This window comes from Bacteroides sp. NSJ-48 (assembly GCF_014287405.1).
GTDB classification, from domain to species: domain Bacteria; phylum Bacteroidota; class Bacteroidia; order Bacteroidales; family Bacteroidaceae; genus Bacteroides; species Bacteroides stercoris.
The window spans coordinates 1-48928 of sequence record NZ_JACOOD010000030.1; the positions used below are offsets into that span (position 1 = coordinate 1).

At 45.6% G+C, this 48928-nt stretch carries 45 protein-coding genes, 1 tRNA gene, 2 pseudogenes and 1 riboswitch; of the genes and pseudogenes, 20 read left to right on the plus strand and 28 right to left on the minus strand.

The window, feature by feature from the left end:
- The 4 genes from H8S52_RS13515 to H8S52_RS13530 form a co-directional block, all read left to right on the plus strand.
- On the plus strand, window positions 1-695 hold a 695-nt coding region (locus tag H8S52_RS13515; RefSeq protein ID WP_255470068.1), incomplete at its 5' end, for a toprim domain-containing protein.
- Window positions 696-841: 146 nt separating this feature from the next.
- Window positions 842-1225, plus strand: a complete 384-nt coding sequence (locus H8S52_RS13520; RefSeq protein ID WP_004315361.1) for a MobC family plasmid mobilization relaxosome protein — start codon at window positions 842-844, stop codon at window positions 1223-1225.
- Window positions 1191-2111 (plus strand): relaxase/mobilization nuclease domain-containing protein, encoded by a 921-nt coding sequence (locus H8S52_RS13525; protein WP_186910003.1) that lies wholly within the window; start codon window positions 1191-1193, stop codon window positions 2109-2111. Before H8S52_RS13520 ends, H8S52_RS13525 begins: the two co-directional genes overlap by 35 nt.
- A gap of 4 nt (window positions 2112-2115) precedes the next feature.
- Window positions 2116-2835, plus strand: a complete 720-nt coding sequence (locus H8S52_RS13530; RefSeq protein ID WP_186910004.1) for a hypothetical protein — start codon at window positions 2116-2118, stop codon at window positions 2833-2835.
- A gap of 793 nt (window positions 2836-3628) precedes the next feature.
- On the opposite strand, the gene H8S52_RS13535 is transcribed toward H8S52_RS13530, so the two are convergent.
- Window positions 3629-4039, minus strand: a complete 411-nt coding sequence (locus tag H8S52_RS13535) for a hypothetical protein (RefSeq protein WP_007656455.1) — start codon at window positions 4037-4039, stop codon at window positions 3629-3631.
- Between the two features lie 154 nt (window positions 4040-4193).
- On the minus strand, window positions 4194-4775 hold the full coding sequence (locus tag H8S52_RS13540) for a Crp/Fnr family transcriptional regulator (RefSeq protein ID WP_008645841.1): 582 nt from the start codon (window positions 4773-4775) through the stop codon (window positions 4194-4196).
- A 447-nt stretch (window positions 4776-5222) separates the two neighbouring features.
- Here H8S52_RS13540 and H8S52_RS13545 point away from each other — a divergent pair.
- The 10 genes and pseudogenes from H8S52_RS13545 to H8S52_RS13590 all read left to right on the plus strand — a co-directional run.
- Window positions 5223-6440: pseudogene (locus H8S52_RS13545) on the plus strand (TraG family conjugative transposon ATPase); the annotation flags it as partial.
- Between the two features lie 11 nt (window positions 6441-6451).
- Window positions 6452-7078, plus strand: coding sequence for a DUF4141 domain-containing protein (locus tag H8S52_RS13550; RefSeq protein ID WP_007566703.1), 627 nt, complete (start codon window positions 6452-6454; stop codon window positions 7076-7078).
- Window positions 7079-7097: 19 nt separating this feature from the next.
- Window positions 7098-8093, plus strand: coding sequence for a conjugative transposon protein TraJ (gene traJ / locus H8S52_RS13555; RefSeq protein WP_007845741.1), 996 nt, complete (start codon window positions 7098-7100; stop codon window positions 8091-8093).
- Between the two features lie 20 nt (window positions 8094-8113).
- Window positions 8114-8737, plus strand: a complete 624-nt coding sequence (traK, locus tag H8S52_RS13560) for a conjugative transposon protein TraK (protein ID WP_004308760.1) — start codon at window positions 8114-8116, stop codon at window positions 8735-8737.
- A gap of 4 nt (window positions 8738-8741) precedes the next feature.
- On the plus strand, window positions 8742-9038 hold the full coding sequence (locus tag H8S52_RS13565) for a TraL conjugative transposon family protein (RefSeq protein ID WP_007845742.1): 297 nt from the start codon (window positions 8742-8744) through the stop codon (window positions 9036-9038).
- A complete protein-coding gene (traM, locus tag H8S52_RS13570) occupies window positions 9016-10347 on the plus strand; it encodes a conjugative transposon protein TraM (RefSeq protein ID WP_117887853.1) in 1332 nt (443 codons plus the stop codon). The genes H8S52_RS13565 and traM overlap by 23 nt, the downstream gene beginning before the upstream one ends.
- 33 nt (window positions 10348-10380) lie before the next feature.
- Complete coding sequence (traN, locus tag H8S52_RS13575) at window positions 10381-11316, plus strand: conjugative transposon protein TraN (protein ID WP_053398660.1); 936 nt, start codon at window positions 10381-10383, stop codon at window positions 11314-11316.
- 3 nt (window positions 11317-11319) lie between these two features.
- On the plus strand, window positions 11320-11901 hold the full coding sequence (locus tag H8S52_RS13580) for a conjugal transfer protein TraO (RefSeq protein ID WP_007845747.1): 582 nt from the start codon (window positions 11320-11322) through the stop codon (window positions 11899-11901).
- A 13-nt stretch (window positions 11902-11914) separates the two neighbouring features.
- Complete coding sequence (locus H8S52_RS13585; protein ID WP_004329653.1) at window positions 11915-12373, plus strand: DUF3872 domain-containing protein; 459 nt, start codon at window positions 11915-11917, stop codon at window positions 12371-12373.
- 12 nt (window positions 12374-12385) lie between these two features.
- On the plus strand, window positions 12386-12706 hold the full coding sequence (locus H8S52_RS13590; protein WP_004308767.1) for a hypothetical protein: 321 nt from the start codon (window positions 12386-12388) through the stop codon (window positions 12704-12706).
- Window positions 12707-12909: 203 nt separating this feature from the next.
- Here the strand turns inward: H8S52_RS13590 and H8S52_RS13595 are convergent, their stop codons facing one another.
- From H8S52_RS13595 to H8S52_RS13620, 6 genes are all read right to left on the minus strand, one after another.
- On the minus strand, window positions 12910-13392 hold the full coding sequence (locus H8S52_RS13595; RefSeq protein WP_070782463.1) for a hypothetical protein: 483 nt from the start codon (window positions 13390-13392) through the stop codon (window positions 12910-12912).
- A gap of 11 nt (window positions 13393-13403) precedes the next feature.
- Window positions 13404-13625: a DUF3873 domain-containing protein gene (locus tag H8S52_RS13600; RefSeq protein ID WP_005924228.1), complete on the minus strand. Its 222-nt coding sequence runs from the start codon at window positions 13623-13625 to the stop codon at window positions 13404-13406.
- Between the two features lie 76 nt (window positions 13626-13701).
- A complete protein-coding gene (locus tag H8S52_RS13605) occupies window positions 13702-14235 on the minus strand; it encodes an antirestriction protein ArdA (protein WP_004329650.1) in 534 nt (177 codons plus the stop codon).
- A 634-nt stretch (window positions 14236-14869) separates the two neighbouring features.
- Window positions 14870-15400, minus strand: a complete 531-nt coding sequence (locus tag H8S52_RS13610; protein ID WP_005924231.1) for an ORF6N domain-containing protein — start codon at window positions 15398-15400, stop codon at window positions 14870-14872.
- A gap of 84 nt (window positions 15401-15484) precedes the next feature.
- Window positions 15485-16714: a site-specific integrase gene (locus H8S52_RS13615; RefSeq protein WP_186910005.1), complete on the minus strand. Its 1230-nt coding sequence runs from the start codon at window positions 16712-16714 to the stop codon at window positions 15485-15487.
- A gap of 273 nt (window positions 16715-16987) precedes the next feature.
- Window positions 16988-17072 (minus strand) — tRNA-Ser (locus tag H8S52_RS13620).
- 115 nt (window positions 17073-17187) lie between these two features.
- On the opposite strand from H8S52_RS13620, the gene H8S52_RS13625 reads away from it, so the two are divergent.
- Both H8S52_RS13625 and H8S52_RS13630 read left to right on the plus strand, forming a co-directional pair.
- The gene (locus H8S52_RS13625; protein ID WP_186910014.1) at window positions 17188-19728 is read left to right on the plus strand and encodes an endonuclease MutS2; all 2541 of its coding nucleotides are present in this window, start codon (window positions 17188-17190) and stop codon (window positions 19726-19728) included.
- Between the two features lie 82 nt (window positions 19729-19810).
- Window positions 19811-21022 carry an L-serine ammonia-lyase gene (locus H8S52_RS13630; protein WP_117985995.1) on the plus strand — a complete coding sequence of 404 codons (1212 nt, stop codon included), beginning with the start codon at window positions 19811-19813 and terminating at the stop codon, window positions 21020-21022.
- Between the two features lie 117 nt (window positions 21023-21139).
- Here the strand turns inward: H8S52_RS13630 and H8S52_RS13635 are convergent, their stop codons facing one another.
- From H8S52_RS13635 to H8S52_RS13680, 10 genes are all read right to left on the minus strand, one after another.
- Complete coding sequence (locus H8S52_RS13635; protein ID WP_186910006.1) at window positions 21140-21652, minus strand: PepSY-like domain-containing protein; 513 nt, start codon at window positions 21650-21652, stop codon at window positions 21140-21142.
- Window positions 21653-21697: 45 nt separating this feature from the next.
- Window positions 21698-22138, minus strand: coding sequence for a PepSY-like domain-containing protein (locus H8S52_RS13640; protein WP_005651944.1), 441 nt, complete (start codon window positions 22136-22138; stop codon window positions 21698-21700).
- A 92-nt stretch (window positions 22139-22230) separates the two neighbouring features.
- Window positions 22231-23520, minus strand: coding sequence for a HAMP domain-containing sensor histidine kinase (locus H8S52_RS13645; protein WP_186910007.1), 1290 nt, complete (start codon window positions 23518-23520; stop codon window positions 22231-22233).
- Entirely contained in the window at window positions 23517-24194 is a 678-nt protein-coding gene (locus H8S52_RS13650; RefSeq protein WP_005651948.1) for a response regulator transcription factor, read from the minus strand. The genes H8S52_RS13645 and H8S52_RS13650 overlap by 4 nt, the downstream gene beginning before the upstream one ends.
- 51 nt (window positions 24195-24245) lie before the next feature.
- Entirely contained in the window at window positions 24246-24797 is a 552-nt protein-coding gene (locus H8S52_RS13655; RefSeq protein ID WP_117907488.1) for a DUF4738 domain-containing protein, read from the minus strand.
- Window positions 24798-24958: 161 nt separating this feature from the next.
- Entirely contained in the window at window positions 24959-25186 is a 228-nt protein-coding gene (locus H8S52_RS13660; RefSeq protein WP_005651951.1) for a DUF4248 domain-containing protein, read from the minus strand.
- A gap of 167 nt (window positions 25187-25353) precedes the next feature.
- Complete coding sequence (locus H8S52_RS13665; protein WP_117907489.1) at window positions 25354-25818, minus strand: DsbA family protein; 465 nt, start codon at window positions 25816-25818, stop codon at window positions 25354-25356.
- A gap of 223 nt (window positions 25819-26041) precedes the next feature.
- On the minus strand, window positions 26042-26656 hold the full coding sequence (locus H8S52_RS13670; protein WP_186910008.1) for an HU family DNA-binding protein: 615 nt from the start codon (window positions 26654-26656) through the stop codon (window positions 26042-26044).
- A gap of 262 nt (window positions 26657-26918) precedes the next feature.
- A complete protein-coding gene (locus H8S52_RS13675; RefSeq protein WP_005651961.1) occupies window positions 26919-27605 on the minus strand; it encodes a TrkA family potassium uptake protein in 687 nt (228 codons plus the stop codon).
- Between the two features lie 45 nt (window positions 27606-27650).
- The gene (locus H8S52_RS13680; RefSeq protein ID WP_117985999.1) at window positions 27651-29480 is read right to left on the minus strand and encodes a TrkH family potassium uptake protein; all 1830 of its coding nucleotides are present in this window, start codon (window positions 29478-29480) and stop codon (window positions 27651-27653) included.
- A gap of 137 nt (window positions 29481-29617) precedes the next feature.
- On the opposite strand from H8S52_RS13680, the gene H8S52_RS13685 reads away from it, so the two are divergent.
- Window positions 29618-30985 carry a TrpB-like pyridoxal phosphate-dependent enzyme gene (locus H8S52_RS13685; protein ID WP_005651964.1) on the plus strand — a complete coding sequence of 456 codons (1368 nt, stop codon included), beginning with the start codon at window positions 29618-29620 and terminating at the stop codon, window positions 30983-30985.
- On the opposite strand, the gene H8S52_RS13690 is transcribed toward H8S52_RS13685, so the two are convergent.
- From H8S52_RS13690 to H8S52_RS13735, 10 genes and pseudogenes are all read right to left on the minus strand, one after another.
- Complete coding sequence (locus tag H8S52_RS13690) at window positions 30982-32559, minus strand: chloride channel protein (RefSeq protein WP_186910009.1); 1578 nt, start codon at window positions 32557-32559, stop codon at window positions 30982-30984. The two genes, H8S52_RS13685 and H8S52_RS13690, sit on opposite strands and share 4 nt — an antisense overlap.
- Before the next feature lie 231 nt (window positions 32560-32790).
- Entirely contained in the window at window positions 32791-33342 is a 552-nt protein-coding gene (locus tag H8S52_RS13695; protein ID WP_117955953.1) for a hypothetical protein, read from the minus strand.
- A 27-nt stretch (window positions 33343-33369) separates the two neighbouring features.
- Window positions 33370-33717, minus strand: a complete 348-nt coding sequence (locus tag H8S52_RS13700) for a hypothetical protein (RefSeq protein ID WP_117907494.1) — start codon at window positions 33715-33717, stop codon at window positions 33370-33372.
- Between the two features lie 4 nt (window positions 33718-33721).
- Window positions 33722-34261, minus strand: a complete 540-nt coding sequence (locus tag H8S52_RS13705) for an RNA polymerase sigma factor (protein ID WP_186910010.1) — start codon at window positions 34259-34261, stop codon at window positions 33722-33724.
- A 148-nt stretch (window positions 34262-34409) separates the two neighbouring features.
- Complete coding sequence (locus tag H8S52_RS13710; RefSeq protein WP_005651977.1) at window positions 34410-34586, minus strand: DUF4250 domain-containing protein; 177 nt, start codon at window positions 34584-34586, stop codon at window positions 34410-34412.
- Between the two features lie 123 nt (window positions 34587-34709).
- On the minus strand, window positions 34710-35738 hold the full coding sequence (locus H8S52_RS13715) for an iron ABC transporter permease (protein WP_016662259.1): 1029 nt from the start codon (window positions 35736-35738) through the stop codon (window positions 34710-34712).
- Window positions 35731-36867 carry an ABC transporter substrate-binding protein gene (locus tag H8S52_RS13720; RefSeq protein ID WP_117986002.1) on the minus strand — a complete coding sequence of 379 codons (1137 nt, stop codon included), beginning with the start codon at window positions 36865-36867 and terminating at the stop codon, window positions 35731-35733. Before H8S52_RS13720 ends, H8S52_RS13715 begins: the two co-directional genes overlap by 8 nt.
- A gap of 2 nt (window positions 36868-36869) precedes the next feature.
- A pseudogene (locus H8S52_RS13725) lies at window positions 36870-37999 on the minus strand (YncE family protein).
- 21 nt (window positions 38000-38020) lie between these two features.
- Window positions 38021-40033: a TonB-dependent siderophore receptor gene (locus tag H8S52_RS13730; protein ID WP_186910011.1), complete on the minus strand. Its 2013-nt coding sequence runs from the start codon at window positions 40031-40033 to the stop codon at window positions 38021-38023.
- A gap of 61 nt (window positions 40034-40094) precedes the next feature.
- Window positions 40095-40292, minus strand: a riboswitch (cobalamin riboswitch).
- Between the two features lie 26 nt (window positions 40293-40318).
- Entirely contained in the window at window positions 40319-41554 is a 1236-nt protein-coding gene (locus H8S52_RS13735; protein ID WP_118154682.1) for a multidrug effflux MFS transporter, read from the minus strand.
- Between the two features lie 155 nt (window positions 41555-41709).
- On the opposite strand from H8S52_RS13735, the gene H8S52_RS13740 reads away from it, so the two are divergent.
- From H8S52_RS13740 to H8S52_RS13750, 3 genes are all read left to right on the plus strand, one after another.
- The gene (locus tag H8S52_RS13740) at window positions 41710-42561 is read left to right on the plus strand and encodes a helix-turn-helix transcriptional regulator (RefSeq protein WP_005651989.1); all 852 of its coding nucleotides are present in this window, start codon (window positions 41710-41712) and stop codon (window positions 42559-42561) included.
- An 83-nt stretch (window positions 42562-42644) separates the two neighbouring features.
- Window positions 42645-43877, plus strand: a complete 1233-nt coding sequence (locus H8S52_RS13745) for a Cof-type HAD-IIB family hydrolase (protein WP_118154688.1) — start codon at window positions 42645-42647, stop codon at window positions 43875-43877.
- 8 nt (window positions 43878-43885) lie between these two features.
- The gene (locus tag H8S52_RS13750) at window positions 43886-48694 is read left to right on the plus strand and encodes a RecQ family ATP-dependent DNA helicase (RefSeq protein ID WP_186910012.1); all 4809 of its coding nucleotides are present in this window, start codon (window positions 43886-43888) and stop codon (window positions 48692-48694) included.
- Window positions 48695-48928: the final 234 nt, after the last annotated feature.

A 48928-nucleotide genomic window follows, 5' to 3' on the forward strand; every position in this document is an offset into this window, starting at 1 on the left:
TCCGTCCGGTCAGTTTTTCTTTTCCCCAGCGTAGGACAGAACCGAGCTTCCAGCATTTGGAAGTCCGTGACCTTACCCATCCGGCATTGCTCCGTTACTTGCAGGGACGGGGTATCAATATCGAACTGGCAAAAAGAGAATGTAAGGAACTCCATTTTACCAATAACGGCAGACCGTTCTTTGCTATCGGTTTCCCGAACATGGCAGGAGGTTACGAGGTTCGCAACTCTTTTTTCAAAGGCTGCATCGCCCCGAAAGACATCACCCATATACGGCAGCAGGGAGAGCCGAGAGAGAAATGTTTGGTATTCGAGGGTTTCATGGACTACCTCTCTTTCCTCACGCTCCGGATGAAGAACTGTCCGACCATGCCCGACCTTGACAGACAGGACTATGTCATTCTTAATTCGACTGTCAACGTGCCGAAAGCCATTGACGTGCTGTACCCGTATGAACGCATCCACTGTATGCTTGACAATGACAAGGCTGGATATGAAGCGACACGGGCTATCGAATTGGAATACTCCTACCGTGTGCGTGACTTCTCGCACAATTACAGGGGATATTCGGACTTGAACGATTATCTGTGCGGCAGGAAGCAGGAACAGAAAAACGAAGCCAGCCAAGTGCAGGAAACGAAGCAGGAAACCGGACAACGTGCCGCCCCAAGACAAAAGAGAGGCAGGGGCATTTAATCCGGCAGGACTATCAACGGCTGGCGGTTTATTTGGAGAGCAAGGTTATGTTTCGGTAAACCGAAACTACCTTGCTTTGCTCACCGCAAAGAAAAATTTCTCCCGTTGGTCGCAATTTTTAAGACACCATTCAAACGTAAAAAACCATGACGAGTATAAAGGACAAGCCGGGGGGACGTCCGGCAAAGAAACGGATAGAGAAGCAGCAACGGGTTGTCAGTACGAAACTGACCGAGTTGCAGTATTACGCCATCAGGAAGCGAGCCGGGGAAGCCGGGTTGCGTGTCAGTGAGTATGTAAGGCAGGCGGTTGTTTCGGCAGAGGTCATACCCCGGTTGAACAGGCAGGACGCGGACACCATCCGCAAACTGGCAGGGGAAGCCAACAACATCAACCAGTTGGCGCACCGGGCGAATGCCGGAGGTTTCGCACTGGTGGCGGTGGAACTGGTGAAGCTCAAAAACCGGATTATTGGAATCATAAACCATTTGTCGGATGATTGGAAAAATAAAAAAGGGAAGCGGTTTTAAGGGCTGTGTGAACTATGTGCTTGGTAAGGAGCAGGCGGTTTTGCTTCATGCGGACGGGGTTCTGACTGAAAGCCGGGGCGATATAATCCGCAGCTTCTGTATGCAGACCGAGATGAATCCCGATTTGAAGAAGCCTGTCGGACATATTGCGTTAAGTTATTCGACAGTGGATGCGCCCAAATTGACAGACGGGAAGATGGTACAACTTGCGCAGGAGTATATGCGTGAAATGAAAATCACCGATACGCAGTATATCATCGTGCGTCATCAAGACCGGGAACATCCGCACGTGCATATCGTGTTCAACCGCATAGACAATAACGGCAAGACCATTTCGGACAGGAACGATATGTACCGTAACGAACAGGTATGCAAGAAGCTGAAAGCCAAACACGGGCTTTATTTCGCTGGTGGAAAAGAACAGGTAAAGCAGCACCGACTGAAAGAGCCGGACAAGTCGAAATACGAGATTTACACGGCTGTGAAGAACGAAATCGGCAAATCCCGTAACTGGCAGCAGTTACAGGAGCGGTTAGCAGAAAAGGGTATTACCGTCCGGTTCAAACGAAAGGGACAGACCGACGAGATACAGGGCATATCCTTTTCCAAAGGTGAATACACGTTCAAGGGTTCGGAGATAGACCGGAGTTTCAGTTTTTCCAAACTGGACAAATGTTTCGGGTATGCAGGAATGAATGTTGCCGGAAGCCAACGGCAAACAACTTTCGCGCCCGTTCGGGAGCAAGCACTTGCACCGGGCAAGGCTGACAGTCCGTTGATAACTGGTTCGCTCGGTCTGTTTTCCGCTTCTTCTCCCCCAGTGGATGAAGAACCTAATTTTAATTTGAGAAAGAAGAAGAAAAAGAAAAAACGACTTAAACTGTAAAGACATGGAAGACAATTTGATTTTAGAGGGGCTTCTCTCTATGGTTACGGAACTGAAAGGGAAGCAGGAAGCACAGGTAACGCCAGCCAGCCGGGAGGAAACTCTCGAACGGTTGGGAGCAATCGAGCAGGCATTATCGGAACTCCACAGTAGCCCGGCTGTTCCCGAAAAGGAATTGCAGGCTATCCAAAGCCAACTTGCCGACATAAGGAATGCGGAACAGGAGCAGCAGCAATCCATAGGAGAAGTGAGAAAATTTGTAACGGCTACCTACCGTTGTCTGAAAGAAATGCTGGATGCGTTGGATTCTTACCGTAAGGAGCGCACAACTGAAAAAGCGGAAACCGAACCTGCATCGTTGTCCCGGAGGATAAGCGGTTTGTTACACCCGAAACTTTTTGTTTTTTTGGCAGGGCTGGTTGTCTGTTTCGTTTCTTTGTTCCTGAATGTCCGTTTGGCTGGACGAATGCAGCAGTTGCAGGACAACGATATGAAATACCGCTACATTCTGATGAAAGGGGAAGCGGACGGGGGCTGCCTTGATTTGCTGGAAACGAATTTTAGTAGGGAACGGGATAACGCTTTCATCCAAAACCTGACTGATTCGGTGACGGATTTTGAATTCCGCAGCAGGAAGCAGGCGGAAGCGTTGGAGCGTGCAAGGCTGCTCAATGAACAAGCCGAGCGGTTGAAAAAGGAAGCCAACCGACTGGGCAAGCCATAAACCGGGAAAACAAGGGATACAAACTGTAAATGTTAAAGCCCACCCAATATATGGAGAAAAGTGCAGTGCATCTTCGTGGTGTATTGCACTTTTTCTATATTTGCGGATAGTCTAATTTGAAAAGCCCAAAATCCCCAATCCGCTGAATTGTTTGGATGATGATTAGGCAATGATTTAATTGTGAATAGGAACTGCACCTACGGGGGCGTTTGCTGAAGTAAATATACTTGACAGATGCTATTATGAAGACATTAGCAACAATCAAATCATTATCGTTATTATGGACATTTAAAGTAAAAAAGATATTCCTATAATGATTAAAGCAATAGATGCAAATATGTATCTATATCTTTTTGTAGAAAACATTGCTCCTATACAGGAGATAGATACAGCAAATTGCATACATTTCAAACTTAACTCTGTAGTCTTAAATATACACATAGACAAAAAAGATAATGCCAAAACAAATATTATAGCATTCAATATATATTTCAGTTTCATATTACTTTGATTTACATTGACCTTATTATCAGTAGCATATAAATTGCTCATCCTATCCCAATAACCAATCCTATACAAGAGAACAAGGTGAATCTCTTTTCCTTGTATTTCAGCACATAGACCAGCCCGATAATAGCACATAAAGGAATATTAGATGAATCTGCATTTTCCCTTTGTTTACAAGGTATTTATATGTTCTTTCATCCTTTCTTTGCTCAATTTGCGAATCTCACGGTTCTCTTTGTTTTGTTGTAGCATACATTTATGCAACTTAATGTTCCTATGATTCAGTTTAATCTATTTTCTCTAATTCAATCGTAGCTACTTTCTCTTTATCTGGACTAATTTCATTCTGTATAATGGTTATATGTTTTTGGGTATAGCTTTTGATAATCCAAGGGGCTCCACCCAAATATAAAGCATTGCTATTAAATGTGATATATTTCCCTTCTATTGTATAAGTAATATCAATTTCATCGTAACCTTCCCAATTTACTTTCCCTTTCTGAGTATCTACAAATTGCATACCGACCCCCATATTTTGTACTGTCCAAGCCTCACAATGCCCTGTTCCACGCCATGAAGTCTGATAAAGTGCTTCGGGGGTTAATTCATTTGTCTGTTCATTATCATCATCGCAGTTTATAAAACAGAATGTACAGAGGAATAGCATAAGTATTCCAAGAATTTCTTTTGTTTTCATATTCTCTTTTTTATTTTTTGTTTAACTCATTCAATCTTTATTTTGTTTCTTCGTTGAACCAACCAAAGATAAGACAAAGATAAAAAGAAGAATCCTTTGGCAGATTAAGATACTCTTGGAATATTGTTATGAATGTAAATTTCTAAACCTATGTTTATTTTTTGTTGTCAAGACTTTGCTTGCGTCTGATTCGGCTCATGTGTACGGGTGTAATTTTAAGGTAGGATGCTATTTCTTTTAGTGATACCATTTGAAGGATTGCAGGGCATTTTTTTAAAAGTTGGAGGTAACGCTCTTCCGGTGTGAATCTGAATAAATCCAAATAACGTGAATATGATTGGAAAAACATCTGTTCGGCTGCGATACGGGCTATCCGTTGGCTTTCTTTGTTCTCCTCGAATTTTTGCTGTAAGAATGCAGAAGAACAGATGTAAATCTCGCACGGGATTATTGCCTGTATATTCAATTCTGATTTCATGCCATATAAGCAAGTGGGGTAATCGCCTATAAATTCATTTGGAAAGGAAAAACCGACATTATACGGCTTGTTTTCTGTCCGGTTGGTACAACTGTATTTGACTACACCTGACAAGATAAACCCGAAGAAAGAACATACATCATCTTCATGGAGAATAAACTCATTCTTTTTATAATGTCGTAACTCTCCATGTTTTAGACACAATTCTTTAAAAAAATCTATGTCTATATTGCTCATATATGAATTAAATTCAGTCATCATTTACTTGTCATTGGTGCAAATGTATAAAAAATGCCTGAAATATGCTTGATAGTACTTAACTACATTGTTTAAATATTCAAAAAAGTATGTAACATAACATGTTTGTTATATTTTTAAGTTCAAAGGTTTAGTACGTTTCTTTGTCTGTATATCCAAAACGAACTAAACTTATTTAGACAGCAAATTATATATGCTGGCGAAAAAAGAAAAACAGAGTTTCTTTCTCTTTTTGCCAGTATCATGTCTATTTTTCACTGAAAAACGAGAGAAAACAGATATAAAAACATCTCCTACCACATTTACCCCTTAACAACAAATATCCTTTTCTGTTTTCTTATAATCACTCTATTTGTATGCAAATTGTATGTTTGCAAAATATTGATATTGATGTATTTTATACTGTAATCAACTAATATTCAGCATTAAATAGATAGAATTTTGTGCAAGCTAATTATAGCTAACCGCAACAAGTTCATACTTGGGCCGAGCGGGTCGGGTAAGTCTTTCTTTACCAACCACATGGTGCGTCAGTATTACGAGCAGGGGGCGCACGTGCTGCTGGTAGATACGGGTAACAGTTACTTGGGGCTGTCCCAGCTTATCCACAACCGCACGCACGGCGAGGACGGGATTTATTTCACCTACACCAACGAGAACCCGATAGCGTTCAACCCGTTCTATGTCGAGGACGGGGTATTCGACATAGAGAAGAAAGAGAGCATCAAGACCCTTATACTCACCCTGTGGAAGCGGGATGATGAAGCCCCGAAGCGGTCGGAAGAAGTGGCGTTGTCAAACGCCGTGAGTGCCTATATCGAACTGACAGGCAAAGACCGTTCGGTAACGCCCTGCTTCAACACGTTCTACGAGTTTGTCCGGGATGATTACCGCCGACAGCTTGAACAGAAGAACGTCAGGGAAAAGGATTTTGACATAAACAATTTCCTGAACGTGCTTGAACCGTACTATCGTGGCGGTGAGTACGACTACCTGCTGAACTCCGACAAGGAACTGGATTTGTTGCACAAACGCTTCATTGTCTTTGAGTTGGACAACATCAAAGACCACAAGATTTTATTCCCGGTAACGACTATCATCATCATGGAAGCCTTTATAAACAAGATGCGCAAGTTAAAGGGAATAAGGAAGTTAATACTAATCGAGGAAGCGTGGAAAGCGATTGCATCGGCGAACATGGCGGACTATATCCGCTACCTCTACAAAACCGTCCGAAAATATTTCGGGGAAGCGATTGTAGTCACGCAAGAGATTGAGGATATTATTTCTTCCCCTATCGTGAAAGAGAGTATCATCAATAACTCGGACTGCAAAATCCTGTTAGACCAAAGAAAATATCTCAACAAGTTTGACAGCATACAGAACCTCTTGGGACTGACCGACAAGGAGCGTTCGCAGATATTGTCTATCAACATGGCGAACCACCCCGGACGGAAGTACAAGGAAGTTTTCTTCTCGCTGGGCGGCACGCAGTCGGCGGTGTACGCCACAGAAGTTTCATTGGAAGAATATTACACCTTCACGACAGAGGAAAGCGAGAAAATGGAACTGTTCGCACTTGCCGACAAGCTGGGCGGCAACCTTGAACTGGCTATCAAGAGGCTTGCAGAAAGCAAACGTAATCCCCAATCATCAACAACTTAAAAATCAGGAACATGAAAAGAACAATTCTCCTTATGGCGGTATGCCTTTGCTTCATCGGCAACGCATCCGCACAGTGGGTGGTGTCAGACCCCGGCAATTTGGCACAGGGCATCATCAACACCACCAAGCAGATAGTGCAGACTTCCACCACAGCCAAAAACACGCTGGACGGCTTCATGGAAGCGCAGAAGATTTTCCAGCAGGGAAAAGTCTATTACGATGCGCTCAAAGCGGTACACGATGTTGTCAAGGGCGGCATCAAGGTGAAGAAGTCCATTGAACTGGTGGCGGAAATATCCGAAATCTACGTGCGAAACTACCAGAACATGCTGGCTGACCCGAACTACACGCCGGATGAACTCACCGCCATTTCAGCCGGGTATGCCAAGCTGCTCTCCGAAAGTGCGGACGTGTTGCAGGACTTGAAGAATGTAGTGAACGTGACGGGCATGTCGCTGACGGATGCCGAAAGGCTGGCGGTAATCAACAACGCCTATAAAAGCCTGCTCAACTACCGCAACCTCGTGAACTACTACACCCGAAAGAACATATCCGTGTCCTACCTGCGGGCGAAGAAGAAGAACGACACCGACCGGGTGCTGGCTCTCTACGGCTCGGCGGATGAACGCTACTGGTAACATATAAATCGGTATGCCTATGTTATTAGCAGCGGTGGATTTTGACAACCTGCACCAAGTGTTGCGGGTGCTGTACGATGAAATGATGCCCTTGTGCAGCAACATGACGGGGGTAGCCAAAGGGATAGCCGGGCTGGGAGCTTTGTTCTATGTAGCCGCCAAAGTGTGGCAGTCGCTCGCACGTGCCGAACCCATAGACGTGTACCCGCTCCTGCGTCCCTTTGCGCTGGGGCTGTGCATCATGTTCTTTCCCACGTTCGTGCTGGGCACTATCAACACGGTATTGTCGCCAGTGGTAAAAGGGTGCAACCAGCTTATGGAAACGCAGACTTTCGACATGAACGAGTACCGGGCGCAGAAAGACCGACTGGAATATGAAGCCCTGATGCGAAGCCCCGAAACGGCTTACCTCGCATCGGACGAGGAATTTGACCGACAACTGGAAGAACTGGGCTGGTCGCCCTCCGACATGGTGACTATGACGGGCATGTACATGGACAGGACGGCTTATAATATAAAGAAGTCCGTCCGGGACTGGTTCAGGGAGTTATTGGAAATGCTCTTTCAGGCGGCGGGGCTGATTATAGACACGCTGCGCACGTTCTTCCTAATCGTGTTAAGCATACTGGGTCCGCTGGCGTTTGCGATTTCCGTCTATGACGGTTTCCAAAGCACGCTGACCCGGTGGATTTCACGCTATATCTCCATTTACCTGTGGCTGCCCGTGTCGGACTTGTTCAGCAGCGTGCTGGCACGCATACAAACCCTGATGCTCCAAAAAGACATCGAGCAGCTTTCAGACCCGGATTTCATCCCGGACGGGAGCAGCACCGTGTATATAATCTTTATGATTATCGGCATCGTGGGCTACTTCACCATTCCAACGGTGGCAAGCTGGATAGTGTCGGCTGGCGGTACGTCTGCCTATAACCGCAACGTGGCACGGGCTGGTTCAATCGCCGGGGCTGCGGTCGGTGCGGCAAGCGGGAAAGTAACCGGGAAACTACTCAAATAACCAACATCAATATTTAGTATATGGAATTTAAGTCATTAACGAACATCGAAACGAGTTTCCGGCAAATCAGGCTCTTTGCGCTGGTATTCATCTGCCTGTGCGCACTGGTGACGGGCTTTGCCGTGTGGAACTCGTACAGCTTCGCCGAAAAGCAGCGGCAGAAGATATACGTCCTCGACAACGGCAAAAGCCTGATGCTGGCACTCTCGCAGGACATGGCGCAGAACAGACCCGTGGAAGCGAAGTCGCACGTGCGGCGTTTCCACGAACTTTTCTTCACCTTATCACCCGAAAAGGGGGCTATCGAAAGCAACATCAAACGCTCGTTGTTTCTCGCCGACAAGACCGCTTTCAACTATTACAAGGACTTGGCGGAAAAGGGCTACTACAACCGGGTGATTTCCGGAAACGTTACGCAGACGGTGGAGATTGACAGCGTGAAGTGCGACTTCGACCAGTACCCCTACAAGGTGAACACGTATGCCCGCCAGTTGATTGTCCGGGAAAGCAGCCTGACAGTGCGAAGCCTTGTGACCTCGTGCCGGTTGCTTAACGCCACACGAAGCGACAACAACCCGCACGGCTTCATCATCGAAGCGTTCACCATTACCGAGAACAAGGATTTGCAGACCATTAAAAGATAGCCTTATGGAGAGAAAACGAAACCACATCGAAAAGGTGCGGGACTGGGCGGACGACCGCCTGCGCCGAATGTGCGGACGGATTACGCCGGGCAAAAGGCTGGCGGTTATCCTCCTGATGTTCTTCTTTTTCGGCGGCTTGTCTATCTACATCACCGTTTCATCAATCTACAATATCGGGAAACGGGACGGGCAAAGGCTGCAAATAGAACACATCAGACAACTGCCGTTGCACGGCAATGACACAACCCAAAGTATCAACCCGTTAAACAGACCGCAATATGGAAGAAGTACAGAAGAATGAGAACGGCACGACCGCACCGCAGGCGGACGGGAAGCCGAAAAAGGAAAATAAGCCCAAACGGGAACTTACCCCGCAGCAGGTGCAGCAGCGCAGGAAAATGATAGTCTTCCCGCTGATGTTCCTTGCCTTTGCAGGGTGCATGTACCTGATATTCGCACCCTCCGGCAAAGAGGACGTGAATGTGGAAAGCGTGGGCGGCTTCAATGCCGACATACCCCTGCCCGCAGAGGACGGGATTATAGCCGACAAGCAAAAGGCTTACGAGCAGGCGGTGACAAACCGCAAACAGCAGGACAAGATACAATCCTTGCAGGACTTCGGTTTCACGCTGGATGATGATACGGAAGAACCACAAGAGGAAATCAACCTGCTGCCGGAAGAAGATCCGAAGCCACAAAGGGGCGGCGGTGCTTCTTCACGGGCGGCTTACCGGGACATCAACCGCCAGTTAAGCACGTTCTACGAAACGCCCCCTGTGGACGAGGAAAAAGAGGAATTGAAACGGCAGGTGGCGGAACTGACCGACCGACTGAAACAGCAGCAGAACGCCACGCCTACGGCTGACGACCAAATGGCACTCTTGGAAAAGTCCTACGAGCTGGCGGCAAAGTACATGAACGGGCAGGACGGACAAAGGGGGCAGATTGCCCAAATACCGACAGCCGGGCAGAACGGCGGCGGTATCGGCACTCCGGCTATTCCGGTGCAGGCTATCCGGGAAACGACCGTTTCGGGATTGCAGCAGCCCATGAGCGATGCCGACTTCATCCGGGCTTACAGCCAGCCACGAAACTACGGCTTCAACACGGCGGTAGGCACGGGGTACGCTATGGGAAAGAACACGGTAGCCGCCTGCATACACCAAGACCAAACGCTGGTGGACGGGCAGGCGGTGAAACTGCGGCTGCTCGAACCCATGCAGGCGGGAAATATCGTTGTGCCGAAGAATACCCTTGTGGCGGGGACGGCAAAGGTGCAGGGCGAACGGCTCGACATACTGGTGTCCTCGATTGAGTACGCTGGCAACATCATCCCGGTGGAACTCGCCGTGTTCGACACGGACGGGCAAAAGGGGCTTTCCGTCCCGTCCTCTATGGAGCAGGAAGCGTTCAACGAAGCTATGGCGAATATCGGAAGCGGGCTGGGTACAAGCATTTCCTTTGCCCAAAGTGCCGGGCAGCAGGTGGCTATGGACGTGACAAGGGGATTGCTGCAAGGAACGTCCGGCTACCTCGCCAAGAAGTTCCGAACCGTGAAAGTGAAGCTGAAAGCAGGCTATAAAGTCATGCTGTATGCCAAACAACAATAACCATTTTATCAACCGTTAAAATTTCAATTAGCAATGAAACAGATTTTTGGATTGTTCGCCCTCTTGCTGGGCGTGTGTGCGGCAAACGCACAAACCGCTGACACCGTGAAGTATGCGGCTGGCAACGACTTGTACCGGGGGATTACCCGGAAACTCCCGTACCGCCAAATGGTTACGCCCTACGGCGTGGAAGTGACCTTTGCCAAGACGGTGCATATCATCTTCCCCGCCGCCGTCCGCTATGTCGATTTGGGAAGCAACCACATCATAGCGGGCAAGGCGGACGGTGCGGAGAACGTAATCAGGGTGAAAGCCACGACAGAGGGCTTTCCGGGAGAAACGAACTTCTCCGTTATCTGCGAGGACGGCAGTTTCTTTTCGTTCAACGCCAAGTACGCCCGTGAACCGGAAATGCTCAACATCGAAATGAAGGACTTCTTGGAGAATGAAGATACGTCCGACTTCTCGCATACCCGGATGAACATCCATTTCCGGGAACTGGGGAATGAAAGCCCGCTATTAGTGAAGCTGATAATGCAGAGCATCTACAAGAACAATGACCGGAAAGTGCGCCACTTGGGTAGCAAGCGTTTCGGCATACAGTTCTTAATCAAGGGGATTTACACCTATAACGGGATGCTCTACGTGCACACGCAGACAAAGAACAGTTCCAACGTGCCTTTCGACACGGACTTCATCAGGTTTAAGATAACCGATAAGAAAGTGCCCAAACGCACGGCTATTCAGGAAACGGTACTGGATGCGGTACGCAGCTACAACGAGGTGATAGAGATTGCCGGGAAATCGACCGTGCGCACGGTGTACGCCCTGCCGAAGTTTACCATTCCTGACGACAAGCTGCTGGTCGTGGAACTCTACGAGAAGAACGGCGGGCGGCATCAGACCATACGGGTGGAAAACGCCGACATCGTGAACGCAGAAGTGATTGACGAACTAAAAATCAAATAGGGAATGAAAAGACACATCTTTATAATGATGCTCTTTGCGCTGTGCCTGACCTCGTTTCAGGCACACGCACAAAGATACCTGCCGGGCATGAAAGGCTTGCAGGTCACGGCGGGCATGACGGACGGGGTGCATTGGAACGCTGGCAGTGATTTCGCCTACCACATCGGGGCGGCGTACAGCGTTTACACCAAGAACGCCAACCGCTGGGTGATTGGCGGCGAATACCTGCACAAGAAGTATGACTACAAGGATATGCAGATACCCGTAGAACAGTTCACCGCAGAGGGCGGCTATTACCTGAAATTCCTATCGGACAGACGAAAGACCTTTTTCCTTTCATTGGGCTTGTCGGCTCTCGCCGGGTACGAAACAAGCAACCGAAGCGAAAAGCTGCTGCCGGACGGCTCTACCTTGCTGGATAAGGACTGCTTCATTTACGGCGGTGCGCTGACGCTGGAACTGGAAACCTACCTGACCGACCGGGTGGCTCTGCTGTTGAACGCAAGGGAACGGGCGTTGTTCGGCTCGGACATAGGCAAGTTCCACACGCAGGTATCTTTGGGACTGAAATTCATTATCAACTGACCGCTATATAATAATGTATATGAAGAATGTAATGTATAAAATCATCATGGGCTGCTACATCGTGGCCGCCCTCGTGCTTGTCACCGCCTGTAATGACAACTTGGATATTCAGCAGGCGTACCCGTTCAGCATCGAAACACTGCCAGTACCCAAAAGGCTGAAAGTCGGGGAAACCGCCGAAATACGCTGCCGACTGGTGCGTGGCGGCTATTACCAGCCGACTACCTATCAGATACGGTATTTCCAGCCGGACGGCAAAGGAAAGCTGGAAATGGATAACGGCACGGTGTTCCTGCCCAACGACCTTTACCCGCTGGAGAAAGAAACGTTCAGGCTCTACTACACCTCGGCATCGACCGACCAGCAGACGATTGACATTTATATCATCGATAGCTTCGGGCAGATGCAGCAACTTACACTATCATTCAATAATGACAACAGCGAAGAAGGAACGGAAACAATAACCCCCTAATAACAAAACGACATGGTAAAAATAGAATTGGATATAGAAGGCATCTCGTGGTACATAGAAACCACGTTGGAAACAGATACAGTTCCGGCAGTAGGTGACATCATCATTGTGGACAAGGACTGTATTTCCGAACGTGACAGTGCTGAATTATGGAAAACGCCGTCCAATCAGGTTTTCAAATGGGCGGACGAAGAAGATGATGCGCCCGTAATGGTATGGTTCGATTGCGAAACGGAAATGCTTGTCAATAAACGGACATGGAAATATGACATCGAGGAAGAAGAAACCGTGTGCATACTTGGTGTAAAATTTATTCACTATGAGGATTTATAGTTGCGACATCCGTTTTTATCATCCTCTTGGGAAACCGGGTATGGAATGATACGCAAAGCGTAAATATCGGGCAGACAGCCCGCCGGGAAGCATCGGCGGGCTGTTTCCATGATAGGGAAAACGAAAGGCTTCTTTGTTACTTTCTTCACCCGCTGGCAGGCTCACGGAAGAAAGTAACGGCGGCAAGCAGCCGCCGTCCTCTATCAACTGGTTTTAAGGCTCTTTATGGACGTGTATTTCTCTAACCACACCTTTACCTGCTCCATGTTATATTCGCCCGTGATGGTTGCCGTATGGTCGTCTATGGCTACAAACCGGACACTTTCATAGCTGTTTACCCAGCCTTGCAGGGAACAGACGCCCCACGTGTCTACATCTTCAAAAACACTGCGGTCTATCCGGCTGATTGGCTCGCCGAAAACTACCGTCATTATCTGAAAGTCCGGTTTGTCCTCCAACAGTTGCAAATGGTGCAGCGTGCCGAACTCGTCAATTTTGCGCCCCCACGCCCACACATCATTATACAAATCATCGCCCCACTGGTGCGGGTGGTCGAAACGGACTTTTACCTCTATGGTGTGTTCGTTTTCTTCTGTGTCCTCGATAACGCCCGTTACCATTAAGCCCGTAAAAATACACTCGCAACGCCTGCCGATAAGCTCCTTGTTTACTTCTGTCGTTTTCATGTCCCTGAAATTTACTTGTTTATTACTCCGTTCTTCTTCGCTACCCATTCGTCACGCCTGCGGCGGCACTCGTCCAGCGTTTTGGCTACCGTGCTGAAAAGTTCGCCGTCCGTGTGGCGGTAGTCATATTGATAATAAATTTGTCCCCTGAAAGCCCCTAAACGGCATTTCACGAACTTTTCTTCTCCCGGTGTTTGGGTGATGCTTACCCCGTTTTTGTTAAGTGACTGCATGATGTCTTATTTTTTATGGTTATAAACTTGGTTGTTTTAAGCGGGCAGGGCTTTGACACCCCGCCCGGATTGGTTGTTATGCCGCACGGAACACAAAGCCGTCATCAAACCAGTAATCGCACATGAACAGGTCACGGGCAAACTGTTTGTAATCGAAATAGGTCTTTGCGAACTCCGGCAGGTCGTAACATTCCTCTACAATTTCATAGGCGAAATCTTCTTCATCGTCATATTCCCCTTGATATTCATCCCGGAAATCACGTACAAGGTCGTCCGCATCTTCCTCGCCCAAATCATGGCTTTTATAGTTGCACCACACGAAAAAGGCTTCCTGCTCGGTGTCGCTCAAATCCTCCACCGCATCACGCAGGGCGAAGAAGTTTTCAGAAATCCAGCTTTCGTCGATTAAGCCCTCCGGCACGTTCTCCCAGTCCTGAAACATGTATTCCGCATCTTCCTCGTCCTTGTGAAGTTCCCGGCAGGCTTCATAAAATTCTTCCTTGTCCGAATAGTCCGAAAGGTCGAGCCATGCGCCGGACAATGAACCGTTGTTGTACTTGGCATAAGTGCCTACATAAACTTTTGCTTCCGATAATACCTTTGCTTCCATATTGCTGCAATTTTTTAAGTTTTTAATTTTATGCGGATTTGAGAGGTGAGGGAGTTGAAGTTTCACTGAACTTTTTTCCTGTTTCCCGTAAATCCGACTTTTTTTTTATGCGTCTTCCGGTCGGGTCGGTCGTTTTCGTTTCACATAGGCGTAAAAGGGTAGTGTTTAGAGTTTGCAAGGTTTTGGGCAAAAAATACCTCGCAAGGCAGGGAAGATTTTTTCGCCAAACCGAAACGGCTCGACCTTGCAAAATCGTGAAGAACACGTAACTACCTTTGCCTATTGAAATGATTAAAACGACTGTCCCGGCTGGGGGACTGCGTAAGAGGAAGATTTACAGATAGGGAAACAGGGGAAAAGTGCCTGTTCTCTTTCATCTTTTAGGGAACACTCCATGCGGGCGGGAAAGGCAAGGGTGTTGTGAGCTTGCTTGCAATACGCTTGTGCGGGTTTCCAACGGCTCTTTTCACGGAATACAGTCAGCCATGCCACGCACGGCTGGCGTTTCGGGGAATGTGCCAGTTGGAAAAGGATATAAAAAATGCGGGTAGTCGGTGGACTGCCCGCAAGGTGGAAGAATGTACTTCATTGGGATATAGTTTGTTAGGCGGAATTTCGTTACCGAAATCGTTACCTATTCGTTTTTGTCACGGTTATAGGTAACGAAACCTACCGGACGGCGTTCTTTCTGTTGTTTCGACTGGCTCAAAAGCTGGGTAAGGGCTTGGTACAGTTCGTTGAACTGCGCATCGGTGCTTACCTCCAGTTCCTCGATGCGCCTTGACAGTTCCTCGTAACCGATTGCCATTTGGCGCATGAGGACGAAAGCCCGCATGATTGAAATGTTTACTTCTATGGCTACCTTGGAGCGGAGAACCGAAGAAAGCATGGCTACGCCCTGCTCGGTGAAAGCCATAGGCATAGCAACGCCGAAGTTGTAATCAGGGGGTATCACATTTTGTGATACCCCTATGGATAACAGCAAGTTAGCTTCCTCTTGGGTGAGTACAAACATAAAATCACCCGGAAAACGCTCGATATTGCGCTTGACCGCCTGCTTCAAGGCTCGTGTTTCCACTTGGTAGAGTTCTGCCAAATGATAATCGAGCATCACCCGGCAACCTCTGACCTCAAAAATCTTGTTTTGGATAATCTGCAAATCCATAATCGTATATTTTAGGAGATTTAGCAATGTTGGAATAATAGCAAGGACTGGTCACAATTTGTGACCAGTTCCCAATAATCAAGATTACATGGCGACTTCCTTGTAAATTTTCTCGATGCCGACAAACTTCTTGTCAAGCCCCTGCATATCGCTGCCTATCTTGCTGTTGGTGATGCGGGCGTAGATTTGTGTCGTTTCTATGTTTGTGTGTCCCAGCATCTTGGACACCGTTTCAATGGGTACGCCCTTTGACAGCGTGGTGGTCGTGGCGAACGTGTGCCGGGCTGTATGGAATGTCAGGTTCTTTTTAATACCGCATATATCGGCAATCTCTTTCAGGTAGGCGTTTAGCTTCTGATTGCTGATTACGGGAAGTATCTTCCCGTCCGGCAACTTGCCCTTGTACTTCTTCAAAATCATCTTGGGAATATCCAGCAGGGGAACATTCACGTCCGTATTCGTCTTTTGCCGCTTGGTGATTATCCAAAGGTTGCCGTCAAAGGACTTTTGGATATTCTCCTGCCGCAAGTTGGCGACATCGCTGTAAGCCAAACCGCAGAAACAGGAAAAGACGAACAAGTCCCTGACGTGTTCCAGCCGCTCGGAAACCATTTTCTTTTTAAGGATGAGTTTTATCTCGTCCTCTGTCAGATAACCCCTGTCCACTTTTTCCAGCCGGATTTTATAGCTGGCGAACGGGTCGCCCACCAGTATGCCGTTGTTACGGGCAATGATGATGATACGCTTGAAGAACTGCATGAACTTGGCGGTGGTGTTGTAGCCGCACTTACAGGCGGTACGCAAATACAACTCAAAATCGGTAATGAACATCGGGCTTATCTCCTTTATGGATATGTCCGATACATTGTACTTGCTTTGGATAAATTCAGCGAGGTGGCGGCGGGTCACTTCATACTTGCGGTAGGTCGCTATCGTCTTGGATATGCCCACAAGCTGCTTCACATCGTCATTGTGCTTTTGGAACAATGAAAGGATTGTTTCGTGGCTCTCACTGTGTCCCAAGAACTCGTTTTTCACTTTCTCGGCGGTCACGTAGTTGTCACGCCGCTGCATTTCGTGGTAAATGGTATTCAGGGAAGAACGTATGTCGTCCAAAAGGGCGTTTATCCTCCCGGCATCCCTGCCTTTGGCTTTGCCCGCAGCAATGCTCCAGTTGTCGGGCTGGATGCTCTGTTTCGTACTGAACTGGCAAAGTTTGCCGTCTATGGTGATGCGTGCCATAATCATAACCTCGCCGTTTTTCTTTTCAGAACCTTTCTTCAAATAAAAAAGAACCTTGAATGTCGATTTCATAACTCAAAATTTTTAGTTGCAAAATTAGTTTTTACCTCTCGTTTTCGAGTTATGCAGACTATGGACTAATATAGTCATTATCAGGTCATTTATGGACAAATCGTTACCGTTTTTGTCCGGCAGGGAATAGGTAACGATTTAGTAACGAAACTTTGTCTTTTACCGTACTTTTGAAGTCTTGGAAGCAGGACTTTCGGGCAATAAAAAAAGCCACAAATCATTGATTTGTAGCTTTTTGTCCGTTTGCTGACCATTTCTGTCCAGCACGTTCAGCGGAGAGACAGGGATTCGAACCCCGGGTGCCTCGCAGCACAACGGTTTTCAAGACCGCCGCAATCGACCACTCTGCCACCTCTCCAAAACTTCTTTTTCAAGAAGTGCTTTTCTCTTAAAGCGGTGCAAAGGTACAAATCATTTTTAAATCTGCAAACATCCTTCCTGTTTTTTCACGAAATAATTGTACTTTTGTGCCCATGATATACCCACAGAACTTTGAACAGAAGATAGGCTTCGACCAAATACGCCAACTGCTAAAAGAAAAATGTCTCAGTACGCTTGGCGAAGAGCGAGTGACAGATATGGTGTTCTCCGACCGCTTTAATGAAGTAGAAGAACGCCTGGATCAGGTTACAGAATTCGTACGTATACTTCAAGAAGAAGACAATTTTCCGGCACAATATTTTTTTGATGTACGTCCGTCCCTGAAACGGATACGGGTGGAAGGCATGTATTTGGACGAGCAGGAGCTTTTCGACCTGCGCCGCTCTTTAGAAACGATACGCGACATTGTACGCTTTTTGCAAAAAAGCGAAAATGAAGAAGAGGAGGAAACCACATCTCCTTATCCTTGTCTGAAGCGACTGGCAGGAGACATAACGGTATTCCCGCAACTTATCGGAAAAATAAACGGCATTCTTTCTCCCTACGGAAAAATAAAGGATAACGCCTCGGCAGAACTGGCACGCATCCGCCGCGAACTGGCAAGTACAATGGGAAGTATCTCACGCTCATTGAACAGCATTCTGCGCAATGCCCAATCGGAAGGTGTTGTAGACAAGGACGTAACCCCCACAATGCGCGACGGGCGACTGGTGATTCCTGTAGCTCCAGCCTTGAAACGAAAAATAAAAGGCATCGTACATGACGAATCCGCCAGTGGTAAAACCGTATTCATCGAACCCGCCGAAGTGGTGGAAGCCAACAACCGCATCCGCGAACTCGAAGGGGACGAACGGCGGGAGATTATCCGCATCCTTATGGAATTTTCCAATTTGTTGCGCCCATCCATTCCCGATGTTTTGCTGTCATATGAATTTCTTGCCGAAATAGATTTCATACGTGCCAAGGCCTTATTTTCCGAGCAAATCACCGGACTGAAACCGGCTTTTGAAAACAAGCAGGTTATAGACTGGACAATGGCGGTACATCCGCTGTTGCAACTCTCCCTTGCCAAACATGGAAAAAAAGTTATACCGCTGGATATAGAGCTGGACGAAAAACAACGTATTCTCATCATCTCCGGTCCCAACGCCGGCGGAAAGTCCGTCTGCCTGAAAACCGTAGGGTTGCTGCAATACATGTTGCAATGCGGTCTGCTCATCCCGATGCACGAACGTAGCCATGCCGGCATATTCAGCAATATATTCATTGACATCGGCGACGAGCAGTCTATCGAAGATGACCTCAGCACCTACTCCTCGCACCTGACCAATATGAAGATAATGATGAAAAACTGCAACGAACGCAGTCTTATCCTTATCGACGAGTTCGGTGGCGGTACGGAACCCCAGATTGGCGGAGCGATAGCCGAAGCAGTGTTGAAACGCTTCAACCAAAAGCAGACATTCGGCGTTATTACTACACACTACCAGAATCTGAAGCATTTTGCCGAAGACCATGATGGGGTGGTAAACGGAGCCATGTTATACGACCGCCATTTGATGCAAGCCCTTTTTCAGCTCCAGATAGGCAATCCGGGCAGTTCATTTGCCGTAGAGATTGCCCGTAAAATCGGATTGCCGGAAGATGTAATCTCCGATGCTTCGGAAATTGTAGGCAGTGAATACATCAATACCGACAAGTACCTGCAAGACATTGTACGCGACAAACGTTATTGGGAAGGCAAACGTCAGACTATCCGGCAACGCGAAAAGCATATGGAGGAAACCATTGCCCGTTATCAGACAGAGATAGAAGAGTTGCAGAAGTCGCGCAAAGAGATTCTGCAGAAAGCCAAAGAAGAGGCGGAACAACTGATGCAGGAAGCTAATGCCCGCATAGAAAACACCATCCGCACCATTAAAGAAGCGCAGGCCGAAAAGGAAAAGACACGCCAGATACGGCAGGAATTAAATGATTTCCGCGAATCGCTGGACACCCTCACCGCTAAGGAGCAAGAAGAGAAAATTGCCCGCAAAATAGAAAAACTGAAAGAAAAACAGAACCGGAAAAAGGAGAAGAAAGCCAACAAGAATCAGGAAAATGCATTGTCTGCACAAGCGTTGGCAGAGCAACAGGCAAAGAAAGAAGCCGAACGTCTGGCAGCAATCGTACCCGGAAGCTATGTCAAGATAAAAGGACAGACCTCAGTCGGCGAAGTATTGGAGATAAACGGCAAGAAAGCCATCGTTGCGTTCGGAAGTATCAAAACCACAGTCAAGCTGGATAGGCTGGAACGGACAAATGCGCAGCCTAAGCAAGCGGATGTCTCTACCAAGAGTACCTATATCAGTTCTCAGACACAAGACAGCATGTACGAAAAAAAGCTGAACTTCAAGCAAGATATAGATGTACGCGGCATGCGTGGAGACGAAGCCCTACAGGCTGTGACCTATTTCATAGACGATGCCATATTGGTAGGAATGTCACACGTACGCATCCTACACGGAACCGGTACGGGCATCCTGCGCACGCTTATCCGCCAATATCTGCAAACCGTGCCCGGCGTAAGCCGTTTTGCCGATGAGCACATTCAATTTGGCGGAGCAGGGATTACGGTTGTAGACTTAAGTTAATTGAAATTTAAAACTCGAGAAACAGAAAAGTTACAATATTAACAATCCTGATAAACAAATAATCCAATAACCCATTAGCAAGATGAAATCAATCAAAGAACTGTATCGCATCGGCACCGGTCCTTCAAGCAGCCATACCATGGGACCTCGCAAGGCAGCCGAGATATTTCTGGAAAGACATCCGGAAGCTGCATCGTTCAAAGTAACATTATACGGCAGCCTGGCGGCAACAGGCAAGGGTCACATGACCAACATCGCCATTACCGAAGTGCTGCAGCCGATAGCACCGGTAGAGATTATCTGGGAGCCTAAGATTTTTCTCCCCTTCCACCCTAACGGAATGAAGTTTGTCTCCGTTGACAAAGCAGGAAAAAAGACCGACCAATGGACAGTGTTCAGTATCGGCGGCGGCGCTTTGGCAGAAGAGAATGACGGAGCATCCTCGGTCAATACACCCGATGTGTATTCCATGAGCAGCATGACGGAAATCATGCAATGGTGCGAACGTACAGGAAAGAGCTATTGGGAATACGTCAAGGAATGTGAAGACAGCGATCTATGGGATTACCTGCAAGAAGTATGGAAAACCATGCAGGATGCCGTGAAACGGGGATTGGAACAGGAAGGCGTATTGCCCGGTCCGTTGAATCTACGCCGTAAAGCTTCCACTTACTATATACGTGCCAGCGGATACAAACAATCCCTGCAATCGCGCGGACTGGTATTTGCCTATGCTTTGGCGGTAAGTGAAGAAAATGCTTCGGGCGGTGTCATCGTCACTGCTCCTACGTGCGGCTCGTGCGGAGTGATGCCTGCCGTACTCTATCACCTTTCCAAAAGTCGTGATTTCAGTGATACGCGTATCTTGCGCGCCCTTGCCACAGCCGGGTTGGTAGGAAATATAGTAAAGACCAACGCTTCCATTTCAGGCGCGGAAGTAGGCTGCCAAGGAGAAGTCGGCGTAGCCTGCGCAATGGCTTCGGCAGCCGCCAACCAACTTTTTGGCGGCAGCCCCGCACAAATAGAATATGCTGCGGAAATGGGTTTGGAACATCATCTGGGAATGACCTGCGACCCGGTATGCGGACTGGTGCAGATTCCTTGTATAGAACGGAATGCCTATGCCGCCGCACGCGCCTTGGATGCCAACCTTTACTCCTCTTTCACCGATGGTATGCACCGGGTATCTTTCGACAAAGTAGTAGCAGTTATGAAAGAAACCGGGAACGACCTTCCGTCGCTTTACAAGGAAACAAGTGAAGGCGGACTGGCTAAAGATTATAAACCGATGTAGCAGTCAGAGACAAAAGCACGTCCAACTTACTCAAAACAAAATGAAGAATCTCTTCTCTTAATATGTAAGGAGAAGAGATTCTTCATTTTGTTCCGGTTATACCTCAATCAAACAAGATTAACGCCCGGTCTTCAGCTCATCTATCGGCCAATGCGTATCGTCCTTATTGCCACTTACATCACGTTTCTGCAATAAATTACCGTCTCCGGCATAGAACAACTGATACTCCTCATTACCTCTCTCCACTTCGATAACATACTGGACAGGCTGTACGGGATATTCAAGCATATCAATATCTTCCCGTCTCCACTGCGCATATTCTCCGCCTTCGAAAGCGGTCTGTACCGTAGGCGGCAAACCTTCCCAAAGAATATCGGTCTCCGTCAATTTCCAGGTTGCCTGAACATCATACCACACATCCATTTCCCTGCCGTCCATCCAACAGTCGGCTACGAAATAATCGCCTTTCCGTTCCCATTCAATGTCCATGGCAGCAGGATATTTATCCTTAAGGGCTTTCGACACGGCATCGGGAACTGTTATATTATCGTTTTTGTCGTCATCATCGCACGCACCAAAAGCCATTGCCGCAATGAACATCATCGCTAATACTTGAATTTTTGTTTTCATCTTCTTGCTAAAAAATTTAAAGTTATACATTCTGCATTATCACAATCAATCGTCCATGCCTACAAATTTTCCTTTGCTATTGAACTTCAAGGAATAGTCATTGGCAAGTTCAACTTCCACCCCACTGCGTCTGCGTTCAATCTTGGTGATGACCTCCTGCGGGAAGTTCGTCTTTACATATTCTTTCACAGATACCGGAATCAGAGCTTCGGGCACAGCAGCTTTCTTGCAATCCACATCAGTCCAGTTTCCGTTGCTGTCAAAATCAATCTCCGTACGGTCGGTCAACAGCACCTCATAACTTTTCGAGCCCAGTATTCCGGTTTCAATCTTGATATGCGAGATTTGCGGATCGGTGAAATACCGGTTGATGAAGTTACGGGCTGTCAAAGGCAACTGCTTGGCATCGCGCGTAATGACATCACCGGCAAATGCCAACTGAACGGCTACAAGAGCCAACACAAGGATAGATAATACTTTCTTCATAATCGTTATTTTTTAATGTTACTGATTTGTTTCATATCATTCACACTGCAAATAACGACAGAGAAATAGGAAAGATTTGGGAATAATCAGTGTTAACGGTTATTTTTATTTTCTTTAACAAGTAGAAAGCAATGCATTCCATCCTGCCATTCGTAAGTAAGCCTCAATAAAGAAATCCGGGCTATGGAACGGGCTATGGCGAGTCCCAGTCCGGTGGAATCTTTCTTTCCGTCAATACTATGGTAGAAACGGCGGAACAACTTCTCACCGTCCAAAGGAGTATCACCTGTATTCTTTATTACCAGCGAATCCGGAGTAGTGAGTATCTGCAACTCTCCCCCATCCGCATTATGAAGCAATGCATTCTTCACCAGATTGGAAACCAGAATCTGTGCCAACGAATGATTACAGCGGATAATAAAAGGCTGTTCCCCCTGCTTACGCAGCAAGCGCACCTGCTTATGTTCGTATATATCCATCAAATCAGGCAGAAGGTTTTCCAGTATCTCGTCCACCGATACATCCTCCGACTCCGTGTATTGCCCGTTCTCTATACGGGAAAGCAGCAGCAAGGACTTGTTCAGTTTCACCGCACGTCCCAACGTTGAATAGATTTCATCCAGTTCCTTCATCTGCTGTTCGGTCAAGCTGTCGCTTTCAGCCAGCAGTTCCACTTTGCCGCGCACGATGGCAAGCGGCGTCTGCAACTCATGCGATGCGTTTTCTATAAACTGCTTCTGCTCTTCATAAGCCTTGTAACTGCGGTTGCCCATATCCACCGCAGCCTCGCTCAGCTGACGGAATTCACGTATCTTCGTAGGGTTCTCCAATGCCGGAACTTCTTTGCCGGGCTGGATGCCGTGCAGCCAGTCCAGTAACTTATGCAACGGGCGGAATACCCCTTTCAATATCACTTGAATGCCCACCGATGTACAAATCAGCAGCAGCAGGAACAATGCCCCCAGATACCAAAGCATTGCCTCCACCATATCGTCCCGTTCCAAAATGGAAATCATCAGGGTAAGCTCATAAAACTGTCCGTCGGGCATGCGGAATGCTGTACGCATCACGCGTACCGGTTCGTTCTCGTCCTCAAGTTCGATATACACGGTAGAGTCATAAAAAACTTCCTGATAATGATTTCCCTCCTTTTCAGAGATGGGACGGAACTTATAAAAAGACATCAATGAACCCTCCGTTTCAAGAAGGGAAGGATCGTGGAGTACGTGTTCTATTAATATTCCGGCATAATTTTCCAGCGTATCGTCCGTTTCATCAACAACCTCATCAATAATGGCATAATAAAACAATACCCCCCATACAGCCATCAGGACAAATAGCAATAAGGAGATTTTACGATATGTATAATATACCAGTTTCATAATTCGGACAATTTATAGCCAAAGCCATAAACAGCTTTCAGCTCCACAGAGGCATTGGCCTGCTTCAGCTTCTTGCGCAGGTTCTTCACCTGCGAATATATGAAATCCAACGAATCTGCCTGGTCAATATTATCACCCCACACCGACTCGGCAAGGCTCATTTTATTGATAACCCGGTTGGCGTTCACCACAAAGTAATACAGCAGGTCGAATTCCTTACGGTTCAGTTGCAAAGGAGCACCGCCTACTTCCGCCTGCCGCTTATCCGGATAGAGCAACAAATTGCCCACGGTGACAGACATATCGCCTTGTGCCTGACGGCGGCGTATTAAAGATTTTATGCGTGCATTCAGTTCTGCCAGATGGAAAGGCTTCGTCAGATAATCATCCGCCCCCAGTTCCAGACCGTCCACTTTATCGTCCAGCGAATCCTTGGCGGAGATGATGAGCACACTGTCCGTACGGCGCAAGTGCTTCAGCTCGCGCAACAAATCCAGACCGCTTCCTCCAGGCAGCATAATGTCCAATAGGATACAGTCGTAATCATAGTCGTTTATCTTGTCCAGGGCCGAAAAATAATCGGCAGCCGTTTCTACGACAAATTTCTCTTTCAGGAGCGAAGTGCGGATTGTTTCCCGCAAATCTTGCTCATCTTCTACAATCAGGATTTTCATGTCGGCAAAAAAAACTCACAAATCTGGAATCATTCTGGAATAGCCCGTATATCAATTGGAAACGGCATCTTCCCCATACACCTCTTCCAGCAGTTCCTCTTTCGCCATGGAGATTTTGCCATCCGCGGAAACCGTCAGCCGGAGAGGCACATAAAGGTCGGATTGCGGATAGCAGATGCTGGCGGCATAGATAATGCCCTGAGGCGTTGTCTTATCATAGACCAGTCCTTCCAGAATGGCATATTTCAGAAAGCGGGCATCGACCAGTGAGGCGAAACTTTCCTTCGTAAACACCTTGTCCACAATCTGTTTTCCGCCACAGGTGATGCGCAGCGCAATGCTGTTGTCGATAAACCTCTCTCCCTGCTCATTCGTTACAACAGGCAGACTCTCGTCCGGGCGGCGGACAACAGACGAACGGTACTCCCTGCCTTTGTAGGTAATGGTCACTTTCGTATCGGAAACCTGCATACGCTGTGGAGCAGATATCACTGTGCTGTCTTTCATCAAGACCTGTACATCGTCTCCGCCTTTATTCCGCGATGTGCAGGAAATAACCGACAACAGCACCGCACAAGTCACTATATAAACAAGAGTCTTCATTGATTCTTTTTTTTATTGACAAGGGCAAAGGAACAAAAAGAGCGGGAGAAATACAAATGAAAGCCATTAAAAACAGCAAGGGAGCATACCAAAAGAAAAACATCAGGTACATTCCGCCCCCTCTCATTGCCGTCAAATACATCCGAAGAATCTGCCTTCAATCAAGGTTCGTTCAGGTAACGGACGATTATTCCCACTTGCCTCGGCATAAATGTCCGCACCCTTGCGTGGTATCCCGTAAGCAGCAATTCCGCATACAATTCGCTGTTACGTTTAATCCAGCGCGTCAGCGTACGGATAGCACACCGTGCCGTTGTGTTGGGGCAATACAGGCATGCCAGCTCTCTTTTCGTATACGTTCTGATACGGAAGTCATTTTCATTTTCCATAGTTTTTTGCAGATTTATCATCAAAGTTTTTTTATTAGAGATACCAAAGATACAACATCCGAAAGGCGAAGTCAAGCAATCGGAGAAAAGATATGAACCTTTCCTGAAAAAAGTTCATATCCCTCTCTTTTACTTTCGCTTACCGTTCCAGGCGGACTGAAAGAATGTTATCCCAACGGATTTTCTTCTTCCCCGTTTCCGCCGGTTCCCGGAGTAGAACCGCCTCCCGAAACAGTTTCCGTTTTTTCCCAACTTGCTCTCGTCACGCTGGCACGTGTCAGCATCTCCCTGAAGTACTGTCCCGGCGTAAAAATTATTTTCCGACGATAAACCGTATCCGACTTCACATCCTCTTCCCTGTCCTGACTCTTTGCATTAATACCCGGTCGGAAACAACCGAAATCACCCAACTGTACGGAAAATCCCTTGTTAATGTTAATGTTCAATGTGTCTATCAAGCCATCCAGAACCATTTTTACCACACCACGCGGGGCCATGCCTATCTTGGTGACTTCATCGCACAAATCGCCAAACTGTATTATACCAAGCGTTTTCAGTTGCGCTACATACTTTTCCGTTTTTGTCTGATCAAAACCGAATACTTTCTTTTTCACTTCGTAATTCAATGCCATAACTTTTTTTAATTTAAACGATTAATAAATTTGTTTTTCGGTTTTGTTTGCTCGTCAGTTTGCAAAACCTGCTTCTCTGTGATCACAATACAAAGATACAACAGGCGCAAAGCGACATGGTGCTTTAACTGTCGTTTCAGTAAGTTACAGTCATGATAAAGAGGATTAATAACAATAGATAAGCTATTGATAAACAAAGATATATATACCTATAAAAAACTTTTCACTTTTTTCCTGCATACACCACATTTCTCCCCATTCCGTATCTCACCAACACTCCGTCTCTGATAAACTGATTCAAATCGTTAACGGCCTGCTTGTAGCTACGTCCCGTCAGACGGGCATACTGGGCACGGTTGATGCAAGGATTCCGCTGCAAATATTCGTCCAGCAATTGAAAGCGGCGCTCCATAGACGAAAGGTTATCCGAGGAAAGCGGCACGACGGGTTGCGGCCTGCGCTCAAGCCTCATCTTACCGCTTAAATCTTCGTGAAATTTCTTCCCTAGACGGAAATTCAGTCCGCGCAAGGCAACTGACGCGGCACGTACCTCATCTTTCTCCATCGCACGGCGCCGACAACTTAATGAGGGCGTAAAATAGCCCAACTCGCCCAATTCTACCGTCCAACCGTTGGCCAGGCAATCGCGCAGCTCGTCCATGAACGCTGCCATCGCACCCTCAAGCACGCTGCGGCTGATACCCGTAAACAAGTGGACACGGTCTATAAACTCTTTTCTATCAATCGTTCCCTTAGCCACAAAACGGGCGTAAAGGGGTTGTTGCTCACCGGTGCGGCGAATATCGGGTTTCTCCAGAAGGTCATAATAGGCACTCATACTTTTCAAGATGCTAAGTTTTCACCATTGCTACACTCAGCATCCTTTCTCACGGTGACAAAGAGAGAAAGCCGTTTCTTCAATTAAATTGTTCCGCCACGGGGTAAATTTTGTTCCATCATGGAGAAAGTTCTGTTCCACCGTGGCGGAATGGAATTTACTCCATGGCGGAACAGTTTGGCATTAGGAAGTAAAGATACTGCTATTTTGCCGGATAAGCAATAAAAGCTACAAAAAAAGAGAATAATAGTTTCGCCTGCCGTCACAGCGCTTTCCAGAACTTCTGGAAATCCCGGTAGCGCCCGTAGCATACCAACCGGTCGCCTGCCTGTATCCGGTCATCATCCGGCAGTTCGTTCACCACATCATGCTCGGTGAAAGAGATACCCAGGCAATTCTTCAAAGTCTCGGCACGCTTCAGAGCAAGCAGTTTCAACCCGAACTCGCTGTCAAGCTTCAGTTCATTTACATTATAACCTATAAATTTTTCGGGCACAGTAAAATTCACAACGTAATAATTGGAATCCACCCGGAACGTTTCGATGTCGGCGCCAAACTCAAGCAGATGAACCAGTCCGCGGGCCGCATCCTCCTCAGGAGTAAGGATACGATCCAGGCCGAAAGCCTCCAGCACCGAACGGTGCACCCCGTCGATAGCCCTTGCATAGATGCGTTTCACCTTTTTCTGTTTCAACAGCGCCACCACCCGGATGGAAGCGCCGAAATTCTCGCCGATAGCGACAATAACGACATCGACACTATTCAAAGGAAGCACGGACAAAGCCTGCCCGTCGGTTGCATCAATCACAAAGGCGGTTGCCACCTTGTCCTTCAAACTATCCACACGGCCGGCACTGATGTCCGCACCTATCACCTCATGTCCCAAAGCCGAAAGCTCCTCGGCAAGCACATGACCGTAATTACCCAAACCGATAATAATATATTTCATAATCAATCAATGTTAGCATTTCACACACCTGTTTCCAAATCTCACTTAGTTAATGATAATCTGTCCGCTCGGATACTGGTACTTCGTATGTTTTTTCTGCTTGATGATGCCGAGCATCAGTGTTATAAGCCCCACACGTCCGACAAACATTAAAAGCGCCACCAGCAACTTGCTGTCGCTGCCCAGCAAGGGAGTGGCATTCAGGCTGGAGCCGACCGTACTGATGGCCGAAACACATTCAAAGGTAATAGCAAGCAGGGATAGTCCCGGCTCCAGGATACTGATGATGAAGACAGACACGAACAGCACTCCGAACGACATCACCACCGTAGCATTGGAACGGCGGATAGAGTCGTGCGACAACTCACGCCCGAACACCTCCACCCGCTCCGTGCCGCGCAATACCGCCACAAGATTCAGCACCACAACCGCAAAAGCGTTCACTTTGATACCGCCTGCGGTGGACTGCGAACCGCCGCCAATCCACATAAGAATAAGGTAGAGCAATAAAGTCTGTACCCCCAGGCCGGCTAAATCCACACTGGAAAAACCCGCCGTACGGGGACAGGCGGCATTGAAAAACGCCTGTGTCCACTTATCGGCAACCGACATCCCCGCAAAAGACGCGTTCCACTCAAAAAAAGCGATACCGGCCGTGCCCACCGCCAAGAGCAGGAAGGTAACAATCAGCACGATACGCGTATTCAGGTTATAAAGATGGTAGAAACGGCGGCCGTCCCACTCCCATGTATGCAAAAATCGCCAGAAACGGCGTATATGATAAAGGATAATGTCCTTGAAGTTCACCAATATGGGGAAACCGATACCGCCAAGAATAATCAGCAGTGAAATGTATATATAGAACGGGTTATGCCCCTTCATCAGCAACGGATTGCCCAAATTGCCCGGCAAGGTGGAAAACCCAGCATTGCAGAATGCCGATATAGAATGAAAAGCCGAAAACGCCAGTTCTTCGTGCACGTCCATCCCCATCGTACCATGAATATCGCTCCAGATGGCAAACGTACCTATCCCCTCTATCACCAATGTAAAGCCAAGGATATACACCAGTGTGGACAACAGCGAATTCAGAGAATTGGAACTGACCATATCGCGCACCACCAACTGATTATACAAAGAGGTATTCCCCATGAAGAACATCGCGAAGAAACTTGTCAGCGTCATCACCCCCAGACCGCCAATCTGAATCAGCAGAATGATGATTACAAAACCCGTTGTCGTGAAAGTGGATGCCACGTCTACCGAAGTCAGTCCCGTCACACACACCGCACTGGTGGAAATAAACAGCGAATCCACCCACGAGATGCCCGCCACCGTAGAACGGGGAAGCATCAGCAACCCTGTCCCTATGAGTATGATAATGAAGAAACTGACCGCCAGGATAAGCGAAGGGTTTGTCCGTCGCCCCAGCAACCGTACCAGCCCATACGACAGATTCAGGAAAGACAGCACCAGCAGCAATACAAGATGATAGGCCTTGCCGTTCAGAAAATCCCAGACTGCCTGCACGGCGCCTTCCACTTCCGGGCGATGAAAGACAACCGGAACCAGCGTCAGATAAAGCAGAAAAGTCAATATCCAGGTCAGCGTACTGAAAGTCTGCCTCGTATCTTTATACTCCAAAAGGATATGCAAGGATATATCAACCAGAAAAACAATCCACACACCATGGTACAGACGCTGCAATTGGTGAGCCTCCGCTGCCGAAATGGTAAATCCGTGTTCGTATACCAGACCGACAATCAGCAGAATGGACGCCAGGTACGTCAAGGCTGTCATTACTCCCAACGCCACGCGTATATAAGGATGAATCCATTTATTCTGGTACAAAAAGAACTTATGATAGAGCTTCATAAATATATCGGTTAATGAGACATGGCAAACTTAGACAAATCTGCCCTTATAAACAAAAAACAATGGAAAAAAGAAATTGGTTTAAAAATAATAGCTACATTTGGACACAGAATCACTTTTAATTTATAATAACCACTATGAGCAACAAAACAAAAAGATTCATCCTTCCGGAAGAAGAAATTCCACATTACTGGTATAATATACAGGCCGACATGGTGAACAAGCCCATGCCGCCGCTCAACCCCGCCACCAAGCAACCGCTGAAAGCGGAAGATTTGTATCCCGTTTTTGCAGAAGAGCTCTGCCGCCAGGAACTCAATCAGACCGATGCCTGGATTGAAATACCCGAACAGGTGCGCGAAATGTACAAATACTACCGAAGCACTCCGCTGGTGCGTGCCTACGGACTGGAAAAAGCGCTGGGTACACCGGCACATATCTATTTCAAAAACGAGAGTGTGAGCCCGATGGGGTCTCATAAACTGAACTCCGCCATACCGCAGGCCTACTATTGCAAGCAGGAGGGTGTGACAAACGTCACCACCGAAACCGGAGCCGGACAATGGGGAGCTTCGCTGGCTTATGCCGCCCGCCTCTTCGGGTTGGAAGCCGCCGTATACCAGGTAAAAATCAGCTATGAGCAAAAGCCTTACCGCCGCAGTATCATGCAGACCTTCGGTGCGCAGGTAACTCCTTCGCCCTCCATGTCCACCCGTGCCGGAAAAGACATTCTGACCGCTCACCCCAACCACCAGGGTTCGCTGGGTACGGCCATTTCCGAAGCCATCGAGCTGGCACGAACCACACCCAACTGTAAGTATACGCTCGGTTCCGTATTGAGCCACGTCACTCTGCACCAGACTGTAATCGGCCTAGAAGCCGAAAAACAAATGCAAATGGCCGGCGAATATCCCGATATGGTCATTGCCTGCTTCGGAGGCGGTTCCAACTTCGGAGGCATCGCATTCCCATTCATGCGCCACACCATCCTCGAAGGCAAAAAGACACGGTTCATTGCCGCCGAACCGGCCTCCTGCCCGAAACTGACACGCGGCAAATTCCAATACGACTTCGGCGATGAAGCCGGATATACCCCGCTGCTGCCGATGTTTACCCTGGGACATAATTTCGCTCCCGCCAACATCCATGCCGGCGGTCTGCGCTATCACGGTGCAGGCGTCATCGTATCGCAACTGCTGAAAGACGGCTATATGGAAGCAACGGACATCAAACAACTCGAATCGTTCGAAGCCGGCTGCCTTTTCGCACAGGCAGAAGGAATCATCCCTGCACCGGAGTCCTGCCACGCCATTGCAGCCACTGTACGCGAAGCAAATAAATGCAAGGAAACGGGCGAAGAGAAAGTCATCCTGTTCAACCTGTCCGGCCATGGCCTCATCGATATGGCATCGTACGACAAGTACCTTGCCGGCGATTTGCAAAACTATGAACTGACCGACAACGATATCCGGAGAAATCTGGATGAAATAGGCAATCTGGTCTAATAGATATTTGCCATACTGACGAGCGGTTCATAGAGTTTCTCTATGTCCTGCGAATCCATTTCAATCTGCACCTGGTCTCCCGGAATCAGACTTGTTTCCGCAGGGACCAGGTTTTTTCCATCCCTATGCACATTGATGATAACACAGTGTTCGGGCAAGGAAAGCTCGCTTACTGCCTTGCCGTCGAGGTAAGAACCGGTCATGACTTCCACAGACAGCGTATACCGTTTTTCTTCACGGAAATCGGGAGAGTTAATCATATCCTCGTATAAAATCACATTGAAAGACTTCATCTGGAGCAACTCCGTAAAATAATACGTCAAACCGCCTACCACCACCGAGGGATAAAAGACTTCGAAATGTCCGGTTATCTCCGTTATCAGCACAATCGCCGTAAGCGGTGTACGCTCAATGGCCACCAAAAATGCCGACATGGATATCAGCATGACATAAGTGATATTCTGGGGTTCGATAATGCCGTACTTTACAGCGACCAGTCCTACAAGCTGCCCCAACAGTCCGCCCGTTACCAAAGTGGGAATAAAGTTACCACCCGGCAAGCCTGAAGACACGGAGCACACCGAGAACCCGAAATGCAACAGCATGACGGCAAGCACCCACATTATTTCCGTACTGCCGTTCTGTGCCTGTTGCAGCAAGAACTGCTCGCCGCCACCGGTCAGGTTTACCTGCATCAACGAGATAATGTAGGCAACCAGTACCAAATAAAACATCTTGATATATACCGGAGACTTGACCTTAGAATATACCCGCTTGAACGAAATCATAAGCACAGAGTATATCTTGCCGGCAATGGAAATGATAACAGCCAACAAAAGGAAATACTTCATCCGGACAAGAAAAGTCAAAACAGGTTCCGACACCTCAATCAGATGATAAGGGTTCACGGGAAAAACCAAACCGGCAACCGCTCCTGCCACTACACCCGCCAACAACGTAGTAATGGCTGTCTTAGGTGCATCGAAACGTTCGATGGATTCGATAACAATCAATGAAGAGGCCAATGGCGCAGCAAAAGCAGCCGCAAGCCCCGCCCCTGCTCCTGCCGCCAGCAACTGCTTCCGCTCGCCCTGCAGAATATGTGTCCATCGGGACACGAGACTGCCGATATAAGAGCCTATCTGCACAGAAGGCCCCTCACGCCCCAATGACAATCCGGCTGCCACAGAAAGAATTCCACCAGCGAATTTGGAAACCAGCTCCACAAACGGGTGTTTATAGGTTATGCGTCCGTTGATTGCCCCGCGTGTCTGCGGAATGCCGCCGCCACTGATAAGAGGCATCCTGCCTACCAGAAAGGACACAAACATCAGAATCCCCCAAAACAGCAGGAACAGGAGTATATGCCAATACCAGGCAGGACGGGATGCGAAAAAGTCGCTGCGGATATGTAACAGGAAATAAAGCAGATAATGATAACAGACCGCAATAAGCCCTGTCAGCAATCCCACAATCATGCTGACAAAATAAAGCCGCGCATCTACCAACTTCAACTTCCAGATATGCCAGCCGCGAACCGTTTTCCAATTCTTTATTTTCTGAAAAAAACGCATGGAGTATTCTTTGTTATCTGCATTCCCCTACAACAATTTCTCTCCTGCGAAGTTCTGAACCGGCTACCCGATTATATTTATTTTACCCTCTCAGCATTGCTGATAATAAAAAAGAATCTCCCCGTCAAGCCATACACAGAGAGGAGATTCTTCGCTACATTCAAAAGAAAAGAACGGAGCTTTTTATATTATGACACACTTATTATATTAAGCCACAGTTTTTCCGGAAGCTTAAGACTTCTGTGCAGAACGTACCGGGTGTTTATGTTTTCCTTGCGCAACAGCCTGCTTTTTTCTGCGGTCAAATTCTTTTTTCAACTTGTTGGCATTGTTCTGTTCCGTCCGGTAAATCTTCATAATCTGTTTGGGAGAAAGTATTTTTCTGAATTCATCATAATATTTCTCACGCACATCCAGTATCTTACGACTTTGGGCAAAACGTCCTTTTATCTGCTGCTCCACCTCGGCATCCGTCAGCACCGGTTTAGGTTGCGGCTTCATGCCTTTCTGCTCCGTTCCCTGCCCGGAGGAGGGGTGCCTGCGGTTCATCATTCTGCATTCGCGCAACTCCTTCAAATAGTTCTGATAAACCGGTACAAATCTGGCAGCTGCGGCATCATCCAACATCAGTGTGTTCACCATCTGATTGGTCTGGCGTTCCATGAACTGCTCCGGTGTGTGACGTTGCCTTTTATCTTTATTCACCTGGTTTTGAGCAGAGAGACTGAACTGACCGCCTATCATAAGGCACGTCAGAAATACGTAAATGAATTTTGCTTTCATAATTCTTCTTTTTTTAAGACAATACTATTAATTTAAAAATATATCGCTTTCGGAGAAGCTGACGAGCTCTTCCAGCTCCTCGTCCGACATTTCACGAATCCATTTATCAGCAGGGGCCGCCGCCGTACAATTCCCGGTATCCAGCATCTGCCCTCCTCTATCACCTTCCCTGAAAAGAGACGGCATAAACAAAAAGCCGACCAATGCCGCAGCTATGGCAATACCCGCAGAAACGGTTATCCACAAACGATGCCCCGCCGGCTTGCCACCATACGTATGCTTCCGCACATTACGCTGCATTTCGTCAAAGAAACCTTCGGGCACACGATAGGGAGTCTTTTTTCCTATATCATCAAAATCAAACTCTTTTTTCATAATCTCAATTATTTAGTATGTACTCTTTAATCTTTTCCTTCGCATAATGATAATTCACCTTAAGCGTATCTGCCTTACCGTCGAGAATGCGGGCGATTTCCTCGTAATCAAGTTCATCATAGTAGCGGAGATTGAATATCAACCGTTGCTTCTCCGGCAATCTCAATATGGCTTCCTGAAACTTGACGGCCAGCTCATTTTCATAATCCACATAGTCGGAAGCCTTCAAACGGGAAATCAGGCTCTCCTGAATATCTTCGGTTGAAACAGTTTCCCGCCTTTTACGGCTATTCAACAAGCGGAGACTTTCATTCGTTGCAATCCGGTAAATCCATGTGCTCAGTGAACTCTCGCAACGGAATTGCTCCCAGTGCCTGTACACTTGAATAAAGACTTCCTGCAATACATCCTCCGCATCTTCGTGCAGCACTACCAAACGCCGTATATAATAATATATCGGTTCCTGAAAACATTCCACCAACAGTTGAAAGCCCTGTTCACGGTTGGATTTATATATTTGTCGAATCTTGTTTTCGTTTATCATCAGTTCATCCGGGTTTTACTGGTTAGAAAGGAGAAATGGGAAGAAGTTAAATGAGACGGAGCGTATTTGTCGTTTATTAACAAAAAAAGTCGGGGCTGCATCTTTACAAGACACAGCCCCGACCCATCTGTTTATAAGTTTACGGCAATTACCAGAATCTGTTTCGCTCAGGATTATACTCAAATCCCACTCTTTTCAGTGTCCGGACAATTACTTCTTTCTCAACGTTCATATCCTCACAAAGTGCGTCCAGTGAAGGATAGAAATCACGCAATTTCATATTGATGAAACTGTACAGCATCATCGGATCTTCAGGCAATTTCATAGTCACAATCTTTGTTTAAATTAAACACTAATACCGGGCGCAAAAATACAATAAAATATCATACGAAAGAGTATTATCCCTTGAAATCTGCAAGTTATCCATGCAAACGATTGAAATGGCACGTCAATTAAAACGTTGCGGTCCCCTCTGGCTAACGATTACATAGATAATGACCGGCGCTCCGATAATCGGTGTAACTGCATTCAAAGGTATAATACCTGCCTCACCGGGCAGAACGCAAATCAGGTTGCAAAGCAATGCTACCGCTCCACCGCTCAAGATAGTCACAGGCAACAAGGAGTTGTGATTGGCTGTCCGCAATACCATACGGGCTATATGAGGAACGGCAAGTCCGATAAATGCAACCGGTCCGCAAAAAGCGGTGGTTATGGCAGTCAGCAAACCGGTGATGACCAAAAGCCAGTTGCGCACATATCGTATATTGATTCCCAAATTCTCCGCATACCGCTCTCCCAGCAATAATGCGTTCAGAGGTTTTATCAGTAATAAAGAGCCGAATAATCCGGCAACGGTCACCAATGCGAAAGCAGGCATTTGCTGGAGAGAGACACCGCCAAAATTACCCAATCCCCATACCATATAAGATTGCACTCCCTCTGCCGTAGCAAAGAAATTCAGCAGGGCAATGGCGGACGAAGCGATATAACCTATCATGATACCCGTTATCAGCAACATGACATTGCTTTTTAACAGCGTAGAAAAGAAAAGGATAAGTCCCATTATCAGCATAGCACCTACAAACGCCCCAGCCAATACGGAGAAGAAACCGGACAAACTGAATGTTCCGGCAGATATGCTTCCACCAAAAAACAGCATCACGAACGCCACTCCCAGACTCGCCCCGGAGTTAATGCCCAGAATAGACGGGCCTGCCAGCGGATTCTTAAAAGCGGTCTGCAACATCAGTCCGCAGACTGCCAGTGCACCTCCGCAAAGCAATGCTGTCAAGGCTTGAGGCAGGCGGGACTCCCATACAATAAAACTCCAGCTTGCCTTCTCGCCTTCATGCCCCATGAGTATGCTGAAAACATCGGATACGGGAATCGGAACCGACCCTATCAGCAGATTAGCCATAAACAGTAATACAATTACCATTCCTAATCCGATGCCATATTTCCATCCTTTATTCATTCAATTTGCAAAAATAGCGCAAACCGCCTAAATCTCCTATTTCGGGATGTAAAATCTGTATCAAATCCGACAACAAATAGTCCGGACGGAAAGGAGTTTCTTCATAAAAAGGAACTTTTACCGTGTTACATCCGTAAATATTCCGTGTTTTGAATGCTTTGAAGCCAGTATAACCTATATAATCGGCTTTCAAATCAGAGTAGGTCATATCACGGTCTCGATTGTACTTAATAGTCCATACATCTGCATCACCAGCCTTGTCAAAAACTGTTTCAAAAGCCAAAGGAATGGAACCGCTGTGTTTATCTTCCGCAAAAGCATAACGCCCGCAGGCATCATTAAACAAACGTCCGATTGTACTGCAACCACCCGGTACATACCAGGCAGAACCGCTTTTCAGTTCACTGACAATAGACAAAGACGAAGACGAAAGTGAAGCACGTTTTCTAAGCTGGTTATAACAACTATCCACCTCGGCAAAAAGGCTGTCGGCTTTTGAGACAACACCAAAAAGCAACCCGTAGAAACGCATCCATTCGGCACGCCCCAAAGCGGAAGTCTCCATATAGTCGGCACACTCGATAATAGGAATATTCAGCTTTTCAATACGTCCGTAACCACCGCTATTCTCAAACGGAGAAAGCAAAATAGCATCGGGATGCAGGTCGATAATCTTTTCCATATCAGGATTCATACCGTCACCACAGTCGGTAACCGTTCCGTTACGGTATCCGTCCTGTATAACCGGGAGTTTAATGTACTTCAAGTCACACACACCGCCTATACTGCCTGCAGCTCCCAACTTATCCATAAGACTGCAATGAACCGAGGAATAAATGACCGATTTGCGAAGCGGAGTACGGACAATTGTCCCCTCGGGCAGGTGAATCGGCAAAGGCTGGGATGCCGGAACCAAGATATAGGTGTGCAATGTTTTCAGGGTATCCCAAGGGTTACGTAAAGTGGCAATAATGTAGTCGGGATAATTTACTAACGTGAGGTTATCGGCATAACGCAGAGGGATAGTATCACCGGATATAAAAACAGAGACAGTCTTGTCCTTCCCACTACAAGCGGAAAGGAACAAGACCAGTGTCAGCATAAGAAACAATAATGTAACTTTTCTCATTTTTAATTAAAGAATACAGCAGAATTGGGATTCTGACCACCACAATCGAACTTTTCTATGAAAGTTCCATCTTTCTTGAAACGGTAAATGTTGCCATTACCTGCAGCAAAATAGGTTGTACCAATATAAATATCACCATTATCATCATTCACCTGTAACATAGACGTACTTGTTGTTGCCAGTTCTTTAGGAGCATCATCTTTCAAGAAAGAAGACTGGTTCAATGTTTTGGTTTTAATATTATAAGTACTGAAATGATTGGTTGTAACAGCAGGATTTACATTCCAGTTTGTCAATGAATTAATCAGATACACTACATCATCATCTGCAGCCATATAAGTAGCGTGACCAATGTTAGTCACCTCGTTACTATTGGCCGGATCTATTATTTGTAAAACATAACCCTCCTCTACAAAAGAATAGTCCCATGCTATGAGAAATATCTTATCATCTTCTTCCATCAAAACATTAGGATTTGTTGCCACAGCTAACTTTTCTTTTAAAGTAAATGTAGCCAAATCCACAACAAATACATCATTCAGATAAACCCACTTCCCGTCAACCTGCTTATAAGAATTAGCCACATAAAGCATGTTATTACTAATTGCTACACCTTCCAGATTATAGCCATTCTCAATAGCTAACTTCTTTTCCACGTTTAACGTATTGGCATTAATCTTTGCCACGACACCACCATAGAAAGAAGCATAAATATAACCGTTTTCGGCTGCTATTGCACGGATACCAGCCGCCAAATCCGGATCATCCACAAATGACGCACGAGTCTGTTCCACACCGGCTGCATTCAGTTTTACCAGATAGTTGGAGCCATATACTGCTACATACATTCATTGTATTCAATCATCGTCTGACCAAGGTCTCCCAACTTAGCCTTATTTTGTTTCTGAAAAATATCACCGATAAAATCAGCACCTCCATTAGGAGCATAAAAAGCAATATTTGCGTTGTTAGCACCTTGCGTACCTGCATTCAGGAAAAAGGCACGCACTTGCGGCAAAGCAACTGTTGAGCCTGAATCATCTAACAAATCGTCATCATCACTACAAGACGCAAATGAAACACTTAACGCGAGCATACAAAGCATGCTGACTAATAAACTTCTTACTTTCATAATTCTTACTTATTTAATTGGTTAAAATTCAATTGTTCCCGTCAGTCGCCAAGAGCGTCCCGGCATAGGATAATATTTTATCACATCATACTGTGTATCTGTCAGATTAATGATTTCGGCCTGCAAACGCAATTTACAATGCCGAAAAGAGAAGTTTCTGGAAAGACTGACCGTATGCTCCATGTATCCGTCAATTCTATTCTCAGGTATATTCTGTGACATACTATACCGCTCGCTTACCCCTACAATGGAATACCCCACATTAACCCACGGCATTTCCAAAACTGCAGATACATTCCCGCTATGCTTAGGGGTGTAAGGCAGCTGATCTTTATAACTTTTGGAAGTGGCATCGGTCAAGTCTATAGCTTTCTGCCAAGTATACCCACCCGACACAACAAGCACCGTATTTTTACCTAATGAAGCTGCCGCCGCCAATGTAGCATCCATTCCCGTAACATGAACTTTTCCATAATTAGCCATCTTCCAGGCATAGGTGGTAGGGAATGCAACGATCTTATCAGTCACATCATTATAATAACCGTCAACAGTGACTGATAGATAATTTAAAAAAGAAGAAAAGGACCTGCTCCATGTTATGCCCATATTATACTCATTAGCCTTTTCCGGACGCAGACTTCTGTTGCCCAACCGATAATAATACAGGTCATTGAATGTAGGCATACGGAAAGTACTTTTATACATTAACCGCAAAAAGAGCAATTGTTCTTGCCAGGGCTGTAAACTAACCGTAAAAGAAGGAGCCAGACGTTGAAAGTCAGCAGGTGCATCACCTATTTTCACATGTTCGGTTACATTGGTATAGACCAACGAACCGGTAGCTGTTATCCTACCCTGCCGATAACGAGCGTTAAAAGCTGTCAAAGAAGTATATCTTATAGGAAAAGGACAGTCCGGTAAATTACTGCGCAATTTATTGATAATTCCGTCTTGCGCCAAAGATAAAGACAAAACATTCCATGGACGATATAATGCAGTTGCCGACAAATAATATTCATCCTGCCGATGCACAGCCCGGTACAACCCGTCTGCATACTCATTGCCTTTATCTTCGTATTTATTCCATCCATGATTATATTTGGCTTGTGCCTGTAAAGACCATTTCTGTGAAAAATCCTTCTTGTAACGAGTTTGTATAAAAACATTCTCATCCCAAAGAGTTTCATCTGAAATAGGATTATAAAGTGTCACCGAACCGGGCAACCCCCGTTTTGAATAAAAGTAATAGGCCTTCAATTCCAAATTACTACTATCTTTGAAAGTATGAAATAAGGTAGGCTCTATCTGATAAGTATAGATTGCCGAATTATTACGCTTTTCTTCCGTCACATATTTTCCGTTCACTAACGTGAATGGATAATTACCATCAGCCCGCATATAATTTCCATTCAACGAAAAGGAAGTACGGCTACCTGCTTTCTGCCACCACCGGATTGAAGGACTGACGTAGCCAAAAGAACCGCCTCTCATCTGCACCCGAAATGCGGAATTGCGTTCATTTTCAAAATGCGGTTTTTCCGTTTCAATACTCAACACCCCTGCCGATGCATACATACGTGCCGATTGCAACAAGTCTTCCGGTTGCCCGATATTCAGGGAAAGCACAGAGACATTATCCAACGAAAAACGACCAATATCTATTTGTCCCGCCTGGCAGTTGCTCACAACAACCCCATCATAACTGACAGCCGTATGTGCCGTTCCCATATTACGGACGGAAACGGTTTTCAACCCACCTATTCCTCCATAGTCCTTTACATTAGCACCGGCAAAACGACGTACGGCATCTGCCATATTCTGTATGCCCAATTGGCTAATATCCTGTTGCGACAAAGTTTGGATGGGAACTGATGAAGTTACTTTATTGGGTAATCTACGGGCTGTCACTGTCACCTTCTCTATTTGGTGCACTTTTCCTGTAATTGTATCCCTGACCACTTCTTGTGCAGAAAGGGAAACTGCACACAAAAAACCGATAGCACAGACTATCCGTACTTTAGTTCTTCTCGCCATACAAAGTAAGCAAAGATTATCTTAAAACCACTTACACACTGTCCGCTTTCCTCGAACGGACAATTTTTTGACTTCGTTTTGCAGGTCTTCTGACTTATTCCTGATGTATCACCTTCCCATTCTTCAAGAACAGTGGCATAAGTATTAATACATCTTTTACGGAACTTACAGCAGCGGGACTGTTCGGGACTTTCACCCGATTCCCTTTTCATCCGCTTCTCCGGATAGAGAACGCGAAACAAAACGCCGGCAAAGATAGGAATATATATAATAAGTCTATAAATCTTACAACAGTTTCTTCAAAAAAACATTCATTATTTTATAAGAAGCATAACTTAACCCCTTTCTGCGAGAAGGTAACCGATGAAAGGAAAAACGGGCACATATACAAGAACATAATGCTCCCATAAAGAACAGAAATCCGGCAGAACTTCTGATATCTCCCATCCCGACCAAAGGTGACACGATACCTCCAAATGCAAAACCTATTGCCCCTAAAAGAGCCGAAGCTACTCCGGCATTCCTACGTTCACAGTCCATAGCCAAAGTGTTGGAAGCAGTAAAAGCCATTCCTACCATTGAAAGCAAACAAAAGACCAATGCTTCATAAACCCAGAAATTACAATTCAGAAAGAATGCAACGGAAAGTAGTACGGAAATAAACAACATCCCATGATTTCCTATATGTAAGGCATGTTCCATGGTAGAACAACGCACAGACAATGCTGAAGATATTACCATTGCAACCGCATTAACCCCGAAGCAAACACTGAACAGCATGGGTGAAAGACCATAATGTTGTTGCATAATAAAAGGAGCGGAAGCAATATTGGTGAACAGAACACCCATTGTAAAACCGTATTGCAAAATGTAACGCACATATTGGCGGTTACGTAATACGGCACCGAAACGGTGATACATATCTACACATCTTATATTTTGCCTTTGTCCAATTGGCAGAGACTCCTTAAAACGTACACTTCCGATAACCAGAAGAACGCCCAATGCAAACAAAAACCAGAAAATGCCATGCCAACCTCCAAAGTCAGCCAATGCCCCACCGCCTATCGGAGCAACTACCGTAGCTATTCCATTGACAGCGCCAATAGTAGCCAACATGCCAGCAAGCTCATGAGCAGAATATTTATCGGCAGCAATAGAACGGGATATCACAACTCCTCCCGCTCCGGCAACTCCCTGCACAAAACGCCACAACACAAACTGTGATATGTCCCGGGAGAAGATACAGCCTACAGTAGAAATCAGAAATAGACCCATAGCTACCAACAAGGGAGAACGGCGACCGTACTTATCACTTAACGGACCAAAAACCAATTGTCCTATCGCCAGCCCCACCATACTCGTAGTAAGCCCTAACTGCACTTTTGAAGATGTAGTCTGGAAGAAATCCGACATTGCCGGTAAAGTAGGAAGATACATGTCCATAACAAATGGACCAAAAGCGCTCAACATCCCCAAAAACACCAATATGAAACCTTTTGAATTTTGTTTACCTGTCATTATCTTTCCCTCTTTTAAAATCGGCGGCAAAATTATCCCATATTTTCCAAACAGCCTATGGCTTATCTTGTACAAAACATTTCATTTTCGGAACAATATACAGTATTATCATTGAATATTAGTATATTTGTTGCGTAAAACAGAACTTTATTCACATGTACGAACAAATATCTCCAGACACTTCCCATATCAGATATGAAGAAACCGACTTGTCGTATCTGAAACTACGTCCATACCGTTTTAAATGTGGCATATACTTAATCTGCATACAGGGTAAAAGCATTATTTCGACAGGAGTGCAACAATATGCTTTTGATGAACAAACCGAATTAATTTTCCTTACAGGCAGCCTCATCCAGATAATACAGGCCTCTGCCGATTTTAAAGTACGGATACTTCTATTTCCCAAAGACGTTTTCCTAAAAGCAATACTACCGATTGATACCCCCTACTTCAATTACGTACATGAACACCCGCATTATCATCACACGGCAGATGAAAGGAGTCAGAATACGTGGCGGGAAATTGTATTATGGATGGACGTTGCCCAAATGCTTTTCAAGAACAACAACACACTCTTGTTCAGAAAACAACAAGAACTTAATTTCCTTCAAAGCATATTAATGTGGCTTTTCAATACTATTCCGGAAAAACTGGCTGCCAATAAGCAATATAGCAGAAAACAGATGCTCTGCCACCAGTTCATGCAACTGATACGCGAACACAGTACTTGCGAACATCAAGTTCCGTTTTATACGGAACAGCTCTGCATAACTCCTCGTTACCTATACGAAATCACCACTCAATACATGAATGGAAAAACGCCTAAACAACTGATAGATGAGCAACTGATAGCGGAAGCCAAAGTTCTTTTAAACGAACCGTGCTTATCTGTTACCGAAATTGCCGAACTGCTGAACTTTGCCGACCAATCTTACCTGAGCCGTTTTTTCAAAAAGAACACCGGCATGTCTCCTAAAGAATTCAGGTTACAAAAGCTATTATAACCAGTTTCGTCAAAATAATTTAAAATCGGTTGTTTTAACCGCCATTTTATTAACTTTGTTAGCATAACCAAAACCAAGCTGCCATGAAATACAAATTATTAGTTCTTGACGTAGACGGGACACTTCTCAACGATGCCAAGGAAATCAGTAAACGGACTCTTGCTTCCTTACTTAAAGTGCAGCAAATGGGCATACGTGTCGCATTGGCTTCCGGAAGACCTACATACGGCCTTATGCCATTAGCCAAAACTCTTGAATTAGGCAACTATGGGGGCTTCATTATCTCCTATTACGGTGGTCAGATAATCAATGCGCAAAATGGGGAAATTCTGTTTGAACGGCGAATCAATCCGGAAATGCTACCTTATTTGGAGAAAAAAGCACGCAAAAATAATTTTGCCATATTTACTTACCATGATGATACCATACTGACAGATAGTTCCGATAATGAACATGTCCGTGCCGAAGCCAATTTGAATAATCTGAAAATCATTCAGGAAGAAGAATTTTCCACAGCAATAGATTTTGCACCATGCAAATGCATATTAGTCAGTAATGATGAAGAAGCATTGAAAGATTTGGAAGAACATTGGAAAAAGCGTTTGGACGGAACGCTGGATGTTTTTTGCTCGGAACCTTACTTTCTGGAAGTCGTGCCCTGCGGAATTGATAAAGCAAACACCTTAGGCGTCCTATTATCATATTTGAACATCGCCCGTGAGGAAGTAATCGCCATTGGAGACGGTGTATGCGATGTCAATATGCTCCAAGTTGCCGGTCTGGGCATAGCCATGGGGCATGCGCAAGACTCCGTAAAAGTTTGTGCCGACTATGTAACAGCTTCCAATGAAGAAGACGGTGTTGCCCAATCTGTAGAAAAATTGATTCTGGCTGAAGTGCATGCTGCTGAAATACCTCTTGACCTGCTAAACGAGCGGGCACGCCATGCATTAATGGGCAACTTGGGTATCCAATACACCTATGCCTCGGAAGAACGCATAGAAGCAACCATGCCCGTAGACCACCGTACCCGCCAGCCCTTTGGCATTCTACACGGCGGTGCAACTCTTGCGCTTGCCGAAACCGTTGCCGGACTCGGCTCTATGATAACCTGCCAGCCCGATGAAATTGTGGTAGGCATGCAAGTCAGCGGAAACCATATTTCGTCCGCACACGAAGGAGATACCGTACGTGCGGTAGCGACTATCGTGCATAAAGGACGTTCATCTCATGTGTGGAACGTAGATGTATTTACTTCTACCAATAAGCTGGTTTCTTCTGTCAGAGTTGTTAACAGTGTTTTGAAGAAAAGATAAGTTGAGATATGCCAATATGGAGTAGACTCATAAACATCAGATATGCCATAGTAGATGTCGAAGTCGGCTTGAAAAATCATAAAATCCATGATATCGGAGCACTCCGCCATGATGGTGCAACATACCACAAAGCTTCAAAAAAGGAGTTATTTGAATTTCTCAGCGGCACGGATTATATATGCGGACATAACATCATTCACCATGATGCCAAATATCTATTCACAGACAAAACATGCCAATGGATTTTGGTCGACACGCTTTATATATCTCCTTTGCTGTTTCCGGAACGTCCTTACCATAAGCTTTTGAAAGATGACAAACTGATAAGTGTTCAGATGAATAATCCGGTAAATGATTGCGAAAAAGCAAAAGCACTGCTATTGGATGAGATAGCACGCTGGCATTCGTTACCGGATGCAAAGCGCCGGTTATTTGCATCTTTATTAAAGGATAGGAAAGAGTTCGAAGGTTTTCTCAGTATGGTAGGTGCTGTATATACCAACAAAGGAATATCCGAACTGATCAGCAACCTCTATGTGAATAAAATATGCCAGCATGCAGAGCTTGACATGCTTATCAAACAATATCCGTGCGAACTGGCATACGCATTAGCCCTGATTGACACAATCGACCATCATTCCATTACTCCGGGATGGGTACTTTACAATTATCCCAGAGTGGAATTTGTTATAAAACTTCTACGACACAACAGATGCAACGAAGGTTGTGTTTACTGCAGCACCCAACTGGATGTACTACATAACTTAAAAATATTTTTTGGATACGAACAATTCCGCACCTATGAGGGTGAGGCTCTTCAAGAACAAGCCGTTCAAGCAGCGGTAAAAGGCAAATCGTTACTGGCAATATTCCCTACCGGCGGTGGAAAATCGCTGACTTTTCAGCTACCGGCACTCATGTCCGGTCATTCGGTACATGGTCTTACGGTCGTTATCTCACCATTGCAGTCACTGATGAAAGACCAGGTAGATAATCTTGCCGACCGGGGAATTACTGATGCTGTAACCATTAATGGCCTATTAGACCCTATTACACGGGCACTATCAATACAAAGAGTACAAAATGGGGAAGCTTCCCTCTTATATATAGCCCCCGAAATGCTTCGTTCAAAAACCATTGAGAAAATTCTGATGGCGCGCCATGTAGTAAGATTTGTGATAGATGAAGCACATTGTTTCTCTTCATGGGGACAGGATTTTAGAGTCGACTACCTTTATATTGGGAAATTCATCAGAAAATATCAACAGAAAAAAGGATGCAAAGAACCAATACCTGTGTCTTGTTTCACTGCCACGGCCAAACAGAAAGTTGTGCAAGACATTCGCGATTATTTCAAACAGACATTAAATTTAAATCTGGAATTGTATGCATCAACAGCCTCAAGAACAAACCTTCGCTATTCTGTCATACACGCTGAAACTGATGATGATAAATATTTAAAATTAAGAAGACTTATAGCTGAGTCCGATAGCCCTACCATTGTTTACGTATCGCGCACTAAACGTACTAAAGAACTTGCTGTAAAACTGACTCGTGACGGTTATAAAGCATTACCTTTCAACGGTAAGATGGAGTCAGAAGAAAAGATTGCCAACCAAGATGCATTTATGAATGACCAAGTACGCATCATTGTAGCAACTTCAGCCTTCGGTATGGGAGTCGATAAAAAAGATGTCGGCCTTGTAGTACATTATGACATATCCGATTCACTGGAAAACTATGTCCAGGAAGCAGGAAGAGCCGGTCGCGATCCTAAACTCAGCGCACGTTGTTATGTACTTTACAGCGACAATGACTTGGACAAGCATTTTATACTGCTGAATCAAACCAAATTAAGCATCAGCGAAATACAACAAGTATGGAAGGCCATAAAGGACCTTACCAGACAACGTATGAGAGTCAATTGTTCTGCATTGGAAATAGCACGGCAGGCAGGTTGGGACGACTCCGTATCCGATATTGAAACCCGTGTTCGGACGGCATTGGCTACTTTGGAACAAAGCGGATACCTGATAAGAGGAAATAACGTACCCCATGTGTATGCTACGGGGATCACTGTAAAAAATATAGATGAAGCAAGAATGCGCATATCGGCATCATTGTTATTTGGCAGTGATGAAATAGAAAAGGCTGTTCGAATCATCAAATCACTGATTTCACAGAAATACATTACCAAAGCTCAAGACTCAGAGGCCGAATCACGAATTGATTATCTGGCAGATATATTAGGAATCAGTAAAAAAGAAATAATATCTGTTGTAGAACGCATGCGTCAAGAAGGCATATTGGCAGATAACAAAGATATATCCGCCTATTTACTGGATACCGGAGACTCGGAACGAAAATCGCAGACTCTCCTCGAACGCTTTGCAAAACTCGAACGATATATTCTTAACCACATTCCTGACGAATCTTTACAAACATCATATAAGCAACTAAATGATAATGCCACAAACAGCGGAATCAATACATCCAAAGAAAAGGATATTCGGACATTGCTCTATTTCCTCTGTGTCAAAGGATACGTCAAAAAAGAAGAAGACGCTTCCCATAATATAACAATCAGTCGCCAGACAGATTTCGATTCAACCATCAAACAGTTTGAAAAACGACTGGAAATAAGCCGTTTCACCATAGAATGGCTATACAAGTTAGTTGCCGATACGGAAAAAGAATGCTCACAAAACAAAACAGTCCAATTTTCCGTGGTAGAACTTCTAAATCAAATAAAGTCAAATCCTCAATCTCTTTTCAGCGAACCCGACAAACTACAGTTGGAAGATGTAGAAGAAGCCCTTCTTTATCTATCAAAAATCGGAGCATTAAAACTTGAAGGCGGTTTCCTTATTCTTTATAATGCTATGAATATTCAAAGAATAAAGGATAACAAATCAAGATATAAACAAGACGACTACCGGATGCTTAACGAATTCTACAAGCAAAAAATCCAGCAAGTACATATTGTAGGGGAATACGCCAATTTGATGGTAAAGGATTATAATGCAGCATTGCAGTATGTCCAAGACTACTTCCAGATGGACTACAAAAAGTTTGTCGCAAAATATTTTAAAGGAGAAAGAGTAAGTGAAATACAGCGCAACCTGACTCCTCAGAAATACAAGCAATTGTTCGGTCAGCTATCCAAACGCCAAATGGAAATTATTTCCGACAAGGAATCGCGCTGCATTGTTGTTGCAGCAGGTCCCGGCAGTGGAAAAACACGCGTACTGGTCCATAAACTTGCATCACTCCTATTACTTGAAGATGTAAAGCATGAACAGCTCCTAATGCTGACATTTTCAAGAGCGGCTGCCACGGAGTTCAAACAGAGACTTATGGAGCTGATAGGAAATGCTGCCCATTTTATTGAGATAAAAACATTTCATTCCTATTGTTTTGACCTTTTAGGAAGAATAGGAAACCTTGAGGATGCCAAAGACATCGTCTCGAAAGCTGCCAAAATGATTAATCAAGGGGAAGTGGAACCAACCAAGATCGGTAAGACAGTACTTGTCATAGACGAGGCTCAGGACATGGGAAAAGAAGAATACGACCTTGTGAATGCCTTGATAGCCAATAATGAAGAGATGCGTGTTATAGCAGTGGGCGACGATGACCAAAACATTTATGAATTCCGCGGTTCGAATTCCCGATATATGTACCAACTGATACAAAATCCTGAAAGTAAGTTCATTGAGATGACTGAAAATTATCGCAGTACACATCATTTGGTAAATTTTGCCAATGAATTCGCTAAGAATATAGGCAAAAGAATGAAAAGTACCCCAATCATTTCAATGCGAAAAGAGAACGGATGGGTTGGAGTAACATATCATCAATCAAAGTATATGTATCAGCCACTGGTTGAAGAGCTGCTTCATCAACGAGGAAGCGGGACCTCATGTGTGCTTACCCAAACAAACGAAGAAGCAGTCATTTTAACGGCTCTTTTGCGAAAGCATGCCATAAACAGCAAATTGATACAATCCATGGATGGCTTCCTTTTCTGGAATATGGCCGAGATGAGATATTTTTTGAGATATATAGAGAAACGGATAAAAACACCTTTAATTCAGGAAGAGTTATGGGAAAAAGCAAAGCATGTAACCTACACCACTTATGAAAAAAGTAAAAGCTTGACATATGTAAAGCGTTGCATAGAACTATTTGAACAAACCAATAAAGTAAAATACCATAGTGACTTCAAAGAATTTGTATTTGAGTCATCAGTAGAAGATTTCTGTGACATTTCGGGGACAGATGTTGTAGTATCAACCATCCATAAAGCCAAAGGAAGAGAATTCGATAATGTGTATATGCTCATATCCGATAATTACTCAAAAGACGACCATCTTATGCGTCGATATTATGTAGGAATGACCCGTGCTAAAAATCAACTGTTTATACATACGAATGGCAACTGCTTCAATCATATAAGCGCTGATAGACATTGTATCGACCGAAAAGAATATGCGATGCCCGAAGAAATAGTTCTGCAACTCTCCCACAAAGATGTCTTTCTGAAATTTTTTAAAGGACGCAAACAAGAGATATTAGCATTAAGAAGCGGAGATTCTCTGATTTACAAGGACTCTGTTTTATATACAGCCTCAACCAATAAAGCGGTAGCAAAATTATCACAGAATATGCAAGCCACAATGTGTGAGTGGGAAAAAAAGGGTTATAAAGTGAGAGCTGCGTATGTCCGATTTATTGTAGCATGGAAATCTAAAGACTCCCCAAAAGATGAACCGGAAACAGCCGTCTTATTAGCAGACTTACTACTTTCATTATAACCTAAGATACATAATCCTCAATCCAAACAAATAAGGAAAACCATGCGGATAATAAGAAAAGAGGTTGTGTCAAAATGCTGACACAGCCTTTTTTTATGCGCAAAGCCCAGACTTCCTCAAGCCCGGGCTTTGTTATTACCCAAAGTTTTCGTATCTTTAGGCATAAAGTTTTTCGTTATGGCAAAGTTACATTTTCGTCCTTACATTCCCAACCAAACCGTTCTTTTTCCACAA

Coding starts and splice junctions, on each gene's coding strand:
- H8S52_RS13670 (WP_186910008.1), bottom strand. CDS start 26,656: ATGAGTGCCTATTATGACCTTCTGGAGAAACCCGATATTCGCCGCACC.
- H8S52_RS13655 (WP_117907488.1), bottom strand. CDS start 24,797: ATGAAGACTCTTGTTTATATAGTGACTTGTGCGGTGCTGTTGTCGGTT.
- H8S52_RS13710 (WP_005651977.1), bottom strand. CDS start 34,586: ATGAAATTGCCTGAAGATCCGATGATGCTGTACAGTTTCATCAATATG.
- traK (WP_004308760.1), top strand. CDS start 8,114: ATGGAATTTAAGTCATTAACGAACATCGAAACGAGTTTCCGGCAAATC.
- H8S52_RS13700 (WP_117907494.1), bottom strand. CDS start 33,717: ATGAAAAAAGAGTTTGATTTTGATGATATAGGAAAAAAGACTCCCTAT.
- H8S52_RS13695 (WP_117955953.1), bottom strand. CDS start 33,342: ATGAAAGCAAAATTCATTTACGTATTTCTGACGTGCCTTATGATAGGC.
- H8S52_RS13540 (WP_008645841.1), bottom strand. CDS start 4,775: ATGACTGAATTTAATTCATATATGAGCAATATAGACATAGATTTTTTT.
- H8S52_RS13615 (WP_186910005.1), bottom strand. CDS start 16,714: ATGAAATCGACATTCAAGGTTCTTTTTTATTTGAAGAAAGGTTCTGAA.
- H8S52_RS13625 (WP_186910014.1), top strand. CDS start 17,188: ATGATATACCCACAGAACTTTGAACAGAAGATAGGCTTCGACCAAATA.
- traN (WP_053398660.1), top strand. CDS start 10,381: ATGAAACAGATTTTTGGATTGTTCGCCCTCTTGCTGGGCGTGTGTGCG.
- H8S52_RS13685 (WP_005651964.1), top strand. CDS start 29,618: ATGAGCAACAAAACAAAAAGATTCATCCTTCCGGAAGAAGAAATTCCA.
- H8S52_RS13680 (WP_117985999.1), bottom strand. CDS start 29,480: ATGAAGCTCTATCATAAGTTCTTTTTGTACCAGAATAAATGGATTCAT.
- H8S52_RS13580 (WP_007845747.1), top strand. CDS start 11,320: ATGAAAAGACACATCTTTATAATGATGCTCTTTGCGCTGTGCCTGACC.
- H8S52_RS13520 (WP_004315361.1), top strand. CDS start 842: ATGACGAGTATAAAGGACAAGCCGGGGGGACGTCCGGCAAAGAAACGG.
- H8S52_RS13635 (WP_186910006.1), bottom strand. CDS start 21,652: ATGAAAACAAAAATTCAAGTATTAGCGATGATGTTCATTGCGGCAATG.
- H8S52_RS13690 (WP_186910009.1), bottom strand. CDS start 32,559: ATGCGTTTTTTTCAGAAAATAAAGAATTGGAAAACGGTTCGCGGCTGG.
- H8S52_RS13595 (WP_070782463.1), bottom strand. CDS start 13,392: ATGAAAACGACAGAAGTAAACAAGGAGCTTATCGGCAGGCGTTGCGAG.
- H8S52_RS13715 (WP_016662259.1), bottom strand. CDS start 35,738: ATGAATAAAGGATGGAAATATGGCATCGGATTAGGAATGGTAATTGTA.
- traJ (WP_007845741.1), top strand. CDS start 7,098: ATGTTATTAGCAGCGGTGGATTTTGACAACCTGCACCAAGTGTTGCGG.
- H8S52_RS13665 (WP_117907489.1), bottom strand. CDS start 25,818: ATGGCATTGAATTACGAAGTGAAAAAGAAAGTATTCGGTTTTGATCAG.
- H8S52_RS13675 (WP_005651961.1), bottom strand. CDS start 27,605: ATGAAATATATTATTATCGGTTTGGGTAATTACGGTCATGTGCTTGCC.
- H8S52_RS13740 (WP_005651989.1), top strand. CDS start 41,710: ATGTACGAACAAATATCTCCAGACACTTCCCATATCAGATATGAAGAA.
- H8S52_RS13565 (WP_007845742.1), top strand. CDS start 8,742: ATGGAGAGAAAACGAAACCACATCGAAAAGGTGCGGGACTGGGCGGAC.
- H8S52_RS13525 (WP_186910003.1), top strand. CDS start 1,191: ATGATTGGAAAAATAAAAAAGGGAAGCGGTTTTAAGGGCTGTGTGAAC.
- H8S52_RS13750 (WP_186910012.1), top strand. CDS start 43,886: ATGCCAATATGGAGTAGACTCATAAACATCAGATATGCCATAGTAGAT.
- H8S52_RS13735 (WP_118154682.1), bottom strand. CDS start 41,554: ATGACAGGTAAACAAAATTCAAAAGGTTTCATATTGGTGTTTTTGGGG.
- H8S52_RS13590 (WP_004308767.1), top strand. CDS start 12,386: ATGGTAAAAATAGAATTGGATATAGAAGGCATCTCGTGGTACATAGAA.
- H8S52_RS13660 (WP_005651951.1), bottom strand. CDS start 25,186: ATGGAAAATGAAAATGACTTCCGTATCAGAACGTATACGAAAAGAGAG.
- H8S52_RS13600 (WP_005924228.1), bottom strand. CDS start 13,625: ATGCAGTCACTTAACAAAAACGGGGTAAGCATCACCCAAACACCGGGA.
- traM (WP_117887853.1), top strand. CDS start 9,016: ATGGAAGAAGTACAGAAGAATGAGAACGGCACGACCGCACCGCAGGCG.
- H8S52_RS13640 (WP_005651944.1), bottom strand. CDS start 22,138: ATGAAGAAAGTATTATCTATCCTTGTGTTGGCTCTTGTAGCCGTTCAG.
- H8S52_RS13630 (WP_117985995.1), top strand. CDS start 19,811: ATGAAATCAATCAAAGAACTGTATCGCATCGGCACCGGTCCTTCAAGC.
- H8S52_RS13605 (WP_004329650.1), bottom strand. CDS start 14,235: ATGGAAGCAAAGGTATTATCGGAAGCAAAAGTTTATGTAGGCACTTAT.
- H8S52_RS13550 (WP_007566703.1), top strand. CDS start 6,452: ATGAAAAGAACAATTCTCCTTATGGCGGTATGCCTTTGCTTCATCGGC.
- H8S52_RS13585 (WP_004329653.1), top strand. CDS start 11,915: ATGTATATGAAGAATGTAATGTATAAAATCATCATGGGCTGCTACATC.
- H8S52_RS13645 (WP_186910007.1), bottom strand. CDS start 23,520: ATGAAACTGGTATATTATACATATCGTAAAATCTCCTTATTGCTATTT.
- H8S52_RS13650 (WP_005651948.1), bottom strand. CDS start 24,194: ATGAAAATCCTGATTGTAGAAGATGAGCAAGATTTGCGGGAAACAATC.
- H8S52_RS13530 (WP_186910004.1), top strand. CDS start 2,116: ATGGAAGACAATTTGATTTTAGAGGGGCTTCTCTCTATGGTTACGGAA.
- H8S52_RS13610 (WP_005924231.1), bottom strand. CDS start 15,400: ATGGATTTGCAGATTATCCAAAACAAGATTTTTGAGGTCAGAGGTTGC.
- H8S52_RS13730 (WP_186910011.1), bottom strand. CDS start 40,033: ATGGCGAGAAGAACTAAAGTACGGATAGTCTGTGCTATCGGTTTTTTG.
- H8S52_RS13705 (WP_186910010.1), bottom strand. CDS start 34,261: ATGATAAACGAAAACAAGATTCGACAAATATATAAATCCAACCGTGAA.
- H8S52_RS13720 (WP_117986002.1), bottom strand. CDS start 36,867: ATGAGAAAAGTTACATTATTGTTTCTTATGCTGACACTGGTCTTGTTC.
- H8S52_RS13535 (WP_007656455.1), bottom strand. CDS start 4,039: ATGAAAACAAAAGAAATTCTTGGAATACTTATGCTATTCCTCTGTACA.
- H8S52_RS13745 (WP_118154688.1), top strand. CDS start 42,645: ATGAAATACAAATTATTAGTTCTTGACGTAGACGGGACACTTCTCAAC.